At 54.2% G+C, this 57,671-nt stretch carries 52 protein-coding genes and 1 tRNA gene (2 of these 53 cut by a window edge); 33 read left to right on the top strand and 20 right to left on the bottom strand.

Translation table 11 applies throughout. The features are described from left to right. Positions 1–1,448, top strand: partial view of a gamma-glutamyltransferase family protein gene (locus LZP96_RS05740; RefSeq protein WP_064324946.1) — the 3' portion only. The gene continues 154 nt to the left of window position 1, outside the view; 1,448 of the gene's 1,602 nt are visible here — the last part of the coding sequence; its start codon lies off the left edge, out of view; the stop codon is at positions 1,446–1,448. 48 nt (positions 1,449–1,496) lie between these two features. On the opposite strand, the gene LZP96_RS05735 is transcribed toward LZP96_RS05740, so the two are convergent. Further along, positions 1,497–2,267 (bottom strand): amidohydrolase, encoded by a 771-nt coding sequence (locus tag LZP96_RS05735; protein WP_064324947.1) that lies wholly within the window; start codon positions 2,265–2,267, stop codon positions 1,497–1,499. 109 nt (positions 2,268–2,376) lie between these two features. Beyond that, positions 2,377–4,821 carry an acyl-CoA dehydrogenase FadE gene (gene fadE, locus LZP96_RS05730; protein WP_064324948.1) on the bottom strand — a complete coding sequence of 815 codons (2,445 nt, stop codon included), beginning with the start codon at positions 4,819–4,821 and terminating at the stop codon, positions 2,377–2,379. 238 nt (positions 4,822–5,059) lie between these two features. Between fadE and lpcA the strand changes: the two genes are divergently transcribed. Both lpcA and LZP96_RS05720 read left to right on the top strand, forming a co-directional pair. Then, complete coding sequence (gene lpcA, locus LZP96_RS05725; RefSeq protein WP_039032082.1) at positions 5,060–5,638, top strand: D-sedoheptulose 7-phosphate isomerase; 579 nt, start codon at positions 5,060–5,062, stop codon at positions 5,636–5,638. A gap of 46 nt (positions 5,639–5,684) precedes the next feature. Beyond that, positions 5,685–6,452, top strand: a complete 768-nt coding sequence (locus LZP96_RS05720) for a class II glutamine amidotransferase (protein ID WP_064324949.1) — start codon at positions 5,685–5,687, stop codon at positions 6,450–6,452. Here the strand turns inward: LZP96_RS05720 and dpaA are convergent. After that, positions 6,423–7,163: a peptidoglycan meso-diaminopimelic acid protein amidase gene (gene dpaA, locus LZP96_RS05715; RefSeq protein WP_064324950.1), complete on the bottom strand. Its 741-nt coding sequence runs from the start codon at positions 7,161–7,163 to the stop codon at positions 6,423–6,425. The two genes, LZP96_RS05720 and dpaA, sit on opposite strands and share 30 nt — an antisense overlap. A gap of 238 nt (positions 7,164–7,401) precedes the next feature. On the opposite strand from dpaA, the gene dinB reads away from it, so the two are divergent. Continuing rightward, positions 7,402–8,460, top strand: coding sequence for a DNA polymerase IV (gene dinB, locus LZP96_RS05710; RefSeq protein WP_064324951.1), 1,059 nt, complete (start codon positions 7,402–7,404; stop codon positions 8,458–8,460). Positions 8,461–8,523: 63 nt separating this feature from the next. Here dinB and pepD read toward each other — a convergent pair whose 3' ends face one another. Continuing rightward, entirely contained in the window at positions 8,524–9,981 is a 1,458-nt protein-coding gene (gene pepD, locus LZP96_RS05705) for a cytosol nonspecific dipeptidase (RefSeq protein ID WP_064324952.1), read from the bottom strand. A gap of 260 nt (positions 9,982–10,241) precedes the next feature. On the opposite strand from pepD, the gene gpt reads away from it, so the two are divergent. The 3 genes from gpt (at position 10,242) to crl (ending at position 12,513) form a co-directional block, all read left to right on the top strand. Then, positions 10,242–10,700 carry a xanthine phosphoribosyltransferase gene (gene gpt / locus LZP96_RS05700; protein WP_064324953.1) on the top strand — a complete coding sequence of 153 codons (459 nt, stop codon included), beginning with the start codon at positions 10,242–10,244 and terminating at the stop codon, positions 10,698–10,700. Between the two features lie 109 nt (positions 10,701–10,809). After that, entirely contained in the window at positions 10,810–12,054 is a 1,245-nt protein-coding gene (gene frsA, locus LZP96_RS05695; protein ID WP_064324954.1) for an esterase FrsA, read from the top strand. 57 nt (positions 12,055–12,111) lie between these two features. Then, the gene (gene crl, locus LZP96_RS05690) at positions 12,112–12,513 is read left to right on the top strand and encodes a sigma factor-binding protein Crl (RefSeq protein WP_064324955.1); all 402 of its coding nucleotides are present in this window, start codon (positions 12,112–12,114) and stop codon (positions 12,511–12,513) included. Positions 12,514–12,649: 136 nt separating this feature from the next. On the opposite strand, the gene phoE is transcribed toward crl, so the two are convergent. Next, positions 12,650–13,702: a phosphoporin PhoE gene (gene phoE / locus LZP96_RS05685; RefSeq protein WP_064324956.1), complete on the bottom strand. Its 1,053-nt coding sequence runs from the start codon at positions 13,700–13,702 to the stop codon at positions 12,650–12,652. Between the two features lie 306 nt (positions 13,703–14,008). On the opposite strand from phoE, the gene proB reads away from it, so the two are divergent. From proB to LZP96_RS05650, 6 genes are all read left to right on the top strand, one after another. Beyond that, positions 14,009–15,112 carry a glutamate 5-kinase gene (gene proB, locus LZP96_RS05680; RefSeq protein ID WP_064324957.1) on the top strand — a complete coding sequence of 368 codons (1,104 nt, stop codon included), beginning with the start codon at positions 14,009–14,011 and terminating at the stop codon, positions 15,110–15,112. A 10-nt stretch (positions 15,113–15,122) separates the two neighbouring features. Beyond that, positions 15,123–16,376, top strand: a complete 1,254-nt coding sequence (gene proA / locus LZP96_RS05675) for a glutamate-5-semialdehyde dehydrogenase (RefSeq protein WP_064324958.1) — start codon at positions 15,123–15,125, stop codon at positions 16,374–16,376. A gap of 111 nt (positions 16,377–16,487) precedes the next feature. After that, a tRNA-Thr gene (locus LZP96_RS05670) sits at positions 16,488–16,563 on the top strand. A 413-nt stretch (positions 16,564–16,976) separates the two neighbouring features. After that, on the top strand, positions 16,977–17,105 hold the full coding sequence (locus tag LZP96_RS05660; RefSeq protein WP_257789908.1) for a hypothetical protein: 129 nt from the start codon (positions 16,977–16,979) through the stop codon (positions 17,103–17,105). A gap of 1 nt (position 17,106) precedes the next feature. Next, positions 17,107–17,415 carry a hypothetical protein gene (locus tag LZP96_RS05655; protein WP_232462954.1) on the top strand — a complete coding sequence of 103 codons (309 nt, stop codon included), beginning with the start codon at positions 17,107–17,109 and terminating at the stop codon, positions 17,413–17,415. A 660-nt stretch (positions 17,416–18,075) separates the two neighbouring features. Further along, the gene (locus tag LZP96_RS05650) at positions 18,076–19,758 is read left to right on the top strand and encodes a DUF262 domain-containing protein (RefSeq protein WP_064324959.1); all 1,683 of its coding nucleotides are present in this window, start codon (positions 18,076–18,078) and stop codon (positions 19,756–19,758) included. 271 nt (positions 19,759–20,029) lie between these two features. Here the strand turns inward: LZP96_RS05650 and LZP96_RS05645 are convergent, their stop codons facing one another. The 3 genes from LZP96_RS05645 to LZP96_RS05635 form a co-directional block, all read right to left on the bottom strand. Further along, a complete protein-coding gene (locus tag LZP96_RS05645) occupies positions 20,030–21,814 on the bottom strand; it encodes a diguanylate cyclase (protein ID WP_064324960.1) in 1,785 nt (594 codons plus the stop codon). Positions 21,815–21,931: 117 nt separating this feature from the next. Continuing rightward, a complete protein-coding gene (locus LZP96_RS05640; protein WP_064324961.1) occupies positions 21,932–23,041 on the bottom strand; it encodes an AI-2E family transporter in 1,110 nt (369 codons plus the stop codon). Positions 23,042–23,113: 72 nt separating this feature from the next. Beyond that, positions 23,114–23,344, bottom strand: coding sequence for a hypothetical protein (locus LZP96_RS05635; RefSeq protein ID WP_064324962.1), 231 nt, complete (start codon positions 23,342–23,344; stop codon positions 23,114–23,116). A gap of 53 nt (positions 23,345–23,397) precedes the next feature. On the opposite strand from LZP96_RS05635, the gene mmuP reads away from it, so the two are divergent. Together mmuP and mmuM are read left to right on the top strand one after the other, a co-directional pair. Next, the gene (gene mmuP / locus LZP96_RS05630; RefSeq protein WP_064324963.1) at positions 23,398–24,795 is read left to right on the top strand and encodes an S-methylmethionine permease; all 1,398 of its coding nucleotides are present in this window, start codon (positions 23,398–23,400) and stop codon (positions 24,793–24,795) included. Further along, positions 24,782–25,714: a homocysteine S-methyltransferase gene (mmuM, locus tag LZP96_RS05625; RefSeq protein WP_064324964.1), complete on the top strand. Its 933-nt coding sequence runs from the start codon at positions 24,782–24,784 to the stop codon at positions 25,712–25,714. Before mmuP ends, mmuM begins: the two co-directional genes overlap by 14 nt. A 28-nt stretch (positions 25,715–25,742) precedes the next feature. On the opposite strand, the gene fbpC is transcribed toward mmuM, so the two are convergent. From fbpC to LZP96_RS05595, 6 genes are all read right to left on the bottom strand, one after another. After that, positions 25,743–26,789, bottom strand: a complete 1,047-nt coding sequence (gene fbpC / locus LZP96_RS05620) for a ferric ABC transporter ATP-binding protein (protein ID WP_064324965.1) — start codon at positions 26,787–26,789, stop codon at positions 25,743–25,745. Between the two features lie 4 nt (positions 26,790–26,793). Continuing rightward, entirely contained in the window at positions 26,794–28,872 is a 2,079-nt protein-coding gene (locus LZP96_RS05615) for an ABC transporter permease (RefSeq protein WP_064324966.1), read from the bottom strand. A gap of 64 nt (positions 28,873–28,936) precedes the next feature. Further along, the gene (locus tag LZP96_RS05610) at positions 28,937–29,968 is read right to left on the bottom strand and encodes an ABC transporter substrate-binding protein (protein ID WP_064324967.1); all 1,032 of its coding nucleotides are present in this window, start codon (positions 29,966–29,968) and stop codon (positions 28,937–28,939) included. 12 nt (positions 29,969–29,980) lie between these two features. Next, on the bottom strand, positions 29,981–31,282 hold the full coding sequence (gene uhpC / locus LZP96_RS05605) for an MFS transporter family glucose-6-phosphate receptor UhpC (RefSeq protein ID WP_064324968.1): 1,302 nt from the start codon (positions 31,280–31,282) through the stop codon (positions 29,981–29,983). Between the two features lie 85 nt (positions 31,283–31,367). Further along, the gene (locus LZP96_RS05600; RefSeq protein ID WP_064324969.1) at positions 31,368–32,909 is read right to left on the bottom strand and encodes an MASE1 domain-containing sensor histidine kinase; all 1,542 of its coding nucleotides are present in this window, start codon (positions 32,907–32,909) and stop codon (positions 31,368–31,370) included. After that, positions 32,909–33,538: a response regulator transcription factor gene (locus LZP96_RS05595; RefSeq protein WP_064324970.1), complete on the bottom strand. Its 630-nt coding sequence runs from the start codon at positions 33,536–33,538 to the stop codon at positions 32,909–32,911. The genes LZP96_RS05600 and LZP96_RS05595 overlap by 1 nt, the downstream gene beginning before the upstream one ends. Positions 33,539–33,780: 242 nt before the next feature. Here LZP96_RS05595 and tauA point away from each other — a divergent pair, with 242 nt between their 5' ends. The 4 genes from tauA to tauD are packed head-to-tail and all read left to right on the top strand — an operon-like array spanning position 33,781 to position 37,192. Further along, complete coding sequence (tauA, locus tag LZP96_RS05590; protein WP_064324971.1) at positions 33,781–34,743, top strand: taurine ABC transporter substrate-binding protein; 963 nt, start codon at positions 33,781–33,783, stop codon at positions 34,741–34,743. A 9-nt stretch (positions 34,744–34,752) separates the two neighbouring features. Further along, positions 34,753–35,520, top strand: coding sequence for a taurine ABC transporter ATP-binding subunit (gene tauB, locus LZP96_RS05585; RefSeq protein WP_064324972.1), 768 nt, complete (start codon positions 34,753–34,755; stop codon positions 35,518–35,520). Continuing rightward, complete coding sequence (tauC, locus tag LZP96_RS05580; protein ID WP_064324973.1) at positions 35,517–36,344, top strand: taurine ABC transporter permease TauC; 828 nt, start codon at positions 35,517–35,519, stop codon at positions 36,342–36,344. The genes tauB and tauC overlap by 4 nt, the downstream gene beginning before the upstream one ends. Next, positions 36,341–37,192, top strand: coding sequence for a taurine dioxygenase (gene tauD / locus LZP96_RS05575; protein WP_064324974.1), 852 nt, complete (start codon positions 36,341–36,343; stop codon positions 37,190–37,192). The genes tauC and tauD overlap by 4 nt, the downstream gene beginning before the upstream one ends. A gap of 23 nt (positions 37,193–37,215) precedes the next feature. Here tauD and olsF read toward each other — a convergent pair whose 3' ends face one another. Both olsF and hemB read right to left on the bottom strand, forming a co-directional pair. Further along, entirely contained in the window at positions 37,216–38,916 is a 1,701-nt protein-coding gene (gene olsF, locus LZP96_RS05570; RefSeq protein WP_064324975.1) for a bifunctional ornithine lipid synthase OlsF, read from the bottom strand. 113 nt (positions 38,917–39,029) lie between these two features. Beyond that, positions 39,030–40,004 carry a porphobilinogen synthase gene (hemB, locus tag LZP96_RS05565; protein ID WP_064324976.1) on the bottom strand — a complete coding sequence of 325 codons (975 nt, stop codon included), beginning with the start codon at positions 40,002–40,004 and terminating at the stop codon, positions 39,030–39,032. Positions 40,005–40,443: 439 nt separating this feature from the next. Between hemB and LZP96_RS05560 the strand changes: the two genes are divergently transcribed. Continuing rightward, positions 40,444–43,218 carry an autotransporter YaiT-related protein gene (locus tag LZP96_RS05560; protein ID WP_064324977.1) on the top strand — a complete coding sequence of 925 codons (2,775 nt, stop codon included), beginning with the start codon at positions 40,444–40,446 and terminating at the stop codon, positions 43,216–43,218. 94 nt (positions 43,219–43,312) lie between these two features. After that, positions 43,313–43,939, top strand: coding sequence for a helix-turn-helix domain-containing protein (locus LZP96_RS05555; RefSeq protein WP_064324978.1), 627 nt, complete (start codon positions 43,313–43,315; stop codon positions 43,937–43,939). Here LZP96_RS05555 and ampH read toward each other — a convergent pair. Next, on the bottom strand, positions 43,936–45,102 hold the full coding sequence (gene ampH, locus LZP96_RS05550; RefSeq protein WP_064324979.1) for a D-alanyl-D-alanine-carboxypeptidase/endopeptidase AmpH: 1,167 nt from the start codon (positions 45,100–45,102) through the stop codon (positions 43,936–43,938). The two genes, LZP96_RS05555 and ampH, sit on opposite strands and share 4 nt — an antisense overlap. 343 nt (positions 45,103–45,445) lie before the next feature. Here ampH and sbmA point away from each other — a divergent pair, with 343 nt between their 5' ends. Both sbmA and LZP96_RS05540 read left to right on the top strand, forming a co-directional pair. Further along, entirely contained in the window at positions 45,446–46,666 is a 1,221-nt protein-coding gene (gene sbmA / locus LZP96_RS05545; protein WP_064324980.1) for a peptide antibiotic transporter SbmA, read from the top strand. 14 nt (positions 46,667–46,680) lie between these two features. Then, entirely contained in the window at positions 46,681–47,781 is a 1,101-nt protein-coding gene (locus LZP96_RS05540) for a DUF1615 domain-containing protein (protein ID WP_064324981.1), read from the top strand. On the opposite strand, the gene LZP96_RS05535 is transcribed toward LZP96_RS05540, so the two are convergent. After that, entirely contained in the window at positions 47,778–48,086 is a 309-nt protein-coding gene (locus tag LZP96_RS05535) for a DUF2755 family protein (protein WP_064324982.1), read from the bottom strand. The two genes, LZP96_RS05540 and LZP96_RS05535, sit on opposite strands and share 4 nt — an antisense overlap. A 247-nt stretch (positions 48,087–48,333) precedes the next feature. On the opposite strand from LZP96_RS05535, the gene LZP96_RS05530 reads away from it, so the two are divergent. Further along, on the top strand, positions 48,334–48,570 hold the full coding sequence (locus tag LZP96_RS05530; RefSeq protein ID WP_064324983.1) for a DUF2754 domain-containing protein: 237 nt from the start codon (positions 48,334–48,336) through the stop codon (positions 48,568–48,570). Here LZP96_RS05530 and ddlA read toward each other — a convergent pair. Continuing rightward, complete coding sequence (gene ddlA / locus LZP96_RS05525; RefSeq protein ID WP_064324984.1) at positions 48,567–49,667, bottom strand: D-alanine--D-alanine ligase; 1,101 nt, start codon at positions 49,665–49,667, stop codon at positions 48,567–48,569. The genes LZP96_RS05530 and ddlA overlap by 4 nt on opposite strands. A 102-nt stretch (positions 49,668–49,769) precedes the next feature. Between ddlA and LZP96_RS05520 the strand changes: the two genes are divergently transcribed. From LZP96_RS05520 to adrA, 6 genes are all read left to right on the top strand, one after another. Then, the gene (locus LZP96_RS05520; RefSeq protein WP_064324985.1) at positions 49,770–50,453 is read left to right on the top strand and encodes an extensin-like domain-containing protein; all 684 of its coding nucleotides are present in this window, start codon (positions 49,770–49,772) and stop codon (positions 50,451–50,453) included. A gap of 169 nt (positions 50,454–50,622) precedes the next feature. Beyond that, positions 50,623–51,825, top strand: a complete 1,203-nt coding sequence (locus LZP96_RS05515; RefSeq protein WP_064324986.1) for a multidrug efflux MFS transporter — start codon at positions 50,623–50,625, stop codon at positions 51,823–51,825. Positions 51,826–52,063: 238 nt separating this feature from the next. Continuing rightward, on the top strand, positions 52,064–52,324 hold the full coding sequence (iraP, locus tag LZP96_RS05510; protein WP_064324987.1) for an anti-adapter protein IraP: 261 nt from the start codon (positions 52,064–52,066) through the stop codon (positions 52,322–52,324). Positions 52,325–52,420: 96 nt separating this feature from the next. Then, positions 52,421–53,836 carry an alkaline phosphatase gene (gene phoA / locus LZP96_RS05505; RefSeq protein WP_064324988.1) on the top strand — a complete coding sequence of 472 codons (1,416 nt, stop codon included), beginning with the start codon at positions 52,421–52,423 and terminating at the stop codon, positions 53,834–53,836. A 93-nt stretch (positions 53,837–53,929) separates the two neighbouring features. Next, a complete protein-coding gene (gene psiF, locus LZP96_RS05500) occupies positions 53,930–54,250 on the top strand; it encodes a phosphate starvation-inducible protein PsiF (RefSeq protein ID WP_064324989.1) in 321 nt (106 codons plus the stop codon). Between the two features lie 101 nt (positions 54,251–54,351). Further along, positions 54,352–55,455 (top strand): diguanylate cyclase AdrA, encoded by a 1,104-nt coding sequence (adrA, locus tag LZP96_RS05495; protein WP_232462974.1) that lies wholly within the window; start codon positions 54,352–54,354, stop codon positions 55,453–55,455. 14 nt (positions 55,456–55,469) lie between these two features. Here adrA and proC read toward each other — a convergent pair whose 3' ends face one another. Continuing rightward, positions 55,470–56,279 carry a pyrroline-5-carboxylate reductase gene (gene proC, locus LZP96_RS05490; protein WP_258925734.1) on the bottom strand — a complete coding sequence of 270 codons (810 nt, stop codon included), beginning with the start codon at positions 56,277–56,279 and terminating at the stop codon, positions 55,470–55,472. 103 nt (positions 56,280–56,382) lie between these two features. On the opposite strand from proC, the gene LZP96_RS05485 reads away from it, so the two are divergent. From LZP96_RS05485 to yaiA, 3 genes are all read left to right on the top strand, one after another. Further along, a complete protein-coding gene (locus LZP96_RS05485; protein WP_064324992.1) occupies positions 56,383–56,841 on the top strand; it encodes a YaiI/YqxD family protein in 459 nt (152 codons plus the stop codon). Between the two features lie 143 nt (positions 56,842–56,984). Next, a complete protein-coding gene (aroL, locus tag LZP96_RS05480; protein WP_064324993.1) occupies positions 56,985–57,509 on the top strand; it encodes a shikimate kinase AroL in 525 nt (174 codons plus the stop codon). 44 nt (positions 57,510–57,553) lie between these two features. Continuing rightward, positions 57,554–57,671, top strand: the 5' portion of a protein-coding gene (gene yaiA, locus LZP96_RS05475; RefSeq protein WP_064324994.1) for a protein YaiA. 74 nt of this gene lie beyond the right edge of the window; the window shows 118 of its 192 coding nt (coding positions 1–118); it begins with the start codon at positions 57,554–57,556; the stop codon falls past the right edge of the window.

Raw genomic sequence — 57,671 nt, 5'->3', positions numbered from 1 at the left:
CGGCCATGGCGCTTACCGTGGTGGAGCCGACGGGCTGTGGTATCGGCAGTGATGCCTTTGCCATTGTCTGGGATGGCGAAAAACTGCACGGACTGAACGCGTCCGGCCGCTCGCCTGCCAGCTGGCACGCGGATCTGTATGCCGGTAAAACGGCCGTGCCTGAACTGGGCTGGGACGCGGTAACCGTGCCTGGCGCGGTATCGGGTTGGGTGGCGCTAGCCGAGCGTTTTGGAACGTTGCCGCTGACCACGCTGGCTCAACCGGCCATTGAGTATGCGCGTAACGGTTTCCCGGTGTCGCCGCTGATTGGCCACTTATGGGAGCGGGGATACAACAAACTTAAAGACCAGCCCGGCTTTAGCGCCTGCTTCGCGCCGGAAGGCCGCGCGCCGCGTATCGGAGAGATCTTCCGCAATCCAGCGCAGGCGGACTCCCTGGAACTGATTGCGAAAACCAACGGTGAAGCGTTCTATCGGGGTGAGCTGGCCGCGAAAATTGCCGCCTTTGCCAAAGAGCACGGCGCGCATTTAACCGCCGAGGATTTGGCGAACCATCAGGTCGACTGGGTAGAACTGCTGTCGCGTGATTTCGCGGGGGGATCCGTTCAGGAACTGCCGCCGAACGGGCAAGGCATCGCCACGCTCATCGCGCTGGGGATCCTGGAGCAGTGTGATATTGGTCGCTACGATCCCGACTCGGTGCAGTCTCTGCATCTGTCGATCGAGGCGATGAAGCTGGCGCTGGCGGATCTGGATCGTTATGTAGCGGATGAATCACACATGGAGTTCGCCGCGAAGGAGCTGCTCAGCGATCGTTACCTGAAATCCCGTGCCGCGCTGATCGACCCGCATAAAGCCTCTGATTTCACCTATGGTTCGCCTGTGCAGAGCGGTACGGTTTATCTCTCTGCGGCGGATGCCAGCGGAATGATGATCTCCTTTATTCAGTCGAACTTTATGGGCTTTGGCTCTGGCGTCGTGGTACCCGAAACGGGGATCAGCCTGCAAAATCGCGGCTGCGGTTTTGTGCTCGATCCCAAACATCCAAACGCGCTGGCGGGCAGTAAACGGCCTTTCCATACCATCATTCCAGGCTTTGCGATGGACGGCAACGGCAAGCCGCTGATGTCGTTCGGCGTCATGGGCGGTCCGATGCAGGCGCAGGGGCACATGCAAATGGCGCTGCGCATCATGATGCACGGACAAAACCCGCAGGCGGCGATTGATGCGCCGCGCTGGCGCGTGGTGCAGGGCAGGGAGGTAATTGTTGAATCCACCTTCGATCGCAATGTCATTGCCGGATTGCGCGATCGCGGACATCAGATCGTAGTGGAAGACCCGCTTCAGGATTATAACTTTGGTGGTGCGCAGGTGATCTATCGTATGCCGGAAGGTCACTACGTTGCTGCGACAGAGAGCCGCAAAGATGGACAGGCGTTAGTGAGTTAACGGCTGACCCGCCCTCTCCCGGTGGAGAGGGCGGGGTAAGCATAAGCGTTATTTAATGCTAAACGGATCCGCATCCTGCCACGCCGGAAACTTCTCGCGATACTCCTTCAACGCCGTCAGTGATAATTCAGCGTCAATGCGCGTAGCCTGATGCGGCTCGGCGGTAGCGATTACTTCGCCCTGCGGGTTCACCACGCGACTGTCGCCGCGATAGTGGTGCCCGTTGCCGTCGGTGCCGACGCGGTTACAGCCCACAACATACGCCTGGTTTTCAATCGCCCGTGCCGTCAAAAGCGCCTGCCAGTGCAGCGAGCGCGGCGCAGGCCAGTTGGCCACGTATAGAGCCAAATCGTAATCGTCGCGATTGCGCGACCAGACCGGGAAGCGCAGGTCGTAGCAGACCAGCGGCAGAATGCGCCAGCCGCGCCATTCAAACACCACCCTCTTATTGCCCGCTTCGTAGTGATGATGCTCATCGGCCATGCGGAAGAGATGGCGTTTGTCGTAAAAATGGACGCTGCCGTCAGGTTCAACCAGCAAAAAACGGTTCACCGCACCGCGATCGGTTTGTAACGCGGCGCTGCCGGCAATCAACGCATTGGTTTGTTGCGCCCTGGCATGCATCCACGCGACGACCTCTTCCTGGGGTAACGACTGCTTAGCGGCTTCCATCGCAAAGCCTGTGGTAAACATTTCAGGCAAAACAATCACATCGCGACCGGTAATCTCTTCGAGCTGACGGTCGAAATGGCGCAGGTTGGCCGGACCATCCATCCACACCAGCGGTTGTTGCACTAGGGTTATCTTCAAGCCAGGCACAATTCAGACTCCTCGTTGAACAGCATTTTTACACTGTAGCACGCGGCAAACAGAAAATGTGGCAATAAAAAACCCCGCACGAGGCGGGGTTTTCAGGAAGCGAAACGCGTCAGGCCGCTTCAGGCTTGCGAACTTTCTCTTCGAGCTTTACCGGCTGTGTCGCCAGCGCGTCATGCTCAAAGTCATCCACGTTGATACTGCGCAGGCGGCTCTCTTCTGCCTTCACCAGAATGGCGGCTTCGTGCGCATCGATGGTGCCCTGTGCCAGCGCCTGTTCAGCGAGTTCATTCAGACGGGTGAACGGCAGGTTTTTACCCAGCTGTTTACAAATCTTCTGGTGAATCGGATCGGCAGCCATGACATCACGCAGCGCTTCTTCCAGCAGACCCACCGGGTTATGGGCGCTTGGCGTCAGGTACTGTCCACGACCGATACGGGAACGCGTCGCGCTTGGGATCTGCAAAATTTTCGCGACCTTATGATCCAGCTTATCGGACGGTGCCAGATAGTGACGGCCCGTCGGGAAGATCACCACGCGCAGCGCGCCGGCCACAATACGATTCGGGAAGTTAGCCAACAGATCGTCAATGGCCTGCTCTGCTTTATACAGGGCATCCTGAACGCCCCAGTGCACCAGCGGCAGGTCAGCTTCGTGACGCCCTTCATCGTCATAGCGTTTCAACACCGCCGAGGCGAGGAACACCTGGCTTAACACATCGCCCAGACGCGCGGAGATACGTTCGCGACGTTTCAGGCTACCGCCCAGCACCGCCATCGAGACATCAGACAGCAGAGCAAGGTTGGCGCTCAGACGATTTAAATGCTGGTAATAACGCTTCGTTGCATCACTGGTTGGCGTCGCGCTGGTGAGCCCGCGCGTCAGGCCCAGCCAGAAGCTGCGTACTTCGTTGCTCCCCACGTGACCAATGTGTTTAAAGAGCAATTTATCGAACGCATCCACATCGTTATTCTGGGCTGCGGCCATCTCTTCAAGCACATACGGATGGCAACGAATCGCCCCCTGCCCAAAGATCATCATGCTGCGGGTCAGAATGTTGGCCCCTTCAACGGTGATGGCAATCGGTGCGCCCTGATATCCACGCGCCAGGAAGTTGCTTTCGCCGAGCATAATGCCTTTACCGCCCGCGATATCCATCGCATCGATGATGGATTGCTGAGCGCGGTGGGTACAATGGAACTTCACGATAGCAGACAGCACGGCCGGTTTTTCACCCAGCATAATGCCGTAGGTAATCAATGATGCCGCGGCATCCATCACGTAGGCATTACCGGCAATACGCGCCAGCGGCTCTTCAATCCCTTCCATTTTACCAATAGAGATTTTGAACTGACGGCGGATTTGCGCGTAAGCTCCAATCCCCATCGCAACCGTTTTCAGGCTGCCGGTCGAGTTAGACGGCAGCGTAATGCCGCGACCGACAGACAGACATTCCACCAGCATACGCCAGCCCTGACCTGCCATGCTTGGGCCGCCGATGATGTAATCAATCGGTACGAAGATATCTTCACCACGCGTTGGACCGTTCTGGAAGGGCACGTTCAGCGGGAAGTGACGACGTCCAATCTCCACACCCGGCGTTGAGGTTGGGATCAGCGCACAGGTAATGCCCAGGTCCACTTCACCCCCCAGCAGTTTTTCCGGGTCAGACAGCTTAAACGCCAGACCCAGCACGGTCGCGATAGGGGCCAGGGTGATATAGCGTTTGTTCCAGGTCAGGCGCATACCCAGCACCTGTTGACCCTGCCAGTCGCCCATGCAAACCACACCGATATCCGGGATAGCGCCGGCATCAGAACCCGCTTCCGGGCTGGTGAGAGCGAAGCACGGGATCTCCTGACCGCGAGCCAGGCGCGGCAGGTAATGATCTTTCTGCTCTTCGGTACCGTAATGCTGCAACAGCTCGCCAGGGCCTAATGAGTTCGGTACGCCAACGGTAATCGCCAGGATGCCGGACACGCCCGCCAGTTTTTGCAGCACGCGTGCCTGAGCATAAGCAGAAAACTCCAGCCCGCCGTACTCTTTCTTAATGATCATCGCAAAGAAGCGGTGCTCTTTCAGATACGCCCACAGCTCTGGCGGCAAATCGGCCATTTCATGGGTGATGGCAAAGTCATTTGCCATGCGGCAGGCTTCTTCAACCGGGCCATCTATAAAGGCTTGTTCTTCTGCCGTTAAGCGCGGCTGTGGGTAATTGTGCAGTTTTTTCCAGTCCGGGTTGCCCTGGAACAGATCGCCTTCCCACCAGGTGGTGCCGGCATCAATCGCTTCTTTCTCGGTACGCGACATAGGCGGCATTACCTTACGGAAGCCCTTAAACACCGGTGCAGAGATCATCGACTTACGCATCGCGGGCAGATTAAGCGGCAGCAGGACGATCGTCAGCGGCAGCACGACCCAAATATTCCACACGCCAGCCAGACCCAGCGCCGCGGTCCAGGCCAGTAAAATCAGGCTACTCAGAAGTAACCCTACGCGGTGATAGAACAACACACCGAGCAGAACAACAGTTGCGAGAATGCTCAAAATCATCATAAAGAAAAGCTCCCTGTCTTGTAGGAGGTCTGACCACTTGTGATGATATGGTTGTAGTGGATGTTATTTCTTTTAGCAATGCGTTCACAAAATAATTACAACCTGGTTCACATTGTTCAGGTCTGACCAGGCACGAATCATCAAAACAGCGATGGTTTGGCATGGCTTTAGCTTCTCGCTTTTATCGCTATCCGTTACACTCGCAGTGTTATTTCATCAATACTGAAGGATTATCCTCATGTACCAGGATCTTATTCGTAACGAACTGAACGAAGCTGCGGAAACGCTCGCTAACTTTCTGAAAGATGAAGCCAATATTCATGCGATTCAGCGCGCGGCCGTTCTGCTGGCAGACAGCTTTAAAGCGGGCGGCAAAGTGCTCTCCTGCGGTAACGGTGGCTCACATTGCGATGCGATGCACTTTGCGGAAGAGCTGACCGGGCGTTATCGCGAAAACCGTCCGGGCTATCCGGCCATTGCGATCTCTGACGTCAGCCACATCTCCTGCGTGGGTAACGATTTTGGGTATGACCATATTTTCTCTCGCTACGTAGAAGCGGTAGGCCGTGAAGGCGACGTTCTGCTGGGTATCTCCACGTCCGGCAACTCCGCTAACGTGATCAAAGCCATTGAAGCGGCGCGTGAAAAAGGGATGAAAGTGATCACCCTGACAGGTAAAGATGGCGGCAAAATGGCGGGTTCAGCAGATATCGAAATCCGCGTGCCGCATTTTGGTTATGCCGACCGCGTACAGGAAATTCACATTAAAGTAATTCACATCCTGATCCAGCTGATTGAAAAAGAGATGGTTAAGTAAGACTTCGCTGGGGGCATGATTGCCCCCGCTGTTGTGGAGGTGATGTATGTGCGAATTGCTCGGGATGAGCGCCAATGTGCCAACCGATATCTGCTTTAGTTTCACCGGGCTTGTGCAGCGCGGTGGAGGAACCGGGCCGCATAAAGACGGCTGGGGTATTACCTTCTATGAGGGAAAAGGCTGCCGCACGTTCAAAGATCCCCAACCCAGCTTTAACTCCCCCATTGCCAGACTGGTACAGGAATATCCTATCAAGTCCTGCTCCGTCATTGCGCATATCCGTCAGGCGAATCGCGGGGAAGTGGCGCTGGAAAACACCCATCCGTTTACACGTGAACTGTGGGGACGCAACTGGACTTACGCGCACAACGGACAGCTAACGGGCTATAAATCGCTGGTAACGGGGAATTTTCGCCCGGTCGGCGAGACCGACAGTGAAAAGGCGTTCTGCTGGCTCCTGCACAAACTGACGGAGCGTTATCCGCGCACGCCGGGGAACATGGCGGCGGTCTTCAAATACATTGCGTCACTGGCGAGTGAACTGCGTGAGAAGGGCGTGTTTAACATGCTGCTGTCGGATGGGCGCTACGTGATGGCGTTCTGTTCAACCAATCTTTACTGGATCACCCGTCGGGCACCTTTTGGCGTGGCAAAACTGCTGGATCAGGATGTGGAAATTGATTTTCAGACCGAGACCACGCTTAACGATGTGGTCACGGTCATAGCCACTCAGCCGCTTACCGGCAATGAAAGCTGGCAAAAGATTATGCCAGGCGAGTGGGCGCTATTTTGCCTCGGGGAGCGCGTAGTTTGACGCCAGCTGCGGGTGGACCACTTCATGGCTCAGCGGTTTGCTGACCACGTAACGCCCGTCAACCACTGAGACCACCGGCGGTTTGCGGGTCTGCTCGAAGTAATCGTAGCCCGGTTTTAACTGCTTCCAGAAATCGGCAAAGTAAGATGACTTGTGGCGCGCCATGTTGGCATCGGTCATACGGAACGGATAGATGCTGACCTGCACGCTCGTCTGGCCAAAGACCAGGGCACCGGTCACAAACTGGAAGATCTCATCGATACCGCTGTCGGTCATGGCATAGCACCCAACGGAGACGCAGGCACCGTGGATCATCAGATACTTTCCGTCGTAACCGTGTGCACGGTCATAGGCGTTCGGGAATCCGATATTGATCGCTTTATAGAAGCGGCTGTCCGGCTTTAGCTGGTTGCGCTGAACGTCGTAAAATCCTTCCGGACTTTTAAAATCGCCCTGACGCTGTTTTGGACCCAGACCGCCGGAATAGTTACAAATCTTGTAGCTATCAAGCAGTTGATAGGTTTCGCCCATCTTGACATACAGATCGAGAGTGCGCTCTTCCTTGAAGATCTGAATATAAACCGGCGATCCCATTAACTGCTGTTTATATTCTTTGCTGACAGGCGTTGTTGAACTGTTGCTGCTGAGCAGCCCCGCAAACGAAACGCACGGTATCAGAAGCATCGCAATGAACAATGCGATTTTACGCATACTACAAGTTCCTTGATAAAGCTAAAACCAACTTGCCAGGACGGCAAAAGAGACCCGAAATCAGAATTATCTGGATTAGGAGCGCTCACATTAGCACCGCTATAGATTTTCGCAATAGCGATCCGGTGAGTTTACAAAATAGTTTTTCTTAATAAAGGAATTTCTGCGCGTCATCTAATTCATTCACAACTCTTATTGGCTTACTGTATACTTATCCAGTGATGAGTGAGGGCTTACGATGCGCAAAATAATCCATGTCGATATGGACTGCTTTTTTGCTGCCGTGGAGATGCGGGATAATCCTGCATTGCGGGATATCCCCATTGCCATCGGCGGCAGTCGCGTCAAACGCGGCGTAATCAGCACGGCCAATTATCCGGCGCGTAAATTTGGCGTGCGCAGCGCCATGCCCACCGCAATGGCGCTTAAACTCTGCCCTCATCTTACGCTGTTGCCCGGCCGCTTTGATGCGTATAAAGAAGCCTCTGCCGGCATTCGCGATATCTTTTCGCGCTACACCTCGTTAATTGAACCTCTGTCGCTGGACGAAGCCTATCTTGACGTGACGGACAGCCTGCACTGCCACGGCTCCGCCACGCTGATGGCCCAGGAGATCCGCCAGACGATTTTCAATGAGCTTCAGCTGACGGCCTCCGCGGGGATCGCCCCTGTGAAATTCCTCGCTAAAATCGCCTCCGACCTCAACAAACCCAATGGTCAATACGTCATCACCCCGGACGAGGTACCCGCTTTTCTGAAAACACTGCCGCTCAGCAAAATTCCCGGCGTCGGAAAAGTCTCTGCGGCAAAGCTAGAAAGTATGGGGTTACGCACCTGCGAAGATGTGCAGAAAAGCGATTTGGCTATGCTTCTCAAGCGCTTTGGCAAGTTTGGTCGCGTGTTATGGGAGCGCAGCCAGGGCATAGATGAGCGTGACGTAAACAGCGAGCGCTTGCGCAAATCGGTTGGCGTGGAACGCACCCTGGCAGAAGATATTCATGAATGGTCCGATTGCGAGACGATCATCGTGGAACAACTTTACCCGGAGCTGGAACGTCGGCTGGCAAAGGTCAAACCGGATCTGCTCATTGCACGGCAGGGGGTAAAACTCAAATTCAACGATTTTCAGCAAACGACTCAGGAGCACGTCTGGCCGCGTCTGAGCAAAGACGATCTGATTGCCACGGCCAGGAAAGCCTGGGAAGAACGGCGTGGCGGTCGCGGGGTTAGGCTGGTGGGCTTGCACGTTACGCTGCTGGACCCGCAGCTGGAACGGCAGCTGGTCCTTGGGCTATAAAAAAGCCCGGGCGTGAGCCCAGGCGTATTATTTGCCGCCCCGTTAAACCGGGCAGCAGAGGCATTACTTCGCCGGAATCGCTTTCAGCAGTTCGGTCAGCAGGGTCCAGTAATGGCCCACGCTTTCGATATGCACCTGCTCATCCGGAGAGTGTGGGCCAGTAATGGTTGGCCCAATAGAGACCATATCCATATCCGGGTACGGCTTTTTGAACAGACCACATTCCAGACCCGCGTGGATCACCTGGATATTTGGCGTGCTGTTAAACAGACGCTGATAGGTTTCACGCACCAGCGCCATCACCGGAGAGCTTGCATCCGGCTGCCAGCCTGGATAGCTACCCTTAGCAGACGTTTTCGCGCCAGCCAGTTTACCCAGCGACTCCAGCATGCTCACCACGTACTCTTTGCCGCTGTCGATCAGAGAACGAATCAGGCAGATGATTTCTGCGCTGTCGTCCGTCATGGTCACTACGCCGACGTTCAGTGAGGTTTCAACCACGCCTTTCGCCACGTCAGAGTTGCGGATCACACCGTTCGGCGTGGCGTTGAGCAACTGAACGAAGCTGTCACGAGACGTGGCCGTCAGCGCTGCTTTATCCGTTGTGACGGATTCCAGCACGACGTTCAGGTTTTTCTCTTTTGCTTCCAGCTCGTTTTTCAGGATATCCAGATAAACGCTGGAGAGCTTTTTCAGCTCGTCCGCTTTCGCAGCAGGCACCGCGACGGTGGCGAAGGCTTCGCGTGGGATTGCGTTACGCAGCGTACCGCCGTTGAAATCGACCAGACGCAGATCCAGCTCAGCCGCATGGCCTGCCAGGAAGCGCGCCAGCAGTTTGTTGGCATTGCCCAGGCCCAGGTGGATATCACCACCGGAGTGGCCGCCTTTCAGGCCCTTGAGCGTCAGCTTAAAGGTCTGGAAACCGGCAGGGATCGCTTCACGGGACAGGGGCAGGGTGGAGATGAAATCAATCCCGCCCGCGCAACCCATGTAGATCTCGCCTTCTTCTTCTGAGTCGGTGTTGATCAGGATGTCCGCCTGCAGCCAGTTAGCCTGCAGACCAAACGCGCCGTCCATACCGGCTTCTTCGGTCATGGTCAGCAGCACTTCCAGTGGACCATGCTCAACGCGGTCATCAGCCAGCACGGCCAGCGCAGAAGCCATACCGATGCCGTTATCTGCGCCCAGAGTCGTACCACGTGCCTTCACCCACTCGCCGTCGATGTAAGGCTGAATCGGATCTTTGGTGAAGTCGTGCACGGTGTCGTTATTTTTCTGCGGAACCATGTCCAGGTGCGCCTGCAGTACAACCGGTTTACGGTTTTCCATACCGGCGGTGGCCGCTTTGCGAATCAGAATGTTGCCCACCTGATCGCGCTCGGCGTGCAGGCCTTTTTCCTTCGCCCAGCCCATAATATGTTCGGCAAGCTGTTCTTCATGATAGGACGGATGCGGAATGGAACAAATTTTGGCAAAAATATCCCACAGCGGCTGTGGAGATAATTGAGACAGTTCAGACACGATAAGTCTCCTTGTCATGACGCAGCAAACAGGCTTGCAGGTCACAGGGTTAGCAGGTTAATAGTCACCACAAGTCGGGCTTGCGAGATGAGGTTGAGAATACCACTTTCTCTGCCTGCCGCTAGCATAAAGCAAGTAAAAACTCCGGCGCGCACCGCTAAACACTGGTTTTTAGTGCGTCAGATCTCTATAATCTCGCGCAACCTATTTCCCCCTCGAACACTTTTTAAGCCGTATAAAAACAGGCTGGGACACTTCACATGAGCGAAAAATACGTCGTCACCTGGGACATGTTGCAGATTCACGCACGCAAACTGGCCGCACGCCTGATGCCATCCGAGCAGTGGAAAGGCATTATCGCCGTAAGCCGTGGCGGTCTGGTACCGGGAGCACTGCTGGCACGTGAGCTGGGTATTCGTCATGTCGATACCGTTTGCATCTCCAGCTACGACCACGATAACCAGCGTGAGCTGACCGTGCTGAAACGCGCTGAAGGCGATGGCGAAGGCTTCATCGTGATTGACGATCTGGTTGATACCGGTGGCACTGCCGTTGCCATTCGCGAAATGTATCCACGCGCGCATTTTGTCACCATTTTCGCTAAACCTGCGGGCAAACCGCTGGTAGACGATTATGTGATTGATATCCCGCAGGATACCTGGATTGAGCAACCGTGGGATATGGGCGTGGTCTTTGTACCGCCAATCTCAGGCCGTTAATTCCGTTACGAAATTATTTTTAACGCCCGGTTATGCCGGGCGTTGTTCTTTTTAGCGCCTGGCGCGTTACAATGGCTTCTATGTCACGTATTCATGGAGGCAACGCGCAATGACCCAGGCGAATCTTAGCGAAACCCTGTTCAAACCCCGTTTCAAACACCCCGAAACGTCGACGCTGGTGCGTCGCTTCAACCCAGGCGTTCAACCTTCCGTGCAGTCGACGCTGGACGGCAAAAACGTCCCGCACTGGTATCGCATGATTAACCGCCTGATGTGGATCTGGCGAGGCATCGACCCTCGCGAAATTCTGGATGTGCAGGCGCGCATCGTCATGAGCGATGCCGACCGTACGGACGGCGATCTGTACGATACCGTCGTGGGTTATCGCGGTGGCAACTGGATCTATGAGTGGGCCTCACAGGCGATGATTTGGCAGCAAAAAGCCAGCCAGGAAGAGGATGCTGCGCTGAGCGGCAAACACTGGCTTCATGCCGCCAATCTTTACAGCATCGCCGCCTACCCGCACCTGAAGGGCGACGACCTGGCCGAACAGGCGCAGGCGCTGGCAAACCGGGCCTATGAAGAGGCCGCTCAGCGTTTGGCCTGCAACATGCGTGAAATTGAGTTTGCCATCCCTGGCGGGGCGCCGGTGACCGGCTTCCTGCATATGCCAAAAGGCGAGGGCCCGTTCCCGACGGTGCTGATGTGCGGTGGTCTGGATTCCCTGCAGATTGACTATTTCAGCCTGTTTGAGCGCTATTTCGCGCCAAAAGGGATCGCCATGTTAACGCTGGACATGCCCTCTATTGGTTTCTCCTCGAAGTGGAAGCTGACGCAGGACTCCAGCATCCTGCACCAGCATGCGCTTAAAGCACTCGAAAACATTCCCTGGGTGGATCATACCCGCGTCGCCGCGTTTGGTTTTCGTTTTGGGGCCAACGTCGCGGTTCGTCTGGCCTATCTGGAATCCTCACGTCTGAAGGCGGTGGCCTGTCTGGGACCGGTAGTACATGCGCTGCTTAGCGATCCGCAACGCCAGGCAAACGTACCTGAAATGTATCTCGACGTGCTGGCCAGCCGTCTGGGGATGCATGACGCCTCTGATGAAGCCCTGCGTGTGGAACTCAATCGCTATTCATTAAAAACGCAGGGACTTCTTGGGCGTCGTTGCCCTACGCCTATGCTGTCGGGTTTCTGGAAAAACGATCCTTTCAGCCCGGAAGAGGAGTCGCGTTTAATCACCTCGTCATCTTCCGAAGGCAAGCTGCTTGAGGTTCCGTTCAGTCCTGTGTATCAGAACTTTGACAAAGCGCTGATAGAGATTGCGCGCTGGATTGATAAGAGATTTAGTTAAGAGATTGATAAATTCTGTTGGTTTGGTACAACTGTGGCTTCACAAAAGGAGATCGCAATGACGTTACCGAGTGGACACCCGAAAAGTAGAATGATCAAGAAGTTCATGGCGCTTGGCCCGTACATCCGGGAAGAGCAGTGTGAAGAGAATCGCTTTTTTTTCGATTGCCTGGCTGTTTGCGTCAACGTGAAGCCTGCACCCGAAAAACGTGAGTTTTGGGGCTGGTGGATGGAAATGGAAGCAGAAGAGAAGCGCTTTACCTATCGCTATCACTTTGGTCTTTTTAACAAAGACGGCAACTGGCAAGAAACCAGTATCAAAGATCAGGAAGTGATCGATCGTCTGGAGCACACGCTGAAAGAGTTTCACGACAAGGCGCGCCAGCTTTTGGCGAGCCTGGAGCTGAAGTTTGAACCTGCAGATAACTTCTCCAGCGAAGCGGTAAAACTGACGGCGTAGGTTTTGATTATGGCCTGGTGATCTGAGTGTACCGGGCCAGCAGTCACGTGCGGTTATGTCATCCGGGTCAGGCGAAGTGGCCACCCGGCAAAAAAAAAGCCTGGCAAATGTGCCAGGCTTTTTTATTGAACACTCATCAGAACTGGTAGGTCATCCCCAGCGCCACGATATCGTCGCTGCTCACGCCTAATTTATTGTCGTCATCAATCTGGTTAATTCTGTAATCAACAAATGCAGACATATTTTTGTTGAAATAGTAGGTTGCACCCACATCAATATATTTCACCAGATCTTCATCACCAATGCCTTCAATATCCTTGCCTTTAGACTGGACATATCCCAGAGACGGACGCAGACCAAAGTCAAATTGATATTGTGCCACGACTTCGAAGTTTTGTGATTTATTGGCAAAACCGCCTGAAATTGGCGTCATATTGCGCGTTTCAGAATACATTGTCGCCAGGTAAATATCGTTCGCGTCATATTTCAGACCCGCTGCCCAGGCCTCGGCTTTCTCGCCTTCACCGCGTGCCAGCAGGTTCTGCGCGTTAGTACGATCGGAGTTGGTATACGCGCCGCTGATCGCGAAATCGCTGCCGCCAAAATCATAGGTCAAAGAGGTGCCGAAACCGTCGCCGTTCTGTTTTTTCGCGTCACGGTTTTCGTTTTTACCCTGATACTGCAACGTCATGTCCAGACCATCAATCGCACCGAAGAAGTCGGTGTTGCGATAGGTCGCCAGGCCGCTTGAACGCTTGGTCATGAAGTTATCTGTCTGCCCTGAGGAGTCACCGCCAAATTCAGGGAACATATCGGTCCAGGCTTCCACATCGTACAGCGCGCCCAGGTTACGACCGTAGTCTAATGAACCAAAGTCTTTCAGCTTAATACCCGCAAAAGCCAGACGGGTTTTCTGCGTGGCATCGCTCTCTGCTTTGTTACCGGAAAACTCAGCTTCCCAACGACCATAACCGGTCAGCTGATCGTTAATTTGAGTTTCACCTTTGAAGCCGAAACGGACGTAAGTCTGGTCGCCATCTTTAGCGTCATCATCACTGATGTAGTGCATTGCTTTTACTTTGCCATACACGTCAAGTTTATTGCCGTTCTTATTAAAAACTTCTGCTGCGTGTACAGATGCTGAAGCCACAACGCTCATTACCACTAATGCCAGAGTACTCTTTTTCATTTTCAATCCTGATGTTTTTTAAAACGCGCTAATATTCGCTGAGCAATAAGATTCGGCTTATTACCCCGTGAAAAACAGGAAGGGTTTTATCGCTCGCGGGTGAAACTTTTATGACAAACCAGGAATATGTTTAAAAAAGTGAGTTTTAATTTTTCGGTAATAAAAGTGTCAAAATCTGCCGCTACGCTTCCTGATCCCGCGCAACAAAGTGGTTCACCGCGTGCGACGACAGTTGGCAACGGGGCCGAGTCCTGTTAAAACGTCTGATTAACATCATTTTCCCTTATTGTTGAACGGCAGAGAATCATGAGTGATAGCCAGACGCTGGTGGTAAAACTCGGTACCAGTGTTTTAACAGGCGGATCGCGCCGCCTAAATCGCGCCCACATTGTTGAGCTTGTTCGCCAGTGCGCACAGCTTCATGCCGCAGGTCACCGTATCGTGATCGTCACGTCTGGCGCCATTGCGGCCGGACGTGAACATTTAGGGTATCCCGAACTCCCCGCGACGATTGCCTCCAAACAGCTGCTGGCGGCCGTGGGCCAAAGCCGACTGATTCAACTGTGGGAACAGTTGTTCTCCATTTACGGTATCCACGTCGGGCAGATGCTGCTGACGCGTGCCGATATGGAAGACCGGGAACGCTTCCTTAACGCTCGCGACACGCTGCGCGCGCTGCTGGATAACAATATCGTTCCGGTGATTAATGAAAACGACGCTGTCGCAACGGCTGAAATTAAAGTGGGCGATAACGACAATCTTTCTGCGCTGGCCGCTATTCTGGCGGGTGCGGACAAGCTGCTTCTCCTGACCGATCAGCAAGGGCTGTTTACTGCAGATCCGCGCAACAACCCTGAGGCGGAGTTGATTAAAGATGTCTTTGGCATTGATGACGCACTGCGGGCGATTGCCGGCGACAGCGTATCCGGCCTGGGCACCGGAGGAATGGGGACGAAACTCCAGGCCGCCGATGTAGCCTGTCGGGCGGGTATCGACACCATTATCGCCGCAGGGAGCCGCCCTGGCGTGATTGGTGACGTCATGGAAGGCATTTCCGTTGGTACGCGTTTTCACGCGCAGGCTTCGCCGCTTGAGAATCGCAAACGCTGGATTTTTGGCGCCCCGCCTGCGGGTGAAATCACCGTGGACGAAGGCGCGACCATGGCGATTCTGGATCGGGGAAGCTCATTGCTTCCAAAAGGAATCAAAACCGTGACAGGCAACTTCTCGCGTGGTGAAGTGATCCGCATCTGTAATCTTGCTGGCCGCGATATCGCGCACGGCGTGAGCCGCTACAACAGCGACGCGCTGCGCCGCATTGCGGGTCAGCATTCGCAGCAAATCGATGCCATTCTGGGCTATGAATATGGCCCGGTTGCCGTTCATCGTGACGATATGATTATTCGCTAAGGAGCCGAACATGCTGGAACAAATGGGTGCCGCTGCGAAAGCCGCCTCTTACAAACTGGCGCTCCTTTCCAGCCGCGAGAAAAATCGCGTACTGGAGAAAATCGCTGATTATCTGGAATCGCAATCCTCCGCGATCCTGCGTGCCAACGAAGAAGACGTAGCACAAGCGCGCACCAACGGTCTGAGCGAAGCCATGCTCGACCGTCTGGCGCTTACTCCTTCTCGTCTGAAAGGTATCGCAGACGACGTGCGCCAGGTCTGCAATCTGGCCGACCCGGTCGGGCAGGTGATTGACGGCGGTCTGCTTGACAGTGGCCTGCGTATCGAACGCCGCCGCGTGCCGCTTGGCGTTATCGGCGTGATTTACGAGGCCCGTCCGAACGTTACGGTGGATGTGGCATCACTGTGCCTGAAAACCGGCAACGCCGCGATTCTGCGCGGAGGCAAAGAGACCTGGCGGACCAATGCGGCCACGGTAAAAGTGATTCAGCAGGCGCTGGAAGAGTGCGGGTTACCCGCGGGCGCGGTACAGGCGATTGAAAGCCCCGATCGTGCGCTGGTCAACGAGATGCTGCGCATGGATAAATATATCGACATGCTCATCCCACGCGGCGGCGCAGGCCTGCATAAGCTTTGCCGGGAACAATCGACCATACCGGTCATTACCGGCGGGATCGGCGTGTGTCATATCCTGGTGGATGAAAGCGCCGAGACCGAACCGGCGCTAAACATTATCGTTAATGCCAAAACCCAGCGTCCAAGCACCTGTAACACCGTTGAAACGCTGCTGGTGCATCAGAATATCGCCCGGACGTTCTTACCCGCGCTCAGCCAGAAGATGGCGGAGAGCGGCGTGACGTTGCATGCGGATGCATCCGCACTGGCGATGCTCAAAGACGGCCCGGCGAAGGTAGAACCGGTGAAGGACGTGCAGTATGACGACGAATATTTATCGCTGGATCTGAACGTGAAGATTGTTGCCGACCTGGATGACGCCATTACGCACATTCGTGAACACGGTACGCAGCATTCCGACGCCATTCTGACCCGCACCCTTCGCAATGCCGATCGCTTTATCAACGAGGTCGACTCCTCTGCGGTCTACATCAACGCCTCAACGCGGTTCACCGACGGCGCACAGTTTGGTCTGGGGGCAGAAGTTGCCGTCAGTACGCAAAAACTGCACGCGCGTGGCCCAATGGGACTGGAAGCCTTAACCACCTACAAGTGGATCGGCTTTGGTGATGATACGATTCGCGCATAAATAAAACGGGGTGATGCAAAAATAGGCGTTTGATTCACAAGGCCATTGACGCATCACCTCGTTAGATCTACTCTTTTGCCCCGTGGTTACATTCGTAACCGGCCTCTCAGGGCCGATATAGCTCAGTTGGTAGAGCAGCGCATTCGTAATGCGAAGGTCGTAGGTTCGACTCCTATTATCGGCACCATCTCAAACTTTTCCCAAGTCTACTCATGTTCCCTGAAATCTACGGTGATTTGGGGAGAATTAGGGTGATATTTGCTGTTCGGTCTAAAAAGTTTATAAGCTTGCTGATGATGGCGGTTTATCTCTTCTGATCAACACTCATGGTGGCAAATACTGGCGGTTTAAATATTGTTTCGGGAAGAACGATGATCCTTCAGACGTGCAGCCACGCATGACAGGCCTTGACCAGTTAAGCGAACAGATCATCGCGATGTGCAAAGGCAATTAGCATCAGACACAATCAGAAGAGAAGTAGGCCGCCAGAGGGCGGCTTTTTTATGTCTGGAGGGAAGCACCAGGATGCTCTGAAGTAAATCAGCCTACGCCAGGCATATGGGCGTCAGTCGTCAAACTGTTATGGCTGGATAGCCCGCGGTGAAGTTTTTATTTCAGGCGATAAAGTGGATGTTGACGCATCACAAGCTAAACAAAATTCTGCTGGTGCTGGTGCTGGTGCTGGTGCTGGTGCTGGTGCTGGTGCTGATGATCATCACAATGCAATGACGTGGGCGCAGGCCGCCGCGTGGGTATGGGGCATGACGGCGGGAAAGAGCTGCCGGCTGATATTGATGCTGGTCAGTGGATAGAGGCAGCCGCCGCTGAGCTTCAGTACGAGCCCGAAGAGCAACAGCTGATTCTCTTCCGGCTGGATGAAGAAACTCACAGTTTCTACGGCAAAGACCGTGTAGCAGGGGCTTTACGGTTTCTTCGTTCTGAGCTGGCCTACGTTGCTACAATGCACCCCGATACGCTGGATGACTGGAACAAAACTGGTTTAGTGTCGCTCTGTATGCTGGATGGCGAAAAACTGTAAACCCCCCAGCCCCTCAAACTTAACACTTTTTCGCGAGAAACTGGGAAAGTGTTAACCTAACGGATCCTGACGCCTACGAACAGCAGCTACAGCAGAAGTGTAGAGGGCTGGCGTTGAGATTTGTTGAGCCTTGGCTGTTAGCTTTTGTTAATCCTGATGCGAAGCAGGGCAGGTGTCAGCCTTTTTTGGTTTGTTATGCCTTACTAGGAAAAACTAGGGGTAAAGTGTCAACTGCTACCGCTTTAGAAAACTTCAGGTACACGAACTCGTGAAGGGGAGGTGTTAAGCACTCCCCCTTTGCAACCATCCTCGAGCCTCTTTCAGATCGCTGTTCTGGTTTGCCCGGACGCTGGCGCTCAGATTGAGTTGTCAAAAGTTGTCACCCACCGGCAGCGCCAGTGGGGATTTTTGGCAGAACGCGCTCTAAGTTACAGTTGCTTCAGTCAGTAATTTAGATATATTTAGAATAACTTTTAACCATTCTACAGCTTGTTCAAAGCGGCCAAGTTGAATGTCTCTGATGATGTAGAGCACTAGAAGTGTCTGTTAGTGCTCGAATCGTTTATCGTGCATCATAGCTATGAAACTCTCATCATGATGTCTTGTTAATAATTAACAGCCTTATGATAACGTCATTTTAAAATAACGGGATTTGATTAAATGGCAAAGCAATTTATGTTGATGGAACCAAAAAATGAGAATTTTAATGAATTAATAGGTGGGCCTAACAAATATATTGTGCCTAGATTCCAGCGAGACTATGCATGGGATGTAGGACAATGGGAGGATTTGTGGGGAGATATAAATTCTCTTGATGATGAAGGTTTTCATTATATGGGCTACATTGTCCTTCAACAAAAAGAACAGTATCAGCATGAAATTATAGATGGGCAACAACGCTTAGTTACGTTATCGATTATAGTTCTGGCTGCAATGAAAGCGATCAAAACTCTAATTGATAATGGGGAGGATGTTCAGGGCAATACTGAGCGACTCGATGGTATAACTCAGAATTTTGTAGGAAGTAAGAACTTCGTTACGCTTAAAGTAATTAATAAATTAGAACTAAATAGAAATAATAAAAGTTATTTTCAAAGAATGTCATCTCATTTAGAGGCTCAAAACTCTCGCGGTATAACATCAACTAATAAATTGATACGTAAGTGTTTTGACTTTTTCTGTAAGAAAGATTACGGCAAAACAGGTGCGGAGATTGCTCAGTTTATTGCAGATTTTTCTTCAAGTATGATTTTTACAAAGATAATTGTACAAGACGATCTTAATGCCTATAAAGTTTTTGAAACTTTGAATGCGAGAGGGGTCCAATTGTCTACTCCGGACCTACTAAAAAACTATTTGTTTTCAATTGTGACGAAAGATGATCAAATCGGAGAAGAAGAGCTCAACGATTTGGACGAGCAATGGTCAGAAATGATTGTCCAACTTGGAGAGAGCAATGTTTCTGATTACATTAGATATCACTATAATTCACAGAGAAGAATGGTTACTAAGAACAACCTTTTTTCCTCAATGAGAAAAATATTAACGAAACCGGAAGAAGCGTATCAGTATTTGAAGTCATTAATTGACTACTCACCTATTTATGCATCATTGATCAATCCCAATGATGCATGGTGGGGAGATCAAGATGTGAAATACAGAAATGTATTGCACTATCTTAATGGTATTAGATTATTTAATATCAAGCAACCACTAACAATATTTCTCGCTGCCTTTGGTAATTTTTCTCCAGAGGAGTTTGTTAAGCTCGTAAAATATATATATGTATTATCTATTAGATATAATATTATCTGCCATTTATCACCTAGTGAACAAGAGAATATTTATAATCAAATCGCGAACAAGGTTTATAATCGAGAGTTCTTAAGAGCTAGTCATGTGAAAAATAGCGAGGAATTTAAACGCTTGTATCCTGATGATAATGCTTTCTTTAATGCTTTTGAATTTCATAGAATGCCAAGTAGACAAACGGCGAAAAAAATACGTTTTTTACTTTCTGAAATTGAAGGCTATTTAGGTAATCCATGTGATTATGAAAAAACGACATTAGAGCATATTTGCCCTTATCATCCAGAGAAAGATTGGAGCGAATCTTTTGGTGAAGGAATTAATGATGTAAAAGATAGACTTGGAAACATGATCTTAATGGATAAAGATAATTTAAAACGCTCATCCTTTGAAGAGAAGAAAAAAGAATATACAAAATCCGGATATAAGTTGGCCTTAAAAGTGACAGAATATGAAGAGTGGAATTTAGAATCTGTCAATGATTTTCAAAAATGGATGTCACAACAAGCAGTTAACGTTTGGAAGGTTGATTAGTATCTGTAAAAACATCAACCGTGCTTGCGGGCTGTCTATTAGACAGCCCGCAACATTTTTTTGCTGTCAGAGTTGAGACGGGATCTGATTGGGGGTACTTTTGGGGGTACCTTAAAAAACTTAACGAATATAAGCTACTGAAAATAAATTGGATTTTTAGCGATGTTATGTTCCTATTATCGCACCGCCTTAACGCTCCTCATCCCATTCAAAACATTACCCCCTTATAGCCACTAAAACCCCCTTTCCGCCAACAACCCCACAAACAAACCTACCCTTCCCCTAACATACCAAAACTCACTATCCGCGCTCTTCCCAGCTCTTTTGCACGATACAACGCGACATCAGCGGCTCGAATAAGGCTATCGCTCTGAACATGCTGAGGGAATGTGGCGATCCCGATGGAAACATCCACCGTGGCGATTTCTGATATACCCGAGCGGACCGTGGACATTTTCACCTCGCTGTAAATCTGCGATGCGCGTTCATAGGCGGCTTCGTCGTCCATTCCGGCAAGCAGCACCAGAAACTCTTCGCCGCCATAGCGGAATGCTTTGCCTTCATCGCCGGTTGTTCGCTGAATAATGCTCGCGACGCGTTTGATGACCGCATCACCTGCTTCATGCCCGTACTTATCATTGATCTTTTTGAAGTGATCGATATCAATCATCAGACAGCTAAGCGGCGTTGAGGTACGTTGTGCCAGGCTGATTTGGGCGCGGAGCATATCGTCCAGGTGATGGCGGTTACGCAGGCCGGTCAGCGGGTCATAAAGCGCTTTTTCCTGCAGTTCGTGACGCAGCCGCTGGTTAGCCAGCGCCAGTCCCAGCGCTTCTGCCATCAGCTCCAGATAGGCGCGTGACGGGGCGTTTTCCGGAAGGATATTCTGGATGGAGAGCAACCCAATCGCTTCCCCCTGCGCGATCAGGGGAATGCACAGGGCCTGATGCGCCACCGATTCAGGCAGGTGATAGCAGACCACGTCCGGTTCACCGTTTACCGGCGGATGGCTTTGACCGCGGCGTATCGCCCAGCAGTCTTCAGGATCGAAGGGGGTCGACGCGCCATGCGGATCTAACCATTCTGCCACGCAGCGCATTCGCGCGGGGGCACGATCCAGAATATAGAGCCTGCCAGAAAGGCCAGGAGCAATATTCGGCGCAAAAAGGGTAGCCACGTTGAGCACGTCATCAAAGGATTCACAGCCCTGCAGGCGTTGCGTCATCCGCGCCAGCAGTTCACGGATAGCCCAGTCCGCATCGCGCTCCTTCTCCAGACGCTGTCGCGCCAGCCCATTTTCACGGAAAATGTGGATGGCCTGCGCCATGTCACCGATCTCATCAATCTGATTGAAGTTGGGCGTTTCCACGGCATAGTCCTGCGAGGCAAGACGATGCACCACGTCGCTCAGGCGAACGACCGGGCGCAGTACGCGGCGTTTTAAAATAAAGCCCAGCACAAACAGGAAGAGCAGGGCGGTCAGGCCGACCATAACCTCGGAGGCGGTGCGCAGCGTTTTCGAGGTTTTTGTCGCCACCTGGACATCGGTTATGACACGCTTATCCAGTATTTGGCGGAAGCGGTCAATCTCCCGCTGCGCGCGTTCAAGCTCAAGCTCGTAGGCGCTGCCGTATAACAGATCGACGGCTTGCTGCTCCTCGCCCCGCGCCACGCTGGCAAGGGCGGCCTGCTGTTCGTCCTGCAGCGCATCTACGATTTTTAATCCTTCACTGAGTAAAGAGAGTTCTTCGTCCGTTGCACCGGTATCGTCTAATTTCTGAAGGTGCACTTCGATGTTTTTAAGCGTGCCCTCTTTTTGACGGTACTCATTGAGGATCGCCGGGTCTTTTTTGATCACAAACAGGCGGGCCAAATCAGACAGCATCCAGGCATCCGCTTCGATGTCTTCGGTGATTTGATCGAACTGCTGGCGTTGTGCAACCGCCTGCCGTTCCGCATTGTCAGCATTGGACGCCAGGATCATGATGATACCGGAGGCGAGAGTCAGGCATACCGTGGCACCATAGGCCCAGTTTGTTATCGTGGCGATTCGCACCTGTGGGATCCTTTTGCGACAAATGTAGTATGGCGTTCTTTAAATTATAGAAAACGTTTGATTTAGAGTGAAAAAAAAGGCGGCCCGCAGCCGCCTCGTTGATGCTTACACCTGCTTTTATAACTCCGGCGGTTTTCTACCCTCTTCGATGAACTCCGCGTCTAACTCTTCCGCATTGCCTGCATGGTCGCGCCCGGAGAACAGATTCCAGCAGGCGATAAACAGCGCCGCAATCAGGGGACCAATAACAAAGCCATTAATTCCGTAAAGCTCCATGCCGCCAAGCGTTGAAATCAAGATCAGGTAGTCCGGCATTTTGGTGTCTTTCCCCACCAGCAGCGGGCGCAAAATGTTGTCGACCAGGCCAACGATGATCACGAAGAAACCGACAATAAACAGCCCTTGCCAGACCTGATGCGTCGCAAACAGGAAAATGGCGGCAGGAACCCAGACAATCGCCGAACCCACCGCGGGCACCAGGGAGAGAAACGCCATCAGCGCGCCCCACAAAATGCTGCCATCAATACCGACGATGGCGAAGGCGATGCCCCCCAGCGTTCCCTGAACCACCGCCACGACCGCCGTGCCTTTGACCGTCGCGCGAGAGACCCCGACGAATTTGGCGAACAAATGCTCTTTCGCAAAATCGGAAAGGGGCAGGGAGTCCAGAATCTGGCGCACCAGATACGGCCCGTCTTTCAACAGGAAAAACAGCAGATAAAGCATGATGCCGAAGCTAATTGCAAAGCCAAAGGTGCCCTTGCCAATCAGGAAGGCGCTGCCCGCCAGATACTGCCCGCCCTGCAGGGCAAAGTCGGAGAGTTTCTTCTGGATTTGCGCGGCGTTATTCAGGTTATGGTCGGCCAGGAAACCGCTTGCCCAGTCGGGCAGTCGATTAAAGATGCCCGCCACCACCTCCGGGAACTGCGTGTTGTCCGCCTGCAGTTTGGTGTAAACCACGTTCAGCTCAATCGCCAGCGACGAGAGGATCACCATTAACGGGATAAAAACGATCAGGCAGATGATGCCGAGAGTCAAAAACGATGCCAGCCCGTTACGATCCCCCAGCGCGGCGCGAAGCTTATTTTTCACCGGGTTAAAAATGATGGTCAGGATGGCGGCCCATAAAATCGCGGAAAAATAGGGCGACAACACATCAAAGAAAGCCCACGTAACGAGAGCGAGAAGAAGCAGGAAAAAACCTTTGGTCAGTCCATTAAAGCGCATCACTAAGTCCTGGTAACGAAGAATCTCCAAGGACTATAGAACTGTTTAGGGGAATTACCAAGACGAGGGCTTTCATTGTCCGGGCAGGGCCACCGTCTTTTGCATGACGTTGCCCGGTGCGGTTCGCACTTTCGACTGACCGAAAAGCGCCTCCCCGGCCTCCATGCTTAAAGTATCTGCCTTGCGGAGGTGCTTATGGCCTGGCGTCCCTTTCTCTACGTGATCCTGACACATCATCCTCGACTTAATGCCCGTCGCGCGCGGCTGCGCCTGGTACATGGCTAGCTTTTTGTTAACATTCACGGTATAAATGACCTTCTTTGGATGTTTAGATGTCCATACGTTTAGAAGGTAATATGCAAACAGAACAAAATGGGCAGCTGAAGCGCACCATGAAAACGCGCCACCTGATCATGCTGTCGCTGGGCGGCGTCATCGGTACAGGATTATTTTTTAATACGGGTTATATCATTTCCACCACCGGCGCGGCGGGAACGCTGCTGGCGTATCTCATTGGTGCGCTGGTGGTCTGGCTGGTGATGCAGTGTCTGGGCGAGCTTTCCGTGGCCATGCCGGAAACCGGCGCCTTTCACGTCTATGCGACGCGCTATCTGGGGCCGGCAACGGGCTACACCGTGGCGTGGCTCTACTGGCTCACCTGGACGGTGGCGCTCGGTTCGAGCTTTACCGCCGCCGGGTTCTGTATGCAGTACTGGTTTCCGCAGGTGCCGGTCTGGATCTGGTGCGTGGTGTTCTGCGGGGTGATATTTGCGCTTAACGTTATCTCAACGCGCTTTTTTGCCGAGGGCGAATTCTGGTTCTCGCTGATCAAAGTCATCACCATCATCGCGTTTATCATCCTGGGCGGGGCGGCAATTTTCGGTTTCATCCCCATGCAGGATGGATCACCGGCTCCGGGGCTGGCTAACCTCACCGCAGAGGGCTGGTTCCCCCACGGCGGTTTGCCGATCCTGATGACCATGGTGGCGGTCAATTTTGCCTTCTCCGGCACCGAGCTGATTGGCATCGCCGCGGGCGAAACGGAAAACCCGCATAAGGTGATTCCTGTCGCCATCCGTACCACCATTGCCCGCTTGATCCTCTTTTTTATCGGCACGGTGTTTGTTCTGGCGGCACTCATTCCCATGCAGCAGGCGGGCGTGGAGAAAAGCCCCTTTGTGCTGGTATTTGAAAAAGTGGGGATTCCCTATGCCGCGGATATCTTCAATTTTGTGATTCTGACCGCCATCCTCTCGGCCGCAAACTCGGGGCTGTATGCCTCTGGTCGTATGCTCTGGTCGCTCTCCAATGAAAAAACGCTGCCGCGCTGCTTTGCTCGCGTGAATAAAAACGGCGTGCCGCTGACGGCGATCTCGGTGAGTATGCTGGGCGGCGTGCTGGCGTTGTTCTCAAGCGTTGTGGCGCCGGACACCGTCTTTGTCGCGTTATCGGCCATTTCGGGGTTTGCGGTTGTGGCGGTCTGGCTCAGCATTTGCGCGTCGCACTTTATGTTCCGCCGTCGCCATCTCCAGGCGGGCAAACCGCTGGCTGCGTTGCAGTATCGCGCGCCGTGGTATCCGCTGGTGCCCGTTCTCGGTTTTGTGCTTTGCCTGGTCGCCTGCGTAGGTCTCGCCTTCGATCCGACGCAGCGAATCGCACTCTACTGCGGTATTCCCTTTGTCGCCTTGTGCTATGGTGCCTGGTATCTGACCCGTTCTCTTAAATATCAGGAGCCTGAACATGTCGCAGAATAATCCGCTTACCTCTCTTTTAGAAACGCAGCCGTTTATCGTGCTTGATGGCGCGATGGCGACGGAGCTGGAAGCGCACGGCTGCGATCTGGCAGACAGCCTGTGGTCCGCAAAAGTGCTGATTGAAAAGCCGGAACTGATCCGCGACGTTCATCTGGACTATTTCCGCGCGGGGGCGCAGGTGGCGATTACCGCCAGCTACCAGGCGACGCCCGCTGGCTTTGCCGCCCGGGGGCTGGATGAAACGCAGTCTCGTCAATTAATTGGTAAGAGCGTGGAGCTGGCGCGTAAGGCCCGCGAAGCGTATCTGGCAGAAAACCCGCAGGCAGGCACGCTGCTGGTGGCCGGGTCCGTGGGTCCTTACGGGGCCTATCTGGCCGATGGTTCTGAGTATCGCGGAGATTATATCCGCAGCGCCGACCTCTTTATGGATTTCCATCGTCCTCGCGTGGAAGCCCTGCTGGATGCAGGGGCCGATCTGTTGGCCTGCGAAACGCTGCCCTCGTACGCAGAGATCAAAGCCCTGACGGCCCTGCTGGCTGAGTATCCCCGCGCCCGGGCATGGTTTACCTTTACGCTGCGCGACAGCACGCATTTAAGCGATGGGACGCCGCTGCGTGAAGTAGTTGCGTGGCTGAAGGCCTATCCGCAGGTGGTGGCGCTGGGCATAAACTGTATCGCCCTGGAGAACACCACGGCGGCGCTAAACACGCTTAAAAACCTGACGTCGCTTCCGCTGGTGGTCTATCCAAATTCGGGTGAGCACTATGACGCGGTAAGTAAAACCTGGCATCACCACGGCGAGGCGTGTGAGACGCTGGCGGGCTATTTACCCCAGTGGCTTGAGGCCGGAGCCCGGTTAATCGGCGGATGCTGTCGCACCACGCCGAAGGATATCGCCGCGCTCACCGCGCAGCGCTGATCGTTTTGCCGGGGTAACCCGGCATACTTCAGGCCACTTCCGCCAGCACAAACATCCCGTACGGGTGTATCTCCAGGTAGTAATGTTCTCCCGCGTTGGGTTGCAGGCGCGTGGCGTTAACCTGGAGCAAAATCTCCTGGCCGTGCCAGTCTACCGTCACTTCATACTGCGGCCCCATATACGCCACGTGGCGAATGGTGCAGCGCTGGCTTTCCTCGCCGTGCTCGCTCAGGGTAATCGCTTCCGGACGCACGCCGACGGAGCCCGCCCCTTCGCTGACGAAATGCCCCGGGCGCGGCAGGCGGTAGCCGTAGATCTCCACCGCGTCCTGTGAGAAGCGCGCCGGGAACAGATTCGCGTCGCCCATAAAGCTCGCCATAAAGCGCGAGGCGGGCTGACGATAGAGATCCTGCGGCGAACCCATCTGCATGATGTTGCCTTTGTTCATCACCAGTACCGTATCCGAGACCGCAAACGCCTCGCTCTGATCGTGCGTGACGTAGAGCGACGTGATGTTGAACTGTTTTTGCAGCTCGCGGATTTTATCGCGCATGCTGCGGCGCAGGTTGGCGTCGAGGTTACTCAGCGGCTCATCAAAAAGCAGCACTTTGGGCTTGAGGATCAGGGCGCGGGCCAGGGCCACGCGCTGCTGTTGCCCGCCGGAGATCTGATCGACATAACGATCTTCAAACCCGTCCAGATCCACCATCGCCAGCGCCTCTTTCACCCGCGACCTGATATCGCGGCGCGACACGCCAAGCATTTTCAGACCGTACCCGACGTTTTCGCCCAGCGACATGTGTGGAAAGAGCGCATAGGACTGAAACACCATACAAATATCGCGCTGCTGGATGGACCGATCGGTGACATCCTCACCGTCGATAAAGATCTGCCCTTCAGTGGGTTTTTCCAGCCCGGCGACCAGACGCAGTACCGTGGTCTTACCGCAGCCGGACGGCCCAAGGAGCGTCACCATCTGCCCCTGCGGGATGGCGAGATTGATGTTGTCGATAACGGTGTTATCCCCAAAGCGCTTGGTGACATTGCGCAGTTCAACGAAATGTTTCTGAGTCATAATGTTACGCCTGGTTTTTGGCTTTGGAGCGAGAGGTGCGAGCCTCACCGATCAGCCAGTCAAAGAGGAAAATAATCGCCAGCATGACCACGATCAGGATCGAGCCATAGGCAATTGCCACGCCGTATTCACCGTCTTCTACACGGTTGAGGATGTAGGCCGTTGCCACGCGAGTATCGGGCGTGACGAGGAAGACAATGGCGCTCACCGTCGTAATGGCGCGCACGAAGCTGTATATCAGCGCCGACAGAATCGCCGGTCGCAGCAGCGGCAGCAGAATATGCGTGATGGTGCGAAGTGAACCGGCCCGCAGGCTGAGTGAGGCTTCGTCCAGAGATTTGTCGATTTGGCCCAGCCCCGCGATGCCCGCACGGATCCCCACCGGCACGTTACGCATCACCATAGAGATAATCACAATCGCCGCCGTCCCGGTGAGGTACACCGGCGCGCTGTTAAAGGCCAGAATATAGGAGACGCCCGCCACGGTGCCCGGTACGGCGAAGCAGAGCATGGTGGTGAACTCGAGCGCTTTTTTCCCTTTGAACTGCTGGCGGACCACCACCCAGGCGATCAACAGCCCGAAACCGGCAGTTATAGGGGCGGCAATCCCGGCGTAGAGCAGGGTATCGAGCAGAGAAGGCCATGCGCCATCGCTCATGCCCTGACCGAACAGCTTAATAAAGTTATCCAGCGTCAGCGTGTAATCCACGCCCCAGTTCACGGTAAAGCTGCCGTAGAAAATGCTGCCGTAGAGCAGGGCGTTAAAGGCAATCCACACCGTGAGCAGAGCCACCACGCTCCAGACCAGCGTGACCGGTAGCGGCTGTACATCGCCCCGATACGATTTGCCGGAGACGGTGACGTAAGAGCGTTTGCCAATCCACATGTACTGAATACAGAACACCAGCAGCGAGAAGACCAGCAGGAAGGCACCCAGGGTGCTGGCGGCCTGATAGTCCAGCTGAGAGCCCGTAATGTAGAAGTAGATTTGGGTGGCGAGCACGTCAAAGTTGCCGCCCAGCACCAGCGGATTGCTGAAGTCGGCAAGCGACTGGACGATAACAATCAAAAAGGCGTTGGCCAGCGCCGGTTTCAGCAGGGGAACAAACACGCCGTTGAAGGTCTGCCAGCGGCTGGCACGCAGGGTGTACGAAGCTTCTTCAAGCGAGGGATGGATCGTTTTGATCGCCCCGTCCAGGATCATAAAGGCCATCGGCGTGAAGGCCAGCACCTGCGCCAGCCAGATCCCGGTGAAGCCGTACAGCCAGTTGGTGTTGGTCAGACCGAACCAGTCGACCATCAATTCCGTCACGTAGCCCGAGCGTCCCATCATCAGCGTGACGCCTAAGCCCACGACAAAGGGTGGGGTGACAATGGGCAGAATCGAGAAGATACGGCCAATGATGGCGCTACGTCTGGCAATGCGGGTGGTGTAAATCGCCAGCACCAGCCCGAAGAAGGTACAGCCGATGCCGACGGCAATCGACAGTAAAATCGAGTTGATAATCACCTGAACGATGTGTGCCTGGGAGAGCACCGTCATAAAGGCCAGGGGGGCGAACTCTCCGGCATCGTTGGTGAACATGGGGATAAAGATGGCAATGCTCGGCCAGACGATAAAAATGCCGATCAGCGTGATGATGGCGATCAGTGAGCCAATCACAAACCGGTCGCCTCCCAGCCAGTCCAGACGGGTCAGCGCCAGCGTGATGATGGCCCCGAGCGCCGTGAGCAGCACAATGCTGGCATAGCCCAACCCCCGGCCTTCTATCGTGGCGCTCAGCACCACAAACAGCATACACAGCAGCGCCCAGCCCGCATCCATATAGTGGCGGCGACGCTGTTCACGCTGCGCCGTCGAGAAAGGCCGCACCAGCAGCAGGCTGGGGAGCACATACCACAGGATGCTGACGTTTAAATGTGACCAGCTGTAGGCGGCGAGAATTTCATCTTTCGTCGACTCCAGCAGACCGTAATCCAGGCTCCAGCCTGGCAGCAGCGCGAAGGCCAGCCAGCCAAGTAAAACCCAAAGGAATACCGCATCCCGTTTTGGCGCGGGATGGAGAGCAAGTGTCTGTGACATAAGGGTTCCGGTGTTGTTGGCCGGGCAGCGTCACGCTACCCGGCAAGTGATCGCACTCGTGAGCTTATTTGCCCATCTTCACGTCGCTGACCCATTTGTTGATCAACGCCTTGCGCACGTCCGTTGAGCCGTATTTGTCCATGTCGTAACTGATGAGCTTTAGATCGTCCAGCTTCAGGGAGTTAGGCGAGGTTTCTGCCGTGGTGTTGGTCAGGATTTGGTAGGATTTGCCTTTCTTCCACGCCAGTTCCTGCGCTTCTTTCGACAGTACCCAATCCACAAACAGCTTCGCGTTCTCTTCGTTACGTGCGCCTTTCAGGATGCTCACGCCGCCAATTTCATACCCGGTGCCTTCGCACGGGGAGATCAGCTCCAGCGGGGCGCCTTGCTCTTTTTCGAGTGAGTAGTCATGCAGGAAGCCGATGCCAATGGCCGTTTCACCCCGTGCGGCGTTACGCGCCGGGGCAATACCGGATTTGGTGTACTGGGAGACGTTGCTGTTGAGCTGTTTCAGATAATCAAAGGCCTGATCTTCACCCCACAGCTGCACAAAGGTTGCCAGTGCGGTGTAAGCGGTGCCGGAGCTTTGCGGATCGGCAATCTGGATCTCGCCTTTGTATTCCGGTTTGGTCAGATCTTTCCAGCACTTCGGCACGGGCAGATTTTTCTCTTTCAGGCGCTGGGTGTTCACGCCAAAGCCGAGGATCCCCACGTAAACAGCCGAGGAAAGGTTGCCTTTTACCTTTGCCGGATCGCGGAATTTTTCCATGATCTGCGCAAGATTTTTGGACGTATAAGGTTGCAGCAAACCCATCTCACCGGCCTGAGACTGCGGGTCCAGCGTGCCGCCGTACCACACGTCAGCCTGCGGGTTTTTCTTCTCTGCATCCACCTTCGCCAGCGTACTGCCGGAGCCGTTACGGATAAACGAGGTTTTCACATCGTACTTATCGCCGAATGCTTTCGTTTCGACTTCGCACATTTCATTGGTGGCGCTGCAGTAGACCACCAGACGGCCTTTGGCCTGTGCCGCGCCGGTTAAGGTCGCCAGCGCGATCCCGGACGCAATGAGGGTAGAGAGGAGTGTCGTTTTCATTATTCAGCCCTTTTAAGACGTTATATGACTGCGAGAAGCGGTAATGCCCGACATCAACAGCGGCATCAGTAATAAACCCATCAGTACGGCGGCGATCGAGAGCAAACTGAACATCCCCGACCAGCCGTAACGTTCAATCACCTGCGACAGGGGCCATCCCGCCAGGGCCGCCCCCAGATAGGCAAAGAGGCCGAGAAAACCGGTAATGGAACCTGCTGCCTGTTTGTGTCCGCACTCGACGGCGGCCAGGCCGATCAGCATTTGCGGACCAAACACAAAAAATCCCACGCTAAAGAAACAGGCTGCCAGCAGGGCGTAGTGGTGTACCGGCGCCAGCCACAGCGCGGCCACCGACACCATCAACCCCAGCGTGAACAGCAAAATCATCGGCGCACGCTGGCCGCTGAACAGCAGATCGGCGCCCCAACCGGCAAACAGCGCCCCGAGCAGGCCACCGACTTCAAACAGCATCACCGTCGCGTTGGCGCTCAGCAGATTCACGCCGTGGCTCTCTGAGAGCCAGATGTTGCCCCAGTCATTCAGCGCAATACGGATGAGATAGACCAGCACGTAAGAGGCGCCGAGCAGCCAAATCATCGGATTTTGCAGCATGGTGGTGCGTAACATCTGCCACAACCCCATCGGAGGGCTTTGCTGTTCCTGGCGCAACTCTAACGGATCGTTGCGCCACTCCCCGACCGTTGGCAGACCCTCTTCCTGCGGTGTGCCCCGCAGTTGTGTGGTCAGCCACAGGCCGAGCACAATGCTGATGATCCCTGGTGTCAGCATCGCCGCCTGCCAGCCCCAAAGGTGGGCCGCCAGAGCACAAATTAAAGGAATAATCGCGCCGCCTACATTGATGGAGGTATTCCAGCATCCCCACCAGAACCCGCGCTCGTTGCGGGAGTACCAGTGGGTAAGTAAACGCGCGCAGGGCGGCCATCCCCATCCCTGAAAGAAGCCGTTTAGCGTCCAGATAAACAGCAGCAGCGGAAAGGCGTCGCTAAAGGTAAACAACACGTTCAGCACGCCCGTCGCCAGCAGGCCAATTCCCATAAAGGCGCGCTGTCCGTGGCTGTCGTGCCACAATCCGGCGGCAAACTTCGACATGCCATAGCTCAGGTAAAACAGAGAACCGATAAGCCCGATATCACTCTTGCTCAGCCCCAGATCCATTTGCAGGGCAGGGAGCACGTAATTCAGACTTTTGCGCGTCAGGTAAAACGCGGCGTAGCCAATTGCCATGCACAGCAGCAGTTTTGGCCGTACAGCCTGAAAGCGATGGGTGACCTGTTCGGCAGTCAGTGCGGGCATGGTGTTCTCCATTTGAATTGACTGTATGGGAGCGCAAAGAAAAAGGGATGAGAGAAAGTCTGGCGTGGCTAAGACTTTTTCCTGGTTAATGCGGTGTTTGTTGCAAAACTGTGGGCAGGTTAACAATTACGCGCGTGCCGGCGTGGGATGCCAGCGTGAACTCACCGCCCAGGGCGTGGACCCGTTCGCGCATCCCCTGTATCCCGAAGCCGGCGCTTTTATCCGGCCCGATCCCGCGGCCGTTGTCCGCCACCTCCAGATGCAGGCGATGGCCTTTCTGACACAGCAGGATCGTGACTTCAGCAGCATCGGCATGTTTATTCACGTTATTCAGCAATTCCTGAAGCAGGCGGTACAGCGTAAAGACCAGGGTTTCGTTTTGCGGCGGAGCGTCAAGCTGATAGTCGAACCGGCAGACGATCCCGCGCTCGGCAAAGGCGAACTCGTTCACCAGATGGTGCAGCGCCTCTTTGAGAGATAATTCGTCCAGCACGGGCGGACGCAGCTGGCGCAGGAGCAGGCGGGTTGAGTGGTGGATCCGTCGCGCCAGGTCGTTGATCTGTCCGGCGGCCTCCATGGCTAACGGCGTATCGCCTGCGCGCCTGACCAGCTGAGACTGAATCTGAATGGCGGTAATATTCTGGCCGATCTCGTCGTGCAGTTCTCGCGCCAGCTGTTTGCGGGTGTCTTCTTCGCTGTGAATAAGCTGTTCGGTGAGGGCCCGCCGCGCCTGCAGTTCGGCCTCCAGTCGACGGCGATAGTGGTCCAGATTGAGCGCCAGTTGCTGCTGGCGGCTAATGGCGATCCCCAGTCCGATGCCCAGCAGGGACTGCGTGGCGAGAAAAATTTCCAGCTCCAGCAAGTCCGTAAAACCGACGCCCACCTGGCGGGCAATGGTGATCATCATGCTGCCCAGTAACCCCGAGAGCACGCCGCCCTGCCAGCCGAATTTCCACGCCATCACCACGTTGGGCAGAAAGACGACAATCAACAGCAGGCGTTCAAGCGTGGGGGAGAGCACCATCTGCGTGCCAATCCCAATGATGAAGAACAGACTGCACCAGATGATGAGCGACGTGCGCAGCGGTGGGTTGCTGATATCCAGCCCCAGCAAATGGTAGCGATGCTGTTGGCGCAAGAACTCAAACACCAGATAGACGAAGGGGGTCAGCAGCACGCCGCCGGTAAAGGACGCCAGCAGCAGAAGCGTGGCCGGGCTTTCAAGCTGGGGCGAGAAAAACAGCGTTTGTAACAGCGCATTAAGCGTAACGGCCGCAATCAGCAAGGAGAGCCGCTGCCAGTAAAGCGGGAAGCGGTGCCAGTAACGCTGAGTAAGCCAGGCGGATACCGTGCCCAGCAGCGGTGCCATCAGCATGACGTGATGGGTCAGAAGCTGTTCGCTGTGCAGCCAGGCCATGGCGGCCAGTGGGGGCAGAATAAGTGCAGGCCAGAAGCGCCGCGACAGCAAAATCAGCAGGGCCAGATAGACCCCCTGCGGCAGAAAGAGCACCGCCTGCTGGCCGTTATGGGTCAGATAAAAGCTGAGCGTCCAGAGCATTAACCAGCCGGTGCCCCAGGCCAGAAGAATGAACAGTGAGAGAACCAGATGCCGGACGGATCGCCCCATCAGTGGCCTGCGAGAAGCTGGTTGTCGAGCGCGAAATGGACCAGTTCAATGGTGCTGCTGCACTGCAATTTCCCCAGAACGTTGGCCCGATGCACGTGTACCGTTTTGTGGCTCAGTTCCAGCGTAAAGGCGATGGCTTTGACGCTTTCCCCTTTCACCAGCAGGTCGAACACCTCCCGCTCGCGCGGCGTGAGCACGTCGAGCACGGTAGAGACGGGCTGACCGCCGCGCAGGGCTTTGACCGCATCGGCGCAGAGATAGTGCCCGCCCATGCCGACTGAACGAACGGCCTGCACCAGCTCTTCCGGGCCGCAACGTTTGGTCAGATAGCCGCTGGCACCCGCGTCAAGGGCGCTTTGCACAAATGCAGGCGTGTCGTAAATGCTGAGAATGATCGCGCGAAAAGCGGGGCGTTGCTGACGCAGGCGTTTAAGCAGGCTGAGACCGTTTTCGTTGGGCATGGCGACGTCCATCACCGCCACGTCGATGTCGTTGCGCGACAGAACCGGCCACGCCTGAGCCGCGCTGCTGAACTGGCCTTCCACCACCATATCCTCTTCCAGGTTCAGAAGTTGGGCAAATCCGGAACGCACCACGACGTGGTCATCCACCAGCACCACTTTAATCATTATCGATCCCTATGTATCACCGTTTTTCTATGATGCCCGTCGACAGCGGGCTGGCAATGGTGTCCCTCTGGATATGTAACGGATGTAACAAAATTGCAATAAAATGGCTTGCCACGTTATTCACTATCTTTTGCCGCTTTTTTTCTAAAAACGTTTCGGCATTAACGATGCTTTTTTATTCCTTTATCAAAATTCCCGCGCCGCAAATACTGCCCCAATAACAAGAGAGGGGAGCAGACACCATGGCTATTTCATCGCGTATTTCATTCCTTGGCGCACTCGCGCTGTGGGCATTTCAGGCGCAGGCGGTAGAGGTTACCGTGGCGTATCAAACATCCGCGGAACCCGCAAAGGTTGCCCAGGCGGATAACACCTTTGCTAAAGAGAGCGGCGCAAAGGTGAACTGGCGAAAGTTTGACAGTGGCGCAAGCATTGTGCGCGCCCTGGCATCAGGGGATGTCCAGATCGGCAATTTAGGCTCCAGCCCGCTGGCGGTCGCCGCAAGCCAGCAGGTGCCGATTGAAGTGTTTCTCCTCGCCTCGCAGTTGGGCAATTCCGAAGCGCTGGTGGTGAAGAAAAACATCACCACACCGCAGGATCTTATTGGCAAACGCATCGCCGTGCCGTTTATGTCCACCACCCATTACAGCCTGCTGGCGGCGCTGAAACACTGGAATATCAAACCCGGACAGGTGCAGATCGTAAACCTGCAGCCGCCGGCGATTGTTGCCGCCTGGCAGCGTGGGGATATTGACGGTGCGTATGTGTGGGCGCCTGCCGTAAACGCTCTGCAAAAAGAGGGCACCGTGCTGACCGATTCCGAAACGGTCGGGAAGTGGGGATCGCCTACGCTGGACGTCTGGGTGGTGCGCAAAGATTTTGCTGAAAAACATCCCGACGTGGTGAAGGCCTTCGCCAAAAGCGCCATCGACGCGCAGCAACCCTACCTCGCCAGCCCTGATGAGTGGCTTAAACAACCGGCGAACCTGGAAAAGCTGTCCCGCCTGAGCGGCGTGCCAGAGTCGGACGTGCCGGGGCTGGTGAAAGGCAATACCTATCTGACGCCTGCGCAACAGGTGCAACAGCTTTCAGGTCCGGTGAATAAAGCGATTATCGATACCGCCCTCTTCCTGAAAGAGCAGGGCAAAGTGCCTGCGGTCGCCCCCGATTACAGCCCGTTCGTGACCGATCGCTTTGTGAAGTAAGGGGAAAACATGCTGAACATCATGAACCTGTCTGCGCACTATGGTGACAAGCCCGTGCTGGACAATATCAACCTGACGCTGGATAGCGGTGAATTGCTGGTGGTATTAGGGCCGTCGGGCTGCGGTAAAACCACATTGCTGAATCTGATCGCCGGGTTTGACCCGGTTCAACACGGCGCGATTGAGCTCGAAGGGAAACGCGTCGAGGGGCCCGGTGCGGAACGTGGCGTGGTGTTTCAGAGTGAGGGACTCTTGCCCTGGCGCAACGTCCAGGAAAACGTGGCGTTTGGTCTGCAGCTGGCGGGCGTCCAGCGCGAGAAACGGCTGGAAACGGCCCGTCAGATGTTGAAAAAGGTGGGGCTGGAAGGCGCCGAAAAGCGCTTCATCTGGCAACTCTCCGGCGGGCAGCGTCAGCGGGTCGGGATTGCCCGTGCGCTGGCGGCAAATCCGCAGCTGTTATTGCTGGACGAGCCTTTTGGCGCGCTGGATGCCTTTACGCGTGAGCAGATGCAAACCCTGTTGCTTCGCCTGTGGCACGAGACGGGAAAGCAGGTATTGCTGATCACCCATGACATCGAAGAAGCGGTATTTATGGCCACCGAACTGGTGCTGTTATCGCCGGGGCCGGGGCGAGTGCGCGAAAGATTATCCCTGGATTTTGCCCGTCGCTATGTTGCCGGAGAGCCGGCGCGAAGCATTAAATCCGACCCGCAGTTTATAGCCCGGCGGGAGTACGTGCTGAACCGCGTGTTCGAGCAGCGGGAGGCGTTCTCATGAGCATTGTCTTTAGCGAAAAACGAGCGGGTAAACGTCTGACGCTGCGCTGGCCGTTATCACCTCAGCTCACCCTGAGTCTGGGGACATTACTGGTTCTGCTTGCGGTCTGGTGGGGGGTAACGGCGCTTCAGTGGATTAGCCCACTATTTTTGCCGCCGCCGGGGCAGGTTCTGGCAAAACTGATGGCCATCGCCGGTCCGCAAGGCTTTATGGATGCGACCCTGTGGCAGCATCTCTCTGCCAGCCTGGGACGTATCCTGGTGGCGCTCGCCGCCGCGGTGTTGGTTGGTATTCCGGTGGGGATTGCGATGGGGCTGAGCCCTGTTGTTCGCGGCATCCTCGATCCGCTCATCGAACTGTATCGTCCGGTGCCGCCGCTGGCCTACCTTCCGCTGATGGTGATTTGGTTTGGTATCGGTGAAACCTCGAAAATCCTGCTCATCTATCTGGCGATCTTCGCCCCCGTAGCGCTATCGGCGGTGGCCGGGGTGAAAAGCGCTCAGCAGGTGCGTTTACGTGCCGCACAGTCGCTGGGGGCTAGCCGTCTTCAGGTGTTGTGGTACGTGATTTTGCCGGGCGCGCTGCCGGAAATCTTAACGGGTTTACGCATTGGGCTGGGGGTAGGGTGGTCCACGCTGGTGGCGGCAGAGCTGATTGCCGCAACGCGCGGCCTGGGGTTTATGGTGCAGTCTGCGGGTGAGTTCCTGGCGACTGATGTAGTTCTGGCAGGGATCATGGTTATCGCCGTGATTGCCTTTGGTTTAGAGCTGGGGCTGCGGGCTTTACAGCGCCGTCTGACGCCCTGGTATGGAGAGAGAGAATGAGTGAACGATTGACGATTACCCCCCTTGGTCCCTGGATTGGCGCACAAATTAGCGGGCTGGATGTGACGCGTCCCTTGAGCGATAACCAGTTTGAACAGCTGTATCACGCCGTACTGCGCCATCAGGTGGTCTTTTTACGCGAGCAGGCCGTCACGCCACAGCAGCAGCGTGCCCTGGCCCAGCGTTTTGGCGATCTGCATATTCATCCGGTCTATCCTCATGCCGAAGGCGTAGAAGAGATCATCGTGCTGGATACCCATAACGACAATCCCCCGGATAATGATAACTGGCATACGGATGTGACCTTTATCGAGACGCCGCCCGCCGGCGCGATTTTAGCGGCGAAGCAGCTTCCTGCCAGCGGCGGCGACACGCTATGGGCGAGCGGTATTGCCGCGTTTGAGGCCCTGTCGACGCCGTTTAAGCATCTGCTCAGCGGATTACGCGCAGAACATGACTTTAAAAAATCGTTTCAGGAATACAAATACCGCAAAAGCGACGAGGAGCACCAGCGCTGGCTGGAGGCAGTGGCAAAACATCCGCCGTTGCTGCACCCGGTTGTACGCACCCATCCGGTAACGGGCAGGCAGGCGTTGTTCGTCAATGAAGGCTTTACCACGCGCATTGTTGATGTCAGCGAGAAGGAGAGCGAGGCGTTACTCGGGTTTCTCTTTGCCCATATCACGAAACCCGAGTTCCAGGTACGCTGGCGCTGGCAGCAAAACGATTTGGCTATCTGGGACAATCGTGTAACCCAGCACTACGCGAATGCGGATTATCTGCCCCAGCGGCGGATTATGCAGCGTGCGACGATATTAGGGGATAAGCCTTTTTATCGGGCGTCCTGAGCGTATTGGCTAACCCGGCCCATTCACAGATGGGCCTCAATATAGCGTTCATAGCGGTTACGTTTCAGATAACACAAATCCACCAGTACCAGACCGTCCACGCAGTGGTTGAACGCCGGATCGCTCCCGAAATCGATAAACTGCACGCCGCCGGGCTCACACAGCTCAGAATACTGCTTATAAAGCGGGGGGATGCCGCATCCCAGATTGCCGAGAAGTGATTTCAGCCGGGTCAGATCGTCTGTGTAATCTTTCCCGCCAAACTGCGCCAGGACATCGGGCAGCGAGGCCGGATAAGGCTGGCGCGATACGGCAAAGGGATGGCTGGCCGGGAACCACAGGCGATAAAAGGCCACCAAAAGATCCCGGGCGTCGGGCGGTAATCCCCCGGAAATAGAGACCGGACCAAAAAGATAGCGGTAGTGCGGATAACGGGCCAGAAAGGCGCCGATGCCGGACCACAGGTAATCCAGCCCGCGACGGCCCCAGTAACGTGGCTGAATAAAACTCCGGCCCAGTTCAATCCCATGCTCGAGTATGGGAGCCATTTTGTCGTCGTAATGGAACAGGCTGTGGCTGTAAAGGCCGCTGAAGCCGTGCTTGTTGACCTGCTCAGCCGTGGGCATAAAGCGGTACGCGCCAACGATCTCCAGGTCTTCTTCATCCCACAAAATTAAATGCAGGTAATCGTCATCATAGCGGTCGGTGTCGCGGCGTTTTCCGCTGCCTTCGCCCACGGCGCGGAAGGCGACTTCCCGTAAACGCCCCAGTTCACGCAGTATCGGCACATCTTCCTCGCCGTTTCGCTGCCATAAAAAGATAGACTTACCGTCACTGGTTTTTCCCAGACATTCGGCCTGCGCCAGCGCGCGCTTAAGCGTGGCCCGATCTTCCGGTCGCGCAATCGCCGACTCGGACTTGAACAGCCCGGGCAATCCCTTGCCAAGCCGTATCACGTGCTGACGGCACTGCCCGGCCATCTCACGCGAAGAATGCGTTGCGCTATACCAGCTGTTCCAGGCAATTTGCTGTCCGATTTTAATCGGCAGGTTGCTGTGTTGTCGGCGAAACATTTGCTGCATCAGTAACAGCATCGGCAGGGTGGAAGAGACTAACGTGCTGGCGTAAAAGAGCAGGCTGTTGTGTGCCTGGATGTGCACCGGCAGCAGCGGCGCACGAAATTTGTTCGCCAGCTTGATAAAACCCGTGTGCCATTTTTTATCGCGAATGCCCTTACGCGTAGGGCGCGACACTTCGCCAGCCGGGAAGAATATCAACACACCCGACTGGTGCAGTTGTTGTTCCATTTGTGTAAAGGCCGTTTTTGCTGTTTTACCGCCTATGTTATCGACCGGAATAAACAGCGAACTGAGCGGTTCGAGATGCGTCAGCATACGGTTGGTGACGACTTTTACATCGCGACGCACGCGAGAGACGGCATACAGCAGCGCCAGCCCGTCAAGGGTGCCTGTCGGATGGTTGGCCATAATAACCAGGGGGCCATGTTCGGGGATCTGTTCAAGATCGTGGGAAGCGAGCGTGCAGGAAATATCGAGGTGGTCCAGAACCTGTTCCACCATATCGAGTCCTTTCAGGTGGCGGTGTGCTGCGGCAAATTGCTGGAACTCTTCTTCATAAAACAGCTTTTTTAACAGGCTTTTTTGCCAGGGCGCAGGCCTCGCCTGAGGCCAAAGGTCATCAAGAACGCTATCGAGACTAAACATGGTTATTCCTCCTGCCGTCTTGCCCAGACAGTAGAAGGAAGAGATGTCGTTTCTATGGCAGTTTAGTGACGTTTTATGCCGATGGCCCTCCCGCAAAGGGGAGGGCATCAGTGTCAGCGCAGGATTTTCTTCTCTGCCAGATCCAGCGCAAAGTAGCTGAAGATCAGATCCGCACCGGCACGTTTGATCGCGCCCAGGCTTTCGAGGATCACTTTTTCTTCATCTATAGCACCCGCTTGTGCCGCGAATTTGATCATCGCGTATTCGCCGCTTACCTGATACGCGCCCAGCGGCAGCTCGGTGCGTTCACGAATGTCGCGCAGGATATCGAGATAAGCGCCGGCAGGTTTCACCATCAGGCAGTCCGCGCCCTGCGCTTCGTCCAGCAGGGATTCGCGAATGGCTTCACGACGGTTAAGCGGGTTCATCTGATAGGTTTTACGATCGCCTTTCAGCGCGGTGCCGGCCGCTTCGCGGAAGGGGCCATAGAAGGAAGAGGCAAATTTTGTGGAGTAAGACATGATGGCGGTGTCGGTAAACCCGGCGGCATCAAGCGCCTGACGGATTGCCTGCACCTGTCCATCCATCGCCGCTGACGGCGCGATAAAATCGGCTCCGGCCGCGGCGGCGATAACCGCCTGCTTGCCGAGATTAATCAGGGTCGCATCATTATCCACACCGTGGTCACACAGCACGCCGCAGTGGCCGTGGGAGGTGTATTCGCAGAAACAGGTGTCGGACATCACGACCATTTCCGGGACGGTCTCTTTGCAGATGCGAGACATGCGTGCGACCAGCCCGTCTTCTTTCAGGGCGTCGCTGCCGGTGGCGTCTGTATGATGGGAGATGCCGAAGGTCATCACCGAGCGGATCCCGGCGTTGGCAATGCGTTCGATCTCACGCGCCAGATGCTTTTCCGGTATGCGCATGACGCCCGGCATGGCCTCAATGGCTTTGTAATCATCGATCTCTTCTTCGACAAAAATCGGCAACACCAGATCGTTTAAGGTCAATGTTGTCTCTTCAAACATAGCGCGCAGTGCTGGTGACTTGCGCAGGCGACGGGGACGAGCAATTAAATCGGTCATAGTATGCCTGACGTTTGTGGAACAAAGAGGGCCAGTATAACCGAAAGAAGGGTAGGCTGTTTTACGAAAATGGTCGTTTTTGCCCGACAAAATGGCTTGTTCAAAAGGTTTGATTTATTAGAATATCATCGGGTATTTTGAGCGTGACTTATTTGTATTTTAATGAGGTTTGCACATTAATATCATTTGAAGTTATCTGTCTGAAAATAATATTATTTAAATGCATGACTTATAAAATGACAATGAATTGATTTTATAATATTAATTCTGGTGATTGGATTATTTGACGTGGGTCCGGATTATTTGTCTGGATACGTACTTAATTGAATCATTCATTGAACCTTTTTGAATTAAGGCTGCATAATTCCCTCCGCAATTTAATGTTGCAATTCAGATTTGACGGACAAACTTGCTTACGTCCCTGAGGAGGGATGACCCAATGCAAACATGGAAAAAGAAACTCGCTGTATCTCAAATTGCATTAGCTTGTACGCTGGCTATCGCTTCTCAGGCAAATGCGAAAGATATTTCAGGCACAACCTATAATACATTTGGATATGATAATACCGCCACATCACCCTGGTATTATGGTTATGCCGACTGGGATGGCACCGATGCAACACACGACGGTGATATCTATCCTGTTATCAACAAATCTACGGTGAATGGCGTTATTTCCACCTATTATCTTGACGATGGTGTCGGTGGTCGCAGTAATTCACTGAATATTTCGAACAGTACTATTAATGGTATGATTACCTCCGGGTGCATGACCGATACCTGTACGAATGATAATCAGGCCGATGGAACAGAGCATAATCAATATGAACGTTTTAGCCTGACGGTTGATAATTCAACAATCAATGATGCTTTCGAGCATTATGCTTATGACGTTGTGAACGGTGATACCACCGAAACGCATTATCAGGACACCTATGCGTTGGGTAATGCCATTACCCTGGATACGGAATCCGATATTGTTATCCAGAATAATTCCCACGTTGCGGGTATTACTCTGATGCAAGGTTTTCATGAGCTGGATAACACGCCATACGACAGCGTTGAAGGCGTGGCAGACAGCAGCAAAGTCTTTACCGATACGCTGGTTGTCAAAGATTCTGTTCTGACCTCCGGCGCATACAGCGATTTGGGCACGTCCGGCTTCTACGGCCAGACCGCGAAGCCGAGCGATTACGGCGAAACGAATGCAACCGCTGCGGATGACGCGGCTCTGATTGTCGCCGCCAGCGCTGCGGATAACGCAATGCAGACCACCGCCACCTTCGACCACTCCACCGTGACGGGCGATATTCTCTTCTCAAGTACCTTCGATAATAACTTCTTTGAGAATGGCGATCCGGCCACAGATACCACCGCTGACGGTATTTACAACCCAACGACTAACGGCTGGGATGGCACCGATAAGCTGGATGTCACGCTGACAAATGGCAGCAAGTGGGTCGGCGCAGCGGTCTCCAGCGTTGAAGCGATCGGTACTTCGCAACTGTATGGCGAAGGGTATACCAACGTTGACTGGCATACCTTGTCGCCAAACAGCATCTGGCCGGAATCAACCTTCGACAACAATGGTCACGTCGCAGGCGAAGAGGTGTATCAAAGCGGTCTGTTCAATATCACCCTGAATAATGGTTCAGAGTGGGATACCCGCAAAGTGTCCAACATTGATACCCTTGCCGTGAATAACCAGTCGCAGGTCAACGTCGAAAACTCAGGCCTGCTGGCCGATACCATCACTCTGACCAATGCTTCGTCACTCAATATTGGTAATGGTGGTGGCGTAGCAACAGACAGCCTCTATCTGGACAGCGGCAGCCGCGCCATCCTCACCGAGGAAACCGCCGAACTGTATGCCAATACCATCACCGTGGATAACGGCGCGGAACTGGCGCTGGGACTGGGCCAGACCGACACCCATAGCATGGTGCTGACTGACGGCGGCGTGCTGAACGTGGCAAGCCGTGATTACGTGCTGAATTCAGATTTGAACAACGCACGTTACGTCACCAATGATACGAGCAAAGCAGAGTACGACTACGGTGTGGTGGCGCTTAATGCGGATGGTCATCTGGCCGTAAACGGTGAGGTCGCGGGTAATTACAAGGTCCGTATCGACAATGCAACGGGCGCAGGTGCTGTTGCCGACTACAAAAACAATGAGATCGTCCGCGTTTATGATAACAACGCAGAGACTCAGGCCAGCTTCACCGCAGCAAACAAAGCTGACCTGGGAGCTTATACCTACAGTGCACAGCAGCAGGGTGATACCGTTGTCCTTCACCAGGAAGAGCTGACGGATTACGCCAATATGGCGTTGAGCATCCCGTCTGCGAACACCAATATCTGGAACCTGCAGCAGGATACCCTTGGTGCCCGTCTGACCAACAGCCGTCATGGCCTGGCAGATAACGGCGGTGCGTGGGTGAGCTACTTTGGTGGCAACTTCGACGGCGATAACGGCGTCATCGGTTATGACCAGGACGTCAGCGGCATCATGGTCGGTCTGGATACGCAGATCGACGGCAACAATGCTAAATGGATTGTGGGTGGTGCAGCAGGCTTTGCGAAAGGGGATGTCAGCGATCGTACCGGTCAGGTCGATCAGGACAGCCAGACTGCGATGATCTATTCATCCGCGAAGTTTGCTAACGATATCTTTATTGATGGGTCCATGAACTACACCCGTTTCAATAACGATCTCTCTGCGACCATGAGCAATGGTGAGTATGTGGATGGCAACACCACAACCGATGCCTGGGGCTTTGGTCTGAAGCTGGGCTACGACTGGAAACCGAATACCGCAGGTTATGTCACGCCGTATGCGTCCGTTTCTGGTCTGTTCCAGTCTGGTGATGACTATCAGTTAAGCAATGACATGAAGGTCGATGGTCAGTCTTACGACAGCTTGCGCTATGAGGCAGGTATCGATGCGGGCTACACCTTCAGCTACGGCTCCGATCAGGCGCTGACGCCTTACGTCAAGCTGGCCTATGTCTATGACGACGCGGATAACGATGCCGATGTTAACGGTGACAGCATCGATAACGGCGTGAAAGGTTCCGCAGTGCGCGCGGGCCTTGGAACGCAGTTTAGCTTCACTAAAAACTTCAGTGCTTACACTGATGCAACCTATCTGGGCGGCGGCGACGTTGACCAGAACTGGGGCGCAAATCTGGGTGTTAAATATTCCTGGTAAGACATAAATCGCGGGGAGGGTTACTCCCCGCAGTTTTACAGATAACGAAAAAATAGTTAACAGAACCGACAGATACGGATGACTTGAGGTCTGCATGAACTTTGATGCCAAACCACTTTCTGAATTAGGCCGGCTCGAACAATGTCTGATAGCCGACAGTACCTCTTTCCAAACCCCTCCACACCAGGTGATATCCAGCGGCTGCTTTGACGAAGAGCATTATACGTTTGTATTACAATCGGGCGTTGCCGCCGTCTATCGACCGTCTGATGAATTACTGATCAGTATCGTCACCGCCCCTTTTGTTTTTGGTCTGACGGCAGGCATGTCGAAAAAGCCGCAGGAATACCGCATCGTTGCCCAGACGCCGTGCAGCGGATTTTATTTACCGGCCTCGAAAACACACCCGCTTATTCAGCAGGCTTCTCTTTGGCGCGACGCATTTTGTTGGCTTTCGTGGATAAATCGCATTTTAGAAAAACGCGATATGCAGCTCGTTGGCAATAATTCTTACAGTCAGATCCGGGCGATGTTAATGGAGATGGCAGAGTGGGATGAAGGGCTACGTTCAAAAATAGGTGTGATGAATCATATTCAGCGTAGCACGCGTATTTCGCGCTCGGTTGTCGCAGAAGTCCTCGCGGCTTTACGACAGGGCAATTATATCCATATGAGCCGGGGCAAACTGGTCAGTATCAACCGTTTGCCCACGGAGTATTAATGGTTTAAGGAGGCCGAAACAACCTGTTCTTTATTGGCACTCAGCTCAGCCACCAGGTTGTTTATCCCGTCGCTCATATTGATAAAGCGCGTATTCGGCGAGCGGGTTACCACCACAAAAGCGCCGACATTCGACTGCGGGATCATCGCCATATAGGTTATAAATCCGCCGCCGCCACCTGTTTTCTGAATAATTCCCGGGCGACCATTTTTTGGCGCCATATAAACCCAGCCCAGCCCAAGCGCATCCGCTTTACCGGGGACATCCATGCCAATAACCCGGTGCAGCTGGCTGCGCTGGTAAATCAGCGTCTGCATACGGTCGGCCTGGTTGCTGCGAGCGTAAAAATCAGATGAGAGGAACTGCTGCATCCAGCGCATCATGTCGCCCGGTGTGGAATAGACGCCGCCGCTGCCAATGGCTGCGAGGGTATTATTGCACGGGCTGGCGCCTTTCTCTGCCACCATCAGCCGTTTGCACTGGTCGGGAGAAGGCGTAAAGGTGGTATCTTTCATTCCCAACGGACGCGTGATTTTTTCTTCGAAAAGCTCGGGGTAAGGCTTACCCGACGCGTTAGCCAGCGCATCTGCCAGGAGATCAAACGCCAGATTGGAATAGGCTGCCTGAGAGCCTGGTGCCGATTTCAGCGTGGCGTTGGTCAGATAATTCCAGCGCTGTTCCCGCGTTGGCCAGACGAACACGGGACGATGTGCTGCCCCGCCAGGTTGTTCTCGCGGCAGGGCGCTGGTATGCGTTGCCAGATTCACAAGCGTAATAGGCGTGCCCTGATAATCAGGGACATGCTTGCCGGGGGGCGCGTATTTGTTTAAGGGATCGTTAAGCTTCACCACGCCCTGATCGAGCAGCTTCACCAGCATTTCGCTGGTCATCAGTTTGGTTAATGAGGCAATGCGAATAACAGAATCCAGCTGCGGATGGACATTGCTGCCCGGACGCGTTTCGCCAAAGCTGCGGAAGACACGCTGATTGCCATCGATGACCACCATTGCCATGCCGGTTGCGCCGCTTCCGTAGTAAATCAGGTTAGCGTAACGATCGGCAATATCCGAAGCGAAAGTGGGGGTTGTAAGCGGTTGCGCAGCCTGAGCCGTCGACAAGGCAACCGCAAACAGCGCGGCAAGGGAGAACAGACAACGTTTCAACGAAAAACATCCATAAAGTGAATGAAAGAATAAGTGCGTATTTATACTACTAAACGGCACGGTGCAATGGGGCGAATTGCATAACGATAGCGTTAAAAACGTAACCATGGGTAAATAGGCATAATTTCATTGTTCTCAGTCTCCCATTTTGTGACATCGGGCTTATGATAGACGGTTCCGCCTGCGATGAAATCCATCGAAACAATATCTGAGCGCGGAGCGGCGAACTAACCGGGAAAGCTCAGGTCTATTTTTTGCGCGCATCGGTGAGCAATGCGTGGCGATTGCTTTTGCGTTAACAGGTTAGACACAGCCACAACCAAAACAACGAGAAGGATGTAACATGTTTAAGTCTTTTTTCCCAAAGCCAGGGCCTTTTTTCCTGTCGGCATTTATTTGGGCCACGATTGCTGTCATTTTCTGGCAGGCGGGCGGTGGGGCGTGGGCTGCACGTCTGGTGGGTGCAAGCCGCGACGTGCCTGTTAGTGCTGCCCGATTCTGGTCACCGAGCTACCTGCTCTTTTATGGCTACTACGCTCTCTGCGTAGGCATGTTCGCACTCTTTTGGTTTATCCGGTCGCCACACCGTTGGCAATACTGGTCCATTCTGGGGACCTCACTGATTATCTTTGTCACCTGGTTTCTGGTGGAAGTGGGCGTGGCGATCAATGCCTGGTATGCGCCGTTCTACGATCTGATACAGACAGCACTCAGTGCGCCGCATAAGGTCACCATTGAACAGTTCTATCATGAGGTGGGCATTTTTCTTGGTATCGCGCTGATCGCGGTCATGATTGGTGTGATGAATAATTTCTTCGTCAGCCATTATGTTTTCCGCTGGCGTACCGCCATGAATGAACACTATATGGCCCACTGGCAACAGTTACGTCATATCGAAGGCGCCGCACAGCGTGTACAGGAAGACACCATGCGCTTTGCCTCTACGCTGGAAAATATGGGCGTCAGTTTTCTCAACGCCATCATGACGCTGATTGCCTTTCTGCCTGTGCTGGTGACCCTCTCGTCCCATGTGCCTGAACTCCCCATTATTGGCCATCTGCCCTACGGCCTGGTGATTGCGGCGATTGTCTGGTCGTTGCTGGGGACGGGCCTGCTGGCGGTTGTCGGGATAAAACTGCCGGGCCTTGAGTTCAAAAACCAGCGCGTGGAAGCCGCTTACCGTAAAGAGCTGGTCTATGGTGAAGATGATGCGAACCGCGCCTCTCCCCCGACCATCCGCGAGTTGTTCGGGGCGGTGCGCCGTAACTATTTTCGCCTCTATTTCCACTACATGTACTTCAACATCGCCCGCATATTATATTTGCAGGTAGATAACGTTTTCGGCTTGTTCCTGCTGTTCCCATCCATTGTCGCGGGTACGATTACGCTGGGCCTGATGACCCAGATCACCAACGTTTTTGGCCAGGTTCGCGGTTCATTCCAGTATCTGATCAGCTCCTGGACAACGCTGGTTGAGCTGATGTCTATCTATAAACGTCTGCGCAGCTTCGAACGTGAACTGGATGGGCAGGATCTTCATGAAGTGACACATACCTTAGGGTAATACAGGGAAAGACTATGCCAACTGTTGTATCACGCGCATTACCGTTGTCGTTGCTGGCGGCGTTCGTTCTGGCTGGCTGTGCGGATAAAGGCGCGGCGCCGCTGAAAAAGGGCGAAAAACCGGTGGATGTGGCAAGCGTAGTGCGGCAGAAAATGCCGGCGAGCGTGAAGGACAGGGATGACTGGGCGATTGTGCTGGCAAAAACTTTCGAGAGTCAGAAAATTGCCCCGACCGAGGAGAATATCTGCTCGGTGCTGGCGGTGGCCCAGCAAGAGTCGATGTATCAGTCCGACCCGGCCGTGCCGGGTTTGAATAAAATAGCCTGGAAGGAGATCGATCGCCGGGCCGAGGCGATGCACATCCCGGTCTTCCTGGTGCACACGGCGCTGAAAATCACCTCGCCTAATGGCAAAAGCTACAGCGAGCGTCTTGATACGGTAAAAACGGAGAAACAGCTCAGCGCGATTTTTGACGATTTTATCGATATGGTGCCGATGGGGCAGAAGCTGTTTGGTTCTCTCAATCCGGTCCATACTGGCGGTCCAATGCAGGTCAGCATCGACTTTGCCGAAAAACACACTCGCGGTTATCCGTGGGAGATAGACGGCACCGTACGCCAGGAAGTGTTCTCTCTGCGGGGAGGTTTATGGTTTGGAACCTACCATCTGCTCAACTACCCGGCGAACTACAGCGCGCCGCTTTATCGCTTTGCTGATTTTAATGCGGGATGGTACGCCAGCCGTAACGCCGCCTTCCAGAATGCGGTAAGCCGCGCGACCGGAACCAAACTGGCTCTGGATGGCGATCTCATTGCTTATGGCAGCAAAGAGGCGGGCAGCACGGAGTTAGCGGTGCGGAAACTGGCGATAAAGCTGGATATGAGCAACAGCGAGATCCGCCGTCAGCTTGAGAAAGGGGACAGTCTGGCCTTTGAGAAAACCGATCTTTATCAGCAGGTCTTTAAACTCGCCAGACAGAAAACCGGCAAAGCGCTGCCGACAGAAATCCTGCCCGGCATTCAGCTTGAAAGCCCGAAAATCACGCGAAACCTCACGACAGCCTGGTTTGCGAAGCGCGTTGACGATCGTCGGGCACGCTGTATGGGGCTAAATTAAAACTGAGCGCGACGGTGCCAGCGCAGGGCTAAAGCAATGACGCCAAGGATGGCGCAGCCTGTCAGGAAAGGAATCAGCCCGAAAAGGGTACTGACACCAAAGCCAATTTCAACGCGCGGACGTCCTGAGTCCTGGACCTGCATCAGGTGTTCATAAACGCCAGGTGCATGCACCAGCATGTTCAGCAGTTGCGAGCCAGCCCAGAAACAGAATAAGACAAAGAGGGCATAGGCGATATTGCCGGGCGTAGAGGTTTTTGGTTGTTTGCCGCCAAAAATCGGTTTTGACAAGGTAAAGTCAGCCATAAAGACCTCCCGAATTTCACTCTGTTCATCTTCTCGTCATACAGGGTGAGTCTGACAGGTCATAGCATTTGTCAATATCAGAATTGTGGTAAATTTCACCAGGGAATTGGCCTGGAATGCCAATTTCTGCATTACGTCACAAAATCGCGACTTAACTAAAATTGATTCGTATTTAAGAATTTCCGTATCTGGCACAGACCGCAGAATAAAACTGTGAGAGGATAGTTTTTTTTCAACCGGGGTCGTCATGAAACTCACTTCCAAATTACGCCGTGACTGGCACTACTATGCCTTTGCGATTGGGCTTATTTTTATTCTGAATGGGGTTGTCGGTCTGTTGGGATTTGAGGCGAAAGGCTGGCAAACCTATGCAGTGGGGCTTGTGACGTGGGTCATCAGTTTTTGGCTGGCAGGATTCATCATCCGCCGTCGGCCAGAAGACGCGCCGACGGTGGAAACTGAACAACCTGATAAAGCGGATTAACCGCTAACGGAGTTTTTCAGGGCGCTGTTGACGGCGTGACGCTCCAGCGCCAGTTCAATCAGACGGGTAATGAGTGCCGGGTAGCTAAGGCCGCTCGCCTGCCATAATTTTGGGTACATGCTGATGTTGGTGAACCCGGGTAAGGTATTGATCTCGTTGATCACCACCTCGTTATCAGGCGTCAGGAAGACATCCACTCGCGCCATGCCTTCGCAACCCAGCGCTTTATAGGCTTCGATAGCGATCGCCCGGATCTTGTCATTCACGTCGGGATCCAGTACTGCCGGGACCACAACCTGCGCCCCCACGTCATCGATGTATTTAGTGTCGTATGAGTAGAAATCGCTGTTTAATACGACTTCGCCGCAGGTGCTGGCCTCCGGGAAATCATTTCCCAGCACGGCGCACTCAATTTCACGGCCCTGAATACCCTGCTCAACCACCACTTTGCGATCGAATTCAAACGCCAGATCCACGGCCTCGGCAAACTGCGCCTCGCAAGTGACTTTGCTTACGCCGACGGAAGAGCCCTGGTTAGCGGGCTTCACAAACAGCGGCAAGCCTAACTGGCCGGCGATCTGTGCGAAGCTGTGTTTATCCCGATTGGCACGGGTTAACGTTACAAACGGCGCGATATTCAGTCCGGCATCGCGGAGCAGACGCTTGGTCACGTCTTTATCCATGCAGGCGGCAGAACCCAGAACATCCGATCCCACGAAGGGTAAATTTGCCATTCGCAACATTCCCTGCAGCGAACCATCTTCCCCCAGCGTGCCGTGGACAATCGGGAAGATAACGTCAATCTGCGCCAGCGCCGAGGCATTTCCAGCATCGATCAGCTGCCCTTGCGCCACGCCAGGCACGGTGGCCACACTTACGTCGGAGGGATTGAGGGCGATATGCGCCGGATCGTCTGCATTCAACAGATACTGGCTGGCATCGTTGACGTGCCACTGACCCTGTTTATCAATCCCTAACAGGACAATATCGAAACGGTTTTTATCAATGGCATCGACAATATTTTTGGCCGATTGCAGTGATACTTCGTGTTCCGCCGATTTTCCCCCAAAGACAATTCCAACCCGCTGCTTCGCCATCTCACACTCATCCAGTCTGTCAAAAACCTATAACATACCATGATGCCAGGTAGGTTTCGTCGCCTTCTGCCATAATGTTTAAGGGATTTAAGGGGAGGGGATGTGAGAGGGAAAAGCCTGCTGACAGGACTGGTTATTATCGCCGCAGCCGTGATGGGCTATCGCTGGCTGCCGTCGTATTACAACCCTTTTGTACCGCTGACGCTTGAAGATCCCCCGGGGAAAATCACGCAGTACAAGCTGCGTCGTCTGACGCCGGAAGCCTGTGGCAATTTGCTCATTGAGGCGAACCAAAAACAGCTCATCCGGACACAATCAAGGGCAGACAGCGCGGGTGACTGCCCGCTGACAAATGTGGTTCGGGTGCGGAGCTTTGGTCCCGTGAGCCTGAGCAGCAGCTTCATCGCCAGCTGCCCGCTGGCGCTCAGTTCCGCCCTTTTTGTGCATCAGCAGGCGCGACCGCTGACGAAAGAACTGATGGACAGTGAACTGTCACGCATTGAGCATCTGGGGAGTTTTGCCTGCCGCAATATTTATCACCGCCCGGATGCTCGACGCAGTGAACACGCCACGGCAGATGCGCTGGATATCAGCGCCTTTCAGCTGGCGAATGGTCAGCGCGTCACGGTGCTGCGCGGCTGGCGGGAGGAGAAAACATCGCCGTGGCTACGTGCGTTGCTCAGCGCCAGCTGCGACTACTACGGCAACGGCCTCGGGCCGGACTATAACGCAGCGCACGCTAACCATTTTCATCTGGGTATGCGGGGTTTTGGCCTGTGCCGATAGAGCATAAATCACCAGCAATATGATTATGAAGTGTGACTTGTTTCACAAATATGATGACTGGGAAGATAAAAAACCAAAGTCTGCTGAACCGCATCTCTGACACCGCGGGTACGAACCTAACTTGCTAATCTGTGGGCGAATTCGCCTGAATATGAAGATAGTACGCCTTATGGAATCCTGGAAAGTTAACCTTATTTCGGTCTGGTTCGGGTGTTTTTTTACCGGCCTTGCGATCAGCCAGATTTTGCCCTTCCTGCCGTTGTACGTGGCACAGCTTGGCGTCACCTCACACGAGGCGCTCTCGATGTGGTCGGGGCTGACCTTCAGCGTCACCTTTCTGATCTCTGCCATTGTCTCGCCAATGTGGGGAAGCCTCGCCGACAGAAAAGGGCGCAAGCTTATGCTGCTGCGGGCGTCATTAGGGATGGCGGTGGCGATATTACTTCAGGCCTTTGCCACCAACGTCTGGCAGCTTTTTTTCCTGCGAGCCGTGATGGGGCTGACATCCGGTTACATCCCGAACGCCATGGCGCTGGTGGCCTCCCAGGTGCCAAGGGAGCGCAGCGGATGGGCGATCAGTACGCTTTCTACCGCGCAGATTAGCGGCGTGATTGGCGGGCCGTTGATGGGGGGCTTCCTCGCGGACCATGTTGGCCTGCGCGCCGTCTTTTTCATTACGGCACTGCTGCTGATAGTGAGCTTCCTGGTGACCCTCTTTTTGATTAAGGAGGGTGGCCGACCGGCGGTGAGCAAGGCCGAGCGCCTGAGCGGCAGGGCGGTTTTTGCGACCCTACCGTACCCGAAACTGATGATCAGCCTGTTTGTCACCACCATGGTCATACAACTTTGTAATGGCTCCGTTGGTCCCATACTGGCGTTATTTATTCAATCCCTGGAGCCCGAGAGCACCAACATCGCTTTCTTGAGCGGCATGATCGCAGCCGTGCCGGGCGTCTCTGCGTTAATTTCTGCTCCCCGGCTGGGTAAGCTCGGCGATCGAATAGGTACCGCGCGTATTCTGATGGCGACCCTGATCTTTGCCGTGGTGCTCTTTTTTGCCATGTCGTTTGTCACCTCGCCGCTGCAGCTTGGCGTGTTACGTTTTCTGCTGGGTTTTGCTGATGGCGCAATGTTGCCCGCGGTGCAAACCTTATTACTCAAGTACTCCAGCGATCGGGTCACAGGCCGCATCTTTGGTTATAACCAGTCGTTTATGTATCTGGGGAACGTCGCGGGCCCCTTAATCGGGGCCAGCGTTTCTGCAATGGCCGGCTTCCGATGGGTGTTTGCCGCAACGGCCGTCGTGGTATTACTCAATATTGTTCAGCTTGCTATTGCCCTGCGCCAGCGCGAGAAACGTCTTAATCGTTGAACGTAACGCAAAAAGAGATGATGTATGTCGCCGCCTCATTTTCATTCAAAAATGAGGCGGCGATCACTAATAATAAACTTTGCGTGATTGGTTTTTATAATAGCAAAACGTTTCGCTCGGATTATATTATTAGTATTTGCGACATAGCATGTTTTTTTATAAAGATAATACTTTTCGGCTCTTTGCAATATTCGTCCGGAGTGTTAACGTCAGCAAAAACAGGATAAGGATATAGCAGATGAAAAATCTCATTGCGGAGTTGCTGGTCAAGCTTGCACAAAAGGAAGAAGAATCAAAAGATCTGGTCGCTCAGGTTGAAGCGCTGGAAATTGTCGTTACCGCGCTGTTACGGCAGATGGCGCAAAACGAACAACAGGCCTTAATCAAAAGCGTCGAAGGCGCTCTGGAGGCTGCCAGGCCCGACTCTCAAGTGCCGGTTCAGGATAGCGAAATGCTACAGCAATATGTAAAGAAGCTCTTGCGTCATCCCCGCAGTTAGCCCGTCTAATGCTAAAAAGCATGTCATAGAATTGTCATGTGATATGCCTATAGTCGCTCTGTTTATTTTTTATGTATTTGTACATGGAGAAAATAAGTGAAACAGAGCGCACTGACTATCGCATTAATTCCGTTATTATTTACTTCGGCCGTTTATGCTGAAACGACCCAGACCAGCGTGCTGGAAAACCGGGCTGCTCAGGGGAATATTACCGAGCCTGGCGGCGCACGTCGTCTTTCAGGCAATCAGACGGCTGCCATTCGCGCATCGCTCAATGATAAAACGGCTAAGAATATTATTCTGCTCATTGGCGATGGCATGGGGGATTCTGAAATTACCGCTGCGCGAAATTACGCTGAAGGCGCAGGTGGTTTCTTCAAAGGTATTGATGCTTTACCGTTGACCGGGCAATACACGCATTATGCGCTCGATAAAAAAACCGGCAAACCCGATTACGTTACCGATTCGGCGGCCTCGGCCACCGCGTGGACAACCGGCGTAAAAACCTATAACGGCGCGCTCGGCGTCGATATTCACGAAAAAGATCATCAAACCCTTCTTGAACTGGCAAAAACAGCCGGACTGGCAACGGGCAATGTCTCAACCGCTGAGCTTCAGGATGCGACGCCTGCGGCGCTGGTGGCCCACGTGACTTCACGTAAATGCTACGCGCCGTCGATCACGACCGAAAAATGCCCGACCAACGCCCTGGAAAAAGGCGGCAAAGGCTCGATTACCGAGCAATTGCTGAATGCACGCGCCGATGTCACATTGGGCGGCGGCGCGAAGAGCTTCCAGGAGAGCGCCACGTCAGGCGAGTGGCAGGGTAAAACGCTGCGTGAACAGGCACAGGTAAGAGGCTATCAGATGGTCAGCGATGCGGCTTCTCTGGAGGCGATTACCGAAGCGAATCAGGATAAACCGCTGCTGGGTCTGTTCTCTGAGGGCAATATGCCCGTTCGCTGGCAAGGACCTAAAGCCTCTTATCATGGCAACCTGGATAAACCGGCGGTGACCTGTACGGCCAATCCGGAACGTAACGCCAGCGTCCCGACGCTTGCTGCCATGACCGAGAAAGCCATCTCCCTGCTCAGTAAGAACGAAAAAGGGTTCTTCCTGCAGGTAGAAGGGGCCTCCATCGACAAGCAGGATCACGCGGCAAATCCGTGCGGGCAGATTGGCGAAACGGTCGATCTTGATGAAGCCGTACAAAAGGCTCTGGAATTTGCCAAAAAAGACGGGAATACCCTGGTCATTGTCACGGCTGACCACGCTCACGCCAGCCAGATTGTGGCGCCGGATACCAAGGCACCAGGCCTGACGCAGGCGTTGAATACCAAAGACGGTGCGGTAATGGTGATGAGCTACGGCAATTCCGAAGAGGATTCTATGGAACATACCGGTGCGCAGTTACGCATCGCGGCCTATGGTCCTCATGCAGCTAACGTAGTAGGACTGACCGATCAGACCGATTTGTTCTACACCATGAAAGCGGCGCTTAACCTGAAATAATCGTGATATGCCCGGTGGAAACCTCGTTCACCGGGTAGCTTTTTTGCCGCCACGAACCAGACTTACTATGAACTTTCATATAAGGATGGTGCAATGAAAAGTACATTACTGGTTACCCTGCTCTCCGGTCTGTTTCTTATGTCGTCGGCGAATGCGGCGGAAAAGACCCTCACCCCTCAGCAACAGCGCATGACAACGTGTAATCAACAGGCCACCTCCCAGACGCTGAAAGGCGACGCGCGCAAAACGTACATGAGCGATTGCCTGAAAAATAGCAGCACTAAACCCGGCGAGAAGAGCCTGACGCCGCAGCAGCAAAAGATGCGTGAATGCAATGAGCAAGCCACAAATCAAATGCTTAAAGGTGAAGATCGCAGCAAGTTTATGAGCGCCTGTCTGAAGAAAAAAGTGTAGTCCTTCCGGGTGAGTGGCTGGTGTGACTCACCCGAAATTTCATACTTCTCCGCCAAAGCCCGTCTCTATAATTTGGGAAATGTTTCAGAATGTTCCCAAAAATCATGAATGATGAAAACTATTACAATTCCGACATCACTTGCGAAGAGTGGCATAAGCATTTTGCTCAGGATGATCGCCATCTTTCCGGCATACGGTTTGCCCGCCGCATCCGGCTGCCGCGAATCTGCGGGTTGGCAGCGATGTTTTTTCCCATTGCTGGCGCCCTGGTCATTCAGGCGCCGCCCGGGGAATGGTGGCTTATTTTAGTTGGCTGGGCTTTTGTCTGGCCGCATCTGGCCTGGCAAAGGGCCTGCCGGTCCGCCGATCCCCGGGGCAGTGAAATCCTGAATCTGAAGGTAGATGCCATCATCGCCGGTATCTGGATTGGACTGATGGGCGCCAGCGTATTGCCGAGCGCGGCCCTGGTGATGATGATCGGTATGAACATGATGGGGGCAGGCGGGGTCAGGCTGTTTATCGCCGGGATGGTCCTGACGGTCCTGTCGTCGATGGTCACGCTTCAGCTCTGCGCAACGCCGCTCACATGGACTAATTCTCCGCTTGAAACAGGCCTGGCATTGCCGGTTATCGTACTTTATCCGCTCCTTTTTGCCTGGATCAGTTACCTGACGGCTATCCGCCTCGCCGAACATAAACTGCGCCTTGAGAAGATGAGTACCCGCGATGGCATGACGGGCGTGTTTAACCGCCGACACTGGGAAATGCTATTGCACACGGCCTTTGATACCTGCCGCCGTAACCAAAGCCCTGCCACAATGTTGATTATCGATATCGACCATTTTAAAAGCATTAACGACACCTGGGGCCATGACGTTGGCGACGAAGCGATTATTGCAGTCACGCGACAGATCCAGCTCACGCTTCGCGCCGGGGACATCATAGGTCGATTTGGTGGGGATGAGTTTGCGGTGATCATGGGCGGCACGCCTGCGGAGAGTGCCATTGCCGCGATGTCGCGCGTGCATGAGCGCCTGAAGTCCCTGACTTTACCCAACGCGCCGCAGGTCAGGTTAAGAATTAGCGTCGGGATTGCGCCCTGGACGCCCGCGTTTGGCCACTACCGGGAGTGGCTTAAGGCCGCTGACGTCGCGCTCTATAAGGCGAAAAATGCCGGACGCAATCGCACCGAGGTGGCTGCCTGACGCCCGGCTTGCGGTCAGGATTTACTCAGGGATTCTGATTTTTCCATGCACTTCGTCATGGCTTCAATGACGGCGGCACGGAACCCGCGCTCTTCAAGTACGCGTACCGCTTCGATGGTTGTTCCGCCTGGCGAGCACACCATATCTTTCAGTTCACCGGGGTGTTTACTCGTTTCCAGCACCATTTTGGCGGAGCCCATTACCGCCTGAGCGGCAAACTTATAGGCCTGCGCGCGTGGCATTCCACCCAGCACCGCAGCATCGGCCATGGCTTCGATAAACATAAACACATACGCCGGCGCGGAGCCGCTCACACCCACCACCGGATGAATCATCGATTCTGCAATCACTTCTGCCTGCCCAAAGCAGCGGAAGATGTTCAGGACATCCGCGACATCTTCCGGGGTCACCAGCGCATTGGGGGTAATGGAGGTCATGCCCGCGTTGACCAGCGAAGGGGTATTCGGCATAGCCCGCACGATTTTGCGGTCGTGGCCGAGTGCCCGTGCCAGCTGATCCAGGGTGACGCCTGCGGCGATCGAAACCACAAGCGTCTCTTTATTCAGGCTGGAGGTGATATCACTCAGCACCTTAATCATGATGTTAGGTTTGACTGCCCCAAAGACGATATCCGCAACCTGTGCCACTTCCTGCGCGCTCTCGGCGGCGTTGATACCGTATTCATCGCGCAGCGCCGCCACTTTGTCTGGTGAGGGGGTGTACACCCAAATCTGACCTGGCAGCACCTGGCCGCTGGCAATCAGGCCGCCAAGAATGGCTTTGCCCATGTTTCCGCAACCGATAAACCCGATTTTCTTGTCCATCATGTCTCTCCGTTATGATGCGTTGTTTTCTGAGCGATCGCTTTATAGCTTAACAACGAAAAGCAGGCGACAATAGCCAACATTGCTATTGATGGGAGACAACATGGCTATATGGGTGGATGCGGATGCGTGTCCGAATGTGATTAAAGAGATTTTGTTTCGCGCCGCAGAGCGCGTTCAGATGCCGCTCACGCTGGTGGCTAACCAGACGTTGCGCACACCGCCGTCAAAATTTATTCGCTCCCTGCGTGTACCCGCAGGCTTTGACGTGGCGGACAATGAAATTGTGCGCTTATGCAACCCGGAGGATCTGGTGATTACCGCGGATATTCCGCTCGCCGCCGAAGTGCTTGAGAAAGGGGCCGCCGCCCTGAACCCGCGCGGTGAGCGTTATACCCCTGCAACCATTCGTGAAAAACTGACCCTGCGTGATTTTATGGATACGCTGCGCGCCAGCGGCGTTCAGACTGGCGGGCCGGATACGCTTTCCCAACGGGATCGCCAGCTGTTTGCTGCTGAGCTTGATAAATGGTTGCTTGAGGTCAAACGCCGCACAGCGTAATGATAATCATTACTAAAATATGATAGAGTGTGTGGGTTTTGGGTTGTCAGCGACCCTCGCTTTGCAGTAAAGTAAACGCAACATCTTCTGCAATCAATTCTTTACACCTTCACGCCAGCCGGCAACAAGGGGAACACCGCTTTATGACCCAACCCATCTTTTTAGTTGGCCCCCGAGCCTGTGGGAAAACGACCGTCGGTCTTGAGCTGGCTCGCGTCTGCCAGAGTCAGTTTGTAGACACCGATCGCTGGCTCCAGCAAGAAGCGGGTGAAAGCATTGCCGACATTGTGGAACGAGAAGGGTGGGAGAGTTTCCGCGCCCGCGAAACAGCAGCCCTGGAAGCGGTAACGGCGCCTTCAACGGTTATCGCGACGGGCGGGGGGATTATCCTCGCCGCGCATAACCGACAGTTTATGCGCGAAAAAGGGTTGGTTATCTATCTTTGCGCCCCGGTCTCGACCTTAGTCGAACGCCTTGAAGCCGTTCCAGAGGAAGGCCAACGCCCGACCCTGACGGGCAAGCCTATCAGTGAAGAGGTGAGCGACGTGCTGGCCGAGCGGGACGCGCTCTATCGTGACGCCGCTCATCATGTGGTTGACGCATCGAAATCACCTGAAGAGGTCGCTTTTCAGATTGTTACCCTGCTGCGTCAGGCGTGCGCAAGCTAACTGCCGTCTATACTGATAGCTCACCTACATAATAAGGATGAGCTATGCCGACCAGACCCCCCTATCCGCGTGAAGCGCGCATTGTTTCAGTTGAGAAAGGTCAAGCCGATGAGACCGTGACCTGGTATCAGCTTCGAGCCGATCATCCTAAACCGGATTCGC

Origin of the sequence: Huaxiibacter chinensis (assembly GCF_022171985.1) — a bacterium.
GTDB lineage: Bacteria > Pseudomonadota > Gammaproteobacteria > Enterobacterales > Enterobacteriaceae > Enterobacter > Enterobacter chinensis_A.
The sequence above is the reverse complement of the archived record's forward strand: the minus strand, read 5'-3'. Positions and strand labels throughout refer to the sequence as shown.

Coding starts and splice junctions, on each gene's coding strand:
- fadE (WP_064324948.1), bottom strand. CDS start 4,821: ATGATGATTTTGAGCATTCTCGCAACTGTTGTTCTGCTCGGTGTGTTG.
- lpcA (WP_039032082.1), top strand. CDS start 5,060: ATGTACCAGGATCTTATTCGTAACGAACTGAACGAAGCTGCGGAAACG.
- LZP96_RS05720 (WP_064324949.1), top strand. CDS start 5,685: ATGTGCGAATTGCTCGGGATGAGCGCCAATGTGCCAACCGATATCTGC.
- dpaA (WP_064324950.1), bottom strand. CDS start 7,163: ATGCGTAAAATCGCATTGTTCATTGCGATGCTTCTGATACCGTGCGTT.
- dinB (WP_064324951.1), top strand. CDS start 7,402: ATGCGCAAAATAATCCATGTCGATATGGACTGCTTTTTTGCTGCCGTG.
- gpt (WP_064324953.1), top strand. CDS start 10,242: ATGAGCGAAAAATACGTCGTCACCTGGGACATGTTGCAGATTCACGCA.
- frsA (WP_064324954.1), top strand. CDS start 10,810: ATGACCCAGGCGAATCTTAGCGAAACCCTGTTCAAACCCCGTTTCAAA.
- crl (WP_064324955.1), top strand. CDS start 12,112: ATGACGTTACCGAGTGGACACCCGAAAAGTAGAATGATCAAGAAGTTC.
- phoE (WP_064324956.1), bottom strand. CDS start 13,702: ATGAAAAAGAGTACTCTGGCATTAGTGGTAATGAGCGTTGTGGCTTCA.
- proB (WP_064324957.1), top strand. CDS start 14,009: ATGAGTGATAGCCAGACGCTGGTGGTAAAACTCGGTACCAGTGTTTTA.
- proA (WP_064324958.1), top strand. CDS start 15,123: ATGCTGGAACAAATGGGTGCCGCTGCGAAAGCCGCCTCTTACAAACTG.
- LZP96_RS05650 (WP_064324959.1), top strand. CDS start 18,076: ATGGCAAAGCAATTTATGTTGATGGAACCAAAAAATGAGAATTTTAAT.
- LZP96_RS05640 (WP_064324961.1), bottom strand. CDS start 23,041: ATGCGCTTTAATGGACTGACCAAAGGTTTTTTCCTGCTTCTTCTCGCT.
- mmuP (WP_064324963.1), top strand. CDS start 23,398: ATGCAAACAGAACAAAATGGGCAGCTGAAGCGCACCATGAAAACGCGC.
- mmuM (WP_064324964.1), top strand. CDS start 24,782: ATGTCGCAGAATAATCCGCTTACCTCTCTTTTAGAAACGCAGCCGTTT.
- fbpC (WP_064324965.1), bottom strand. CDS start 26,789: ATGACTCAGAAACATTTCGTTGAACTGCGCAATGTCACCAAGCGCTTT.
- LZP96_RS05615 (WP_064324966.1), bottom strand. CDS start 28,872: ATGTCACAGACACTTGCTCTCCATCCCGCGCCAAAACGGGATGCGGTA.
- LZP96_RS05610 (WP_064324967.1), bottom strand. CDS start 29,968: ATGAAAACGACACTCCTCTCTACCCTCATTGCGTCCGGGATCGCGCTG.
- uhpC (WP_064324968.1), bottom strand. CDS start 31,282: ATGCCCGCACTGACTGCCGAACAGGTCACCCATCGCTTTCAGGCTGTA.
- LZP96_RS05600 (WP_064324969.1), bottom strand. CDS start 32,909: ATGGGGCGATCCGTCCGGCATCTGGTTCTCTCACTGTTCATTCTTCTG.
- LZP96_RS05595 (WP_064324970.1), bottom strand. CDS start 33,538: ATGATTAAAGTGGTGCTGGTGGATGACCACGTCGTGGTGCGTTCCGGA.
- tauA (WP_064324971.1), top strand. CDS start 33,781: ATGGCTATTTCATCGCGTATTTCATTCCTTGGCGCACTCGCGCTGTGG.
- tauB (WP_064324972.1), top strand. CDS start 34,753: ATGCTGAACATCATGAACCTGTCTGCGCACTATGGTGACAAGCCCGTG.
- tauC (WP_064324973.1), top strand. CDS start 35,517: ATGAGCATTGTCTTTAGCGAAAAACGAGCGGGTAAACGTCTGACGCTG.
- tauD (WP_064324974.1), top strand. CDS start 36,341: ATGAGTGAACGATTGACGATTACCCCCCTTGGTCCCTGGATTGGCGCA.
- olsF (WP_064324975.1), bottom strand. CDS start 38,916: ATGTTTAGTCTCGATAGCGTTCTTGATGACCTTTGGCCTCAGGCGAGG.
- hemB (WP_064324976.1), bottom strand. CDS start 40,004: ATGACCGATTTAATTGCTCGTCCCCGTCGCCTGCGCAAGTCACCAGCA.
- LZP96_RS05560 (WP_064324977.1), top strand. CDS start 40,444: ATGCAAACATGGAAAAAGAAACTCGCTGTATCTCAAATTGCATTAGCT.
- LZP96_RS05555 (WP_064324978.1), top strand. CDS start 43,313: ATGAACTTTGATGCCAAACCACTTTCTGAATTAGGCCGGCTCGAACAA.
- sbmA (WP_064324980.1), top strand. CDS start 45,446: ATGTTTAAGTCTTTTTTCCCAAAGCCAGGGCCTTTTTTCCTGTCGGCA.
- LZP96_RS05540 (WP_064324981.1), top strand. CDS start 46,681: ATGCCAACTGTTGTATCACGCGCATTACCGTTGTCGTTGCTGGCGGCG.
- LZP96_RS05535 (WP_064324982.1), bottom strand. CDS start 48,086: ATGGCTGACTTTACCTTGTCAAAACCGATTTTTGGCGGCAAACAACCA.
- LZP96_RS05530 (WP_064324983.1), top strand. CDS start 48,334: ATGAAACTCACTTCCAAATTACGCCGTGACTGGCACTACTATGCCTTT.
- ddlA (WP_064324984.1), bottom strand. CDS start 49,667: ATGGCGAAGCAGCGGGTTGGAATTGTCTTTGGGGGAAAATCGGCGGAA.
- LZP96_RS05515 (WP_064324986.1), top strand. CDS start 50,623: ATGGAATCCTGGAAAGTTAACCTTATTTCGGTCTGGTTCGGGTGTTTT.
- iraP (WP_064324987.1), top strand. CDS start 52,064: ATGAAAAATCTCATTGCGGAGTTGCTGGTCAAGCTTGCACAAAAGGAA.
- psiF (WP_064324989.1), top strand. CDS start 53,930: ATGAAAAGTACATTACTGGTTACCCTGCTCTCCGGTCTGTTTCTTATG.
- proC (WP_258925734.1), bottom strand. CDS start 56,279: ATGGACAAGAAAATCGGGTTTATCGGTTGCGGAAACATGGGCAAAGCC.
- LZP96_RS05485 (WP_064324992.1), top strand. CDS start 56,383: ATGGCTATATGGGTGGATGCGGATGCGTGTCCGAATGTGATTAAAGAG.
- aroL (WP_064324993.1), top strand. CDS start 56,985: ATGACCCAACCCATCTTTTTAGTTGGCCCCCGAGCCTGTGGGAAAACG.